Source organism: Stieleria sp. JC731 (assembly GCF_020966635.1).
Classification (GTDB): Bacteria; Planctomycetota; Planctomycetia; order Pirellulales; family Pirellulaceae; genus Stieleria.
Window position 1 is genome coordinate 1,445,223 of the sequence record NZ_JAJKFQ010000005.1, and the last position, 57,671, is coordinate 1,502,893.

The 57,671-nt window shown below is 53.1% G+C and carries 44 protein-coding genes and 2 tRNA genes (2 of these 46 cut by a window edge); 28 read left to right on the top strand and 18 right to left on the bottom strand.

Annotated elements, in window-relative coordinates:
- The 3 genes from glpK to LOC67_RS16160 all read left to right on the top strand — a co-directional run.
- Positions 1-684, top strand: the 3' end of a protein-coding gene (gene glpK, locus LOC67_RS16150) for a glycerol kinase GlpK (RefSeq protein ID WP_230263645.1). Its footprint begins 813 nt before the window's first position; the window shows 684 of its 1,497 coding nt (coding positions 814-1,497); its start codon lies beyond the left edge, outside the window; its stop codon occupies positions 682-684.
- Positions 681-2,264: a glycerol-3-phosphate dehydrogenase/oxidase gene (locus LOC67_RS16155; RefSeq protein ID WP_230263646.1), complete on the top strand. Its 1,584-nt coding sequence runs from the start codon at positions 681-683 to the stop codon at positions 2,262-2,264. The genes glpK and LOC67_RS16155 overlap by 4 nt, the downstream gene beginning before the upstream one ends.
- A gap of 417 nt (positions 2,265-2,681) precedes the next feature.
- Positions 2,682-2,755 (top strand) — tRNA-Met (locus tag LOC67_RS16160).
- 141 nt (positions 2,756-2,896) lie between these two features.
- Here the strand turns inward: LOC67_RS16160 and LOC67_RS16165 are convergent.
- On the bottom strand, positions 2,897-3,742 hold the full coding sequence (locus tag LOC67_RS16165; protein WP_230263647.1) for a hypothetical protein: 846 nt from the start codon (positions 3,740-3,742) through the stop codon (positions 2,897-2,899).
- Positions 3,732-4,793: a MarR family transcriptional regulator gene (locus LOC67_RS16170; protein WP_230263648.1), complete on the bottom strand. Its 1,062-nt coding sequence runs from the start codon at positions 4,791-4,793 to the stop codon at positions 3,732-3,734. Before LOC67_RS16170 ends, LOC67_RS16165 begins: the two co-directional genes overlap by 11 nt.
- Before the next feature lie 672 nt (positions 4,794-5,465).
- Between LOC67_RS16170 and LOC67_RS16175 the strand changes: the two genes are divergently transcribed.
- The 6 genes from LOC67_RS16175 to LOC67_RS16200 all read left to right on the top strand — a co-directional run bounded on the left by LOC67_RS16175 (position 5,466) and on the right by LOC67_RS16200 (position 12,355).
- Entirely contained in the window at positions 5,466-5,780 is a 315-nt protein-coding gene (locus LOC67_RS16175) for a hypothetical protein (RefSeq protein WP_230263649.1), read from the top strand.
- A gap of 370 nt (positions 5,781-6,150) precedes the next feature.
- Positions 6,151-6,642, top strand: coding sequence for a hypothetical protein (locus LOC67_RS16180; RefSeq protein WP_230263650.1), 492 nt, complete (start codon positions 6,151-6,153; stop codon positions 6,640-6,642).
- A 37-nt stretch (positions 6,643-6,679) separates the two neighbouring features.
- Positions 6,680-8,956, top strand: coding sequence for a Piwi domain-containing protein (locus LOC67_RS16185; RefSeq protein ID WP_230263651.1), 2,277 nt, complete (start codon positions 6,680-6,682; stop codon positions 8,954-8,956).
- Positions 8,956-10,224: a hypothetical protein gene (locus LOC67_RS16190; RefSeq protein ID WP_230263652.1), complete on the top strand. Its 1,269-nt coding sequence runs from the start codon at positions 8,956-8,958 to the stop codon at positions 10,222-10,224. Before LOC67_RS16185 ends, LOC67_RS16190 begins: the two co-directional genes overlap by 1 nt.
- A gap of 116 nt (positions 10,225-10,340) precedes the next feature.
- Positions 10,341-10,910 (top strand): hypothetical protein, encoded by a 570-nt coding sequence (locus tag LOC67_RS16195; protein ID WP_230263653.1) that lies wholly within the window; start codon positions 10,341-10,343, stop codon positions 10,908-10,910.
- Positions 10,910-12,355, top strand: a complete 1,446-nt coding sequence (locus LOC67_RS16200; protein WP_230263765.1) for a RecQ family ATP-dependent DNA helicase — start codon at positions 10,910-10,912, stop codon at positions 12,353-12,355. The genes LOC67_RS16195 and LOC67_RS16200 overlap by 1 nt, the downstream gene beginning before the upstream one ends.
- Positions 12,356-12,549: 194 nt before the next feature.
- Here the strand turns inward: LOC67_RS16200 and LOC67_RS16205 are convergent, their stop codons facing one another.
- Complete coding sequence (locus LOC67_RS16205; protein ID WP_230263654.1) at positions 12,550-12,837, bottom strand: hypothetical protein; 288 nt, start codon at positions 12,835-12,837, stop codon at positions 12,550-12,552.
- 205 nt (positions 12,838-13,042) lie between these two features.
- Here LOC67_RS16205 and LOC67_RS16210 point away from each other — a divergent pair, with 205 nt between their 5' ends.
- The 4 genes from LOC67_RS16210 to LOC67_RS16225 all read left to right on the top strand — a co-directional run bounded on the left by LOC67_RS16210 (position 13,043) and on the right by LOC67_RS16225 (position 17,992).
- A complete protein-coding gene (locus LOC67_RS16210) occupies positions 13,043-14,239 on the top strand; it encodes an endonuclease/exonuclease/phosphatase family protein (RefSeq protein WP_230263655.1) in 1,197 nt (398 codons plus the stop codon).
- Complete coding sequence (locus LOC67_RS16215; protein WP_230263656.1) at positions 14,239-16,152, top strand: mechanosensitive ion channel family protein; 1,914 nt, start codon at positions 14,239-14,241, stop codon at positions 16,150-16,152. Before LOC67_RS16210 ends, LOC67_RS16215 begins: the two co-directional genes overlap by 1 nt.
- Positions 16,149-17,039, top strand: a complete 891-nt coding sequence (locus LOC67_RS16220; protein ID WP_230263657.1) for a M48 family metalloprotease — start codon at positions 16,149-16,151, stop codon at positions 17,037-17,039. Before LOC67_RS16215 ends, LOC67_RS16220 begins: the two co-directional genes overlap by 4 nt.
- A 92-nt stretch (positions 17,040-17,131) precedes the next feature.
- On the top strand, positions 17,132-17,992 hold the full coding sequence (locus tag LOC67_RS16225; protein ID WP_230263658.1) for a DUF1206 domain-containing protein: 861 nt from the start codon (positions 17,132-17,134) through the stop codon (positions 17,990-17,992).
- Positions 17,993-18,213: 221 nt separating this feature from the next.
- On the opposite strand, the gene LOC67_RS16230 is transcribed toward LOC67_RS16225, so the two are convergent.
- Positions 18,214-18,624, bottom strand: a complete 411-nt coding sequence (locus tag LOC67_RS16230; RefSeq protein WP_230263659.1) for a hypothetical protein — start codon at positions 18,622-18,624, stop codon at positions 18,214-18,216.
- Positions 18,625-18,780: 156 nt separating this feature from the next.
- Here LOC67_RS16230 and LOC67_RS16235 point away from each other — a divergent pair, with 156 nt between their 5' ends.
- Entirely contained in the window at positions 18,781-20,628 is a 1,848-nt protein-coding gene (locus LOC67_RS16235; protein ID WP_410001138.1) for a CotH kinase family protein, read from the top strand.
- An 89-nt stretch (positions 20,629-20,717) separates the two neighbouring features.
- On the top strand, positions 20,718-21,365 hold the full coding sequence (locus tag LOC67_RS16240; protein WP_230263660.1) for a DUF4956 domain-containing protein: 648 nt from the start codon (positions 20,718-20,720) through the stop codon (positions 21,363-21,365).
- Between the two features lie 188 nt (positions 21,366-21,553).
- Here LOC67_RS16240 and LOC67_RS16245 read toward each other — a convergent pair whose 3' ends face one another.
- Positions 21,554-22,225 carry a GntR family transcriptional regulator gene (locus LOC67_RS16245; RefSeq protein WP_230263661.1) on the bottom strand — a complete coding sequence of 224 codons (672 nt, stop codon included), beginning with the start codon at positions 22,223-22,225 and terminating at the stop codon, positions 21,554-21,556.
- Between the two features lie 131 nt (positions 22,226-22,356).
- On the opposite strand from LOC67_RS16245, the gene LOC67_RS16250 reads away from it, so the two are divergent.
- Both LOC67_RS16250 and LOC67_RS16255 read left to right on the top strand, forming a co-directional pair.
- A complete protein-coding gene (locus tag LOC67_RS16250) occupies positions 22,357-25,494 on the top strand; it encodes an efflux RND transporter permease subunit (protein WP_230263662.1) in 3,138 nt (1,045 codons plus the stop codon).
- A 76-nt stretch (positions 25,495-25,570) separates the two neighbouring features.
- On the top strand, positions 25,571-26,773 hold the full coding sequence (locus LOC67_RS16255) for an efflux RND transporter periplasmic adaptor subunit (protein WP_230263663.1): 1,203 nt from the start codon (positions 25,571-25,573) through the stop codon (positions 26,771-26,773).
- A gap of 150 nt (positions 26,774-26,923) precedes the next feature.
- Here the strand turns inward: LOC67_RS16255 and LOC67_RS16260 are convergent, their stop codons facing one another.
- On the bottom strand, positions 26,924-27,892 hold the full coding sequence (locus LOC67_RS16260; protein WP_230263664.1) for an aldo/keto reductase: 969 nt from the start codon (positions 27,890-27,892) through the stop codon (positions 26,924-26,926).
- A 554-nt stretch (positions 27,893-28,446) separates the two neighbouring features.
- Here LOC67_RS16260 and LOC67_RS16265 point away from each other — a divergent pair.
- Positions 28,447-29,619 (top strand): hypothetical protein, encoded by a 1,173-nt coding sequence (locus LOC67_RS16265; RefSeq protein WP_230263665.1) that lies wholly within the window; start codon positions 28,447-28,449, stop codon positions 29,617-29,619.
- A 92-nt stretch (positions 29,620-29,711) separates the two neighbouring features.
- Positions 29,712-30,485, top strand: coding sequence for a DUF4262 domain-containing protein (locus LOC67_RS16270; RefSeq protein ID WP_230263666.1), 774 nt, complete (start codon positions 29,712-29,714; stop codon positions 30,483-30,485).
- A gap of 71 nt (positions 30,486-30,556) precedes the next feature.
- On the opposite strand, the gene LOC67_RS16275 is transcribed toward LOC67_RS16270, so the two are convergent.
- The 4 genes from LOC67_RS16275 to LOC67_RS16290 form a co-directional block, all read right to left on the bottom strand.
- Complete coding sequence (locus tag LOC67_RS16275; RefSeq protein ID WP_230263667.1) at positions 30,557-32,785, bottom strand: efflux RND transporter permease subunit; 2,229 nt, start codon at positions 32,783-32,785, stop codon at positions 30,557-30,559.
- Positions 32,782-33,588, bottom strand: coding sequence for a methyltransferase family protein (locus LOC67_RS16280; protein WP_230263668.1), 807 nt, complete (start codon positions 33,586-33,588; stop codon positions 32,782-32,784). Before LOC67_RS16280 ends, LOC67_RS16275 begins: the two co-directional genes overlap by 4 nt.
- A gap of 51 nt (positions 33,589-33,639) precedes the next feature.
- Positions 33,640-34,482: a class I SAM-dependent methyltransferase gene (locus LOC67_RS16285; protein ID WP_230263669.1), complete on the bottom strand. Its 843-nt coding sequence runs from the start codon at positions 34,480-34,482 to the stop codon at positions 33,640-33,642.
- Positions 34,483-34,566: 84 nt separating this feature from the next.
- A complete protein-coding gene (locus LOC67_RS16290; RefSeq protein WP_230263670.1) occupies positions 34,567-35,316 on the bottom strand; it encodes a YceI family protein in 750 nt (249 codons plus the stop codon).
- A gap of 504 nt (positions 35,317-35,820) precedes the next feature.
- On the opposite strand from LOC67_RS16290, the gene LOC67_RS16295 reads away from it, so the two are divergent.
- From LOC67_RS16295 to LOC67_RS16310, 5 genes are all read left to right on the top strand, one after another.
- The gene (locus LOC67_RS16295; RefSeq protein WP_230263671.1) at positions 35,821-37,143 is read left to right on the top strand and encodes a sensor histidine kinase; all 1,323 of its coding nucleotides are present in this window, start codon (positions 35,821-35,823) and stop codon (positions 37,141-37,143) included.
- Positions 37,128-38,549: a sigma-54-dependent transcriptional regulator gene (locus tag LOC67_RS16300; protein ID WP_230263672.1), complete on the top strand. Its 1,422-nt coding sequence runs from the start codon at positions 37,128-37,130 to the stop codon at positions 38,547-38,549. Before LOC67_RS16295 ends, LOC67_RS16300 begins: the two co-directional genes overlap by 16 nt.
- A gap of 99 nt (positions 38,550-38,648) precedes the next feature.
- Positions 38,649-39,011: a DUF2200 domain-containing protein gene (locus LOC67_RS16305; RefSeq protein ID WP_230263673.1), complete on the top strand. Its 363-nt coding sequence runs from the start codon at positions 38,649-38,651 to the stop codon at positions 39,009-39,011.
- Between the two features lie 301 nt (positions 39,012-39,312).
- Complete coding sequence (locus tag LOC67_RS27755) at positions 39,313-39,435, top strand: ATP-binding protein (RefSeq protein WP_410001150.1); 123 nt, start codon at positions 39,313-39,315, stop codon at positions 39,433-39,435.
- Between the two features lie 261 nt (positions 39,436-39,696).
- Positions 39,697-39,984 carry a hypothetical protein gene (locus tag LOC67_RS16310; RefSeq protein ID WP_230263674.1) on the top strand — a complete coding sequence of 96 codons (288 nt, stop codon included), beginning with the start codon at positions 39,697-39,699 and terminating at the stop codon, positions 39,982-39,984.
- Between the two features lie 112 nt (positions 39,985-40,096).
- On the opposite strand, the gene LOC67_RS16315 is transcribed toward LOC67_RS16310, so the two are convergent.
- On the bottom strand, positions 40,097-40,318 hold the full coding sequence (locus LOC67_RS16315) for a hypothetical protein (protein WP_230263675.1): 222 nt from the start codon (positions 40,316-40,318) through the stop codon (positions 40,097-40,099).
- A 288-nt stretch (positions 40,319-40,606) separates the two neighbouring features.
- Here LOC67_RS16315 and LOC67_RS27615 point away from each other — a divergent pair, with 288 nt between their 5' ends.
- The 3 genes from LOC67_RS27615 (at position 40,607) to LOC67_RS16330 (ending at position 47,797) form a co-directional block, all read left to right on the top strand.
- Complete coding sequence (locus LOC67_RS27615) at positions 40,607-46,837, top strand: calcium-binding protein (RefSeq protein WP_315861061.1); 6,231 nt, start codon at positions 40,607-40,609, stop codon at positions 46,835-46,837.
- A 338-nt stretch (positions 46,838-47,175) separates the two neighbouring features.
- Complete coding sequence (locus LOC67_RS27760) at positions 47,176-47,574, top strand: tyrosine-type recombinase/integrase (protein WP_410001151.1); 399 nt, start codon at positions 47,176-47,178, stop codon at positions 47,572-47,574.
- A 10-nt stretch (positions 47,575-47,584) separates the two neighbouring features.
- Positions 47,585-47,797, top strand: coding sequence for a site-specific integrase (locus LOC67_RS16330; RefSeq protein ID WP_261366970.1), 213 nt, complete (start codon positions 47,585-47,587; stop codon positions 47,795-47,797).
- A 135-nt stretch (positions 47,798-47,932) separates the two neighbouring features.
- Here LOC67_RS16330 and LOC67_RS16335 read toward each other — a convergent pair.
- From LOC67_RS16335 to aceE, 7 genes are all read right to left on the bottom strand, one after another.
- Positions 47,933-48,014 (bottom strand) — tRNA-Ser (locus LOC67_RS16335).
- 101 nt (positions 48,015-48,115) lie between these two features.
- On the bottom strand, positions 48,116-49,570 hold the full coding sequence (zwf, locus tag LOC67_RS16340) for a glucose-6-phosphate dehydrogenase (protein WP_230263677.1): 1,455 nt from the start codon (positions 49,568-49,570) through the stop codon (positions 48,116-48,118).
- 335 nt (positions 49,571-49,905) lie between these two features.
- Positions 49,906-50,391 (bottom strand): ExbD/TolR family protein, encoded by a 486-nt coding sequence (locus LOC67_RS16345; protein WP_230263678.1) that lies wholly within the window; start codon positions 50,389-50,391, stop codon positions 49,906-49,908.
- Positions 50,391-50,828, bottom strand: coding sequence for an ExbD/TolR family protein (locus LOC67_RS16350; RefSeq protein WP_230263679.1), 438 nt, complete (start codon positions 50,826-50,828; stop codon positions 50,391-50,393). The genes LOC67_RS16345 and LOC67_RS16350 overlap by 1 nt, the downstream gene beginning before the upstream one ends.
- Positions 50,825-51,736 carry a MotA/TolQ/ExbB proton channel family protein gene (locus tag LOC67_RS16355; RefSeq protein WP_230263680.1) on the bottom strand — a complete coding sequence of 304 codons (912 nt, stop codon included), beginning with the start codon at positions 51,734-51,736 and terminating at the stop codon, positions 50,825-50,827. The genes LOC67_RS16350 and LOC67_RS16355 overlap by 4 nt, the downstream gene beginning before the upstream one ends.
- A 535-nt stretch (positions 51,737-52,271) precedes the next feature.
- The gene (locus LOC67_RS16360) at positions 52,272-53,699 is read right to left on the bottom strand and encodes a 2-oxo acid dehydrogenase subunit E2 (RefSeq protein WP_230263681.1); all 1,428 of its coding nucleotides are present in this window, start codon (positions 53,697-53,699) and stop codon (positions 52,272-52,274) included.
- A gap of 163 nt (positions 53,700-53,862) precedes the next feature.
- Positions 53,863-56,595, bottom strand: a complete 2,733-nt coding sequence (gene aceE, locus LOC67_RS16365) for a pyruvate dehydrogenase (acetyl-transferring), homodimeric type (protein WP_230263682.1) — start codon at positions 56,593-56,595, stop codon at positions 53,863-53,865.
- Between the two features lie 445 nt (positions 56,596-57,040).
- Here aceE and LOC67_RS16370 point away from each other — a divergent pair, with 445 nt between their 5' ends.
- A protein-coding gene (locus tag LOC67_RS16370; protein ID WP_230263683.1) for an SDR family NAD(P)-dependent oxidoreductase crosses the window boundary here: on the top strand, positions 57,041-57,671 show its 5' portion. It continues 191 nt past the right edge of the window; 631 of the gene's 822 nt are visible here — the first part of the coding sequence; the start codon lies at positions 57,041-57,043; its stop codon lies beyond the right edge, outside the window.

Consider the following 57,671-nt stretch of genomic DNA (forward strand, 5'->3'; position numbering starts at 1 on the left):
ATTGGCGAACAGCCGCAATCTTCTCAGCACAAGCTTCTGACAACCGTCGCGGCTAGCCCGGACAGCACTTCAACCTTTGCGTTCGAAGGCAGTGTGTTTATTGCCGGTGCCGCGGTTCAGTGGCTGCGCGACGGACTGGGGATGATCAAATCCTCGTCCGAAGTCGAATCGTTGGCGGCGACGGTTGATGACACCGATGGTGTTTACTTGGTGCCGGCGTTCAGCGGGCTGGGAGCACCGCATTGGGATTCGGAGGCTCGCGGAACAATCGTCGGGATGACCCGTGGGACCACCCGTGCTCATATTGCTAGGGCAGCACTGGAAGGCATCGCGTTTCAAGTCGCCGACGTTCTTGATGCGATGCAAAACGATGCCGGCGAACAGATCCGCGAACTGCGTGTCGACGGTGGTGCGGCGGCGAACGATCTGCTGATGCAATTTCAAGCCGACATTATGCAAACGCCCGTGGTCCGTCCGAAAACGACCGAAACGACAGTCATGGGCGCGGCGTACCTGGCAGGTTTGGCAACCGGTTTCTTTCCAACGATTGATTCGATCGAATCGGTTTGGCAGGTCGATCGAAAATTCGAGCCGCAAATGAGGGCCAGCGAAGTCGAGAGTCGTCGACAACGTTGGGCCGAAGCACTGAAGCGTTCACAGCACTGGGAGACCGTCAGCGAATGACGATTCAACTGGATCGGGCAACATCGATTGAACAAATTTCGACCCGCTGCAAGCCTTGGGATATCGCGATCATTGGTGGCGGTGCGACCGGTGTCGGAATCGCGATGGATGCCGCCAGTCGAGGGCTGGATGTGGTGCTGTTAGAGCGATTGGATTTCGGAAGTGGCACGTCGAGCCGAAGTACCAAATTGGTTCATGGGGGCGTCCGCTATCTAAAACAGGGTAACGTCACGTTGGTCTACGATGCGTTACAAGAGCGAACTCTGTTGAAGAACAACGCTCCGCACTTGGTCCATGATCGTGCGTTCGTCATCCCGTGTAAAAATTTACGCGAATGGCTGTTCTATGGTGTGGGCCTGAAAGCGTATGACGCATTGTCGGTGCGCAATAGCTTTGGACGCTCGCATTTCGTCTCCGCCAATTCGGCAATCGACTGCTCACCTGGACTTCGTAAAGAACTGCTCTACGGAGGCGTGGTGTATCACGATGGCCAGTTTGATGACACTCGATTGCTGATCAATATGCTACAGACCGCCGCCGAATGTGGTGCTTGTGTGGCGAACTACATCAACGTGGACGGTTTGCTTAAATCTGATCAGGGGCAAGTGAACGGAGTGACCGTCACCGATATCGAGACGGGAAGCCACTGCGAAGTCTTAGCCAAGTCCGTCATCAACGCTGCCGGCCCATTCTGTGACGAAGTCCGCCGTATGGATCAAGCCGATTCCGAAGCGATGGTGGCGGCTAGCCAAGGCATCCACTTGGTGCTTCCCATCGAGTTTTTCCCTGGTGACCGGGCAATGATTGTCCCCAAAACCTCCGATGGGCGAGTTATCTTTATCGTTCCATGGCACGGTCACGCGATCGTCGGTACGACGGACACAGCGATACCGAAAGCGGTTGAGGAGCCATCGGCTCAGAAGGACGAGATTCAGTTTCTGTTGGACACAGCGTCACAATATCTGACGAAGACACCAACGGTGAATGATGTCCTCAGCGTCTTCACAGGGATTCGTCCGCTGGTGAAGGCCGACAAGTCCAGCAAGACATCGTCGTTATCGCGTGACCATGTCATCAGAATTTCCGATTCCGGCTTGGTCACCATTACGGGCGGGAAATGGACGACTGTGCGAAAAATGGCTGAGGACTGTGTTGACCAGACAATTGCACATGCAGGTTTAAACCAAACACCTTGTCGAACGAAGGACCTCGCGATCCACGCCGCAACCAGTGCCGGTGGAGGTGTCCGGTCACACTATGGGACGGACTTGATCGAAATCGAAAAACTGGAACAAGAACATCCCGATCTTGCGGAGCGGATTGATGCGGCGCTGCCCATCTATAAGTCTGAAGTCGTCTGGGCCACACGCTACGAGATGGCAAGGGGTATCGACGATGTGCTCGCCCGTCGAACCCGTGCCCTGTTCTTGAATACCGCCGCCGCACGAAGAGCCGCACCGATGGTCGCCAGCCTGATGGCGAATGAGCTAAACCTTGACCAGAACTGGGTTGAGAAGCAGCTTGAAAAATTCGAGGCTTTGGCGAAACACTACGACGTCAAGTCTTTGATGGGACTATAGATCGCGCCTGCTCCGATTGGTCTGGCGGTCGATCACCGCTATCGCGATCTCATTTTTTTTTTCGAGCGAGATAAAAATTATCAGTGCGGCATCTTCGATGATGTTCGCAATTTTCTTCAGGATCTCGATCGCGAAACAAAGACAAGTTTCGAGCGTGGTTAAGTTCAAGTTTCCTTTCCAGGTTCAAGTCATATGTTGTTGGCTTGCTTGCGAGGGGGACCGGTTGGCAGAGTCGGGTGGAGTCGTCGCTACGAACGGTTCTTATTTCGGCAAAAAACGATGCAAAGTTAGCGAACTGCACTTGCGTTGGACTGATGTGATTCCGTGTGGCGAGCCGCGCAGGATTAGCTCATAAGAATTTCACAGAATCGTGTCAGAACCCCTGGGCGCCGAAGGGACGATCGACGATATTCCTTGTGCGGGATGGAGCAGCCCGGTAGCTCGCGAGGCTCATAACCTCGAGGTCGTCGGTTCGAATCCGGCTCCCGCAACTTAAACAGGTCAGATGAAAATTCTGACCGACAAAAATCGAAAAGCCGATGCGTGCTCCGCATCGGCTTTTCTTTTTGGTTTGCCATGTTCTATCGGTCGGCGTCCGCAAGAGTCCACGAACTGAACAGGTTGGTTCTCGCTTACAGTTTCGCCTCATCGAGCAATGCTTCGACAAAGCCGACAGCATCAGCTTGTGTGATGTCATCGGGTTGCCCGAACAAAAATTCGGCAACGCGTCGCGGGCCGATCGACTCGCTCGTCTCGAAGTCTTCGCGAAGATAGTTGAGTGCCCGCGCGGTAATTTCGTCGTTATGCAACGGTGTCACCTCGTTTGCGATCGAAGGAATCCCATCGCCATAGTTCCGCAACATGTAAAACAAATCGTAAGCGTCTTTGTTCTCGCCACGAATCCGAAATGCTAATGATTTCAGTACCACGAACGCACCAGCTCCGCAAACGTGGATCTCTCGCGTCGCTGACTCTCCCATGATTGTCTTGCCGGTCAACTGGATAACATGTTTGTTGACGAAAGCGAGGTGAAGCCCCGGAGCGATGATCGCTGCCCAATCTTTCGCCAATGGAAACAACGTACCAGCCTTTGCTTCCGAATCACCGACTGGCTCAATGAGGAAATCTACCGTCACTGGCGGACTTGCGATTCGCCATCGTAGACGAGTCGCAATGCCCGCGTCGTTTTCGTCAGGCTCGAAACCGGCCGATCGCAAGCGATCAACGACTTCATGGTACCGCTCGTCATTGACCATCGCAAACGCTAAGCCGAGGTCCAGATCCATTGTTCCGACATGCGTGCTCGAACCAATGGGCAAGGATTGTTGATCGATTAACAACGTCGGGACCAAGCCACCGATGACGACAAGTTCAGGCATCAAGTCGCCGAGCTTGGTGGCGAGATAAAGGCAGGTGCTTTTAACTCGATCGACTTGGCCAAAATCATATCCGTCGGCAGTTCCTGGCTTAATTGCCATCGGTGTTTCCCACCAATAGTCGAGCACGCAAATCATCCGCAGCCTCAGTTGAGCGTTCCGGATGCCCCTTCAAATCGACATATAGTTGCACAGGGTGAACGCAACGGATTCCGCCGAAGTCGGCCGCACCATCGAACACACCATGATCATTAGGAACTACCAACCAAACGTTTTCACCTCTCGATTCTTCTCTCATTCCCATTGCTTCGAGTGAGTCAGGGATCTGCGAAACAAAGAATGTCGTCAAACGAAAACTGGCGAAAGGGTTCACCAACCAAGCACCGGACAATCCTGTCGTCGCCCAAGTCAGGCTCGATTGTTCTAGGTTGTCGGCAACACGATGCAACGTTTGTTCTCCGCTGCGCGCTGCAACGTGAACCCGTACGATGTGATGTTTCGTGAAATCATACGATTCTGACCAAGCATCGAGCATCGTGTCATAGTTGGCCAATGAAAGCTCGCCCTCAGGTCCGCGCGCAACAAGATCCTGCTCAATCAGTTGCCTGACAATTCGACTTGTGAATCCCTCGTCCATGTCGGTGGCCTTTGCCAGTTCTCGCTGCGTCATTGAGCGGTCGTGGTTGATCAACAGGTGCCGGGCGATACGAGAGCTTTTCGGCGCGAACAAACTGCGTGGACGTCCGGGACGTTTAAATTGATTCGGTTTGCCCTCGACGATGATTCGCAGGCCGGGAGCGATCAGCCGAGCGTTTCCCGACAAGTCGATCCAGCTAACGTTCGCTTCGTCGCACAATGCTTGTCCGGCCGAACCAAGAAAACGTGTGGCGAATACAGGGATGACGTCCACTTGCGATGCTTTCACGGCCTGACGCAACGAGTGGATAGCTTTTGTAACCGCCGCGGTGTTGCCGCTGGCTTGCCACTCAACAACGAATCGGAGATTGCCAGCAACAATGATGGCGTTAACAGCCTTTTGGTCGGAGACCCGCTGTTGCCATCGAATCTCCACATCACCTACCGGCTGCCCGACCAGCTCGGCCAATCGAGCCTTGATTCGGTTGAGTGCTTCACGTTCGGCAAGAGTTTTCATGTTGACAATTTAGGTCGGCTTGCGCACGCGGTCAAGTCGGTGTATTTAGTCAAGCGACCGGGGGAAACGTTACTTTCGGATCGGCGTTTGTATGGATCACGTCGGGATCGGTGGCCGCAGGGATCGAGGCGGAACCAAAACACAAAAACAACAGCTTGAACGACGAATTGTAAATGTGGAGTTCAGTTTTATTGCATGTCCACAGAGGGGACTGAAGGTCCGCAGGGGCTATTTGTGGCTAACGTGACAGGCGAGAATGCGCCAGTTTAAATTTCAACTTCTCTGTATGGTTGAAAGCTTTCTGACCCAACAGTAAACGAAAAGCCGTCGTGTAACCCACGACGGCTTTTTGCGTTTTCTCAAGGACTTGCGTCACACCGGTCAACCGAAAACTCTCAGCCGTCTGAGAACCACCAGATAACCCGCCGCGAGTCCGGCGGCCCGATTTTGTGTTCTGGCCAATTATTCTCGCATTCTCCGTTTCTCAGACGCGCCGGGCTAGAACCCGTCGGCATCTCCCAATCGATCGAGATTCGAAAAGCATTTGGTCCTGTAAATCATTGGGTTTGACCGATTGTCGTTCGGTAGGAGGCCCCGACGATCGGTCCAAATCGGCCAATCGGGTAAGTTGGCTTTCAGAGAGCAGGAATAGGAAGGCAGAGGCCGGCGGCATTGAAATATCCAGTTACCCCTGACGGCCGCTACTTCGTTTACGAAGGACGCATGTGGCGTTGCATGAATCCAAACCTCGACGAAGAAAATCGTCAGCGACTGGTGAACCACCTGGTGACCGCACGCCGAGAAGTAGCCGCCGCCAAGCGAGCCAGCGACGAAGCCGCAATCGCTGTTGTTCGTAAGAGAATTCACGCCGCCAAAGTCGCTCTCGGCGAACGAGGCCCAGCCTGGTGGAACGACGACAGCGACTATAGCCGCCACCTAATCAAGAATACGCCCTACGCCGTTTGGTGGGCGTCAGAATCAAAGTGATCTAATCGAAACGCTCTGGCTTTTACACCAAAGCAAATTGCAATGAGTAATACGTTTCGTCACACACCATTTTAAACGGGCTGGACCCAAGTATTCCTTGAACGCCCACCATAAGTCGAAGTGGTTTACAGCACGTTGGTATAGGATTGACTTGCGGTTCTATAATCGTACATTTGAACTAGTGGAGATTGGTTGACGCCATGCCCACGCCGCTGTGATGGCGGTTTTTCTGCTCGCCGGGTTGAAAGCCCGTATGCAGCTCGTTTGACGACGATTTTGTTTTGATGGCGACGAGGGAACGGCTCTCTTGTTTCCCCAAGGCCCACTTTTTCTGTGTCCGCAAGTTATTTGTAGACGTTGGAGATGTCTCATGCCCTTCAACCGCATCAATGGTTTTTATGTCGGAGCCTTTCAAATGCCGGAGAGATCTGAAATGACAGTTGATGAACGCAACGACGAACTGAATGAAGCGTTAGCCAATCGGCTCCAGCAATTGAATGCGGCGATTGAGCAACATGAAAAGCGATTCAAAGCGATGAAGCTTGCGCGCGATGCCAAGCACATTTATCGTTCACACTCGATCGAAGACGATCATCGAAACTGCATCGGCGAGGTGAATTGGTATGTTGGCATGATCAAGCTCAAAGGCGGATGGCGGCTTTGCTATGCCCTTGACCACGAACATTACAACTATCCTGATGAAACAATTTCTTGGAAGCCACTCGTGGAATGCAGTATCGAAGAGAGAATCGATGCAGTTCCTCATATTGGGGTGTTGCGAGAGGCTATCGTCAAATCCAAAGAATCGCTTGTACCAGAACTTGAAAAGGCGATTGAATCGGTCGCCAAATTGACTGAGTAGTTGAAGAAACCACCGTCACCAAACAACGCACGTTCCTATGCTGCAATTGAATGGATTTTCGACCGAGATCTCGGGTGCTTCACTAACCGTGCTCAAAGCCGCGATCTCTTCAGCCCAGGTAAAGGATACCAGGCATAAGCTCGGTGACTCGTGGTTCACTATGTTCCACGAAGGGCACCTTTATTCACTTGCGAAAGACCATAATGCTAAGGGAGGCATTGGCGACGAAACCCTACTGGTACTTTCAGATCATCTCGGCCTTCGTTTCGTAAAGAGCATGCTCGATCAAGCGATGCGAGATGTTTTCGACCAATACGATCCCGTCCGCGACCGCCCGTTTACGTTTCTGGCCCAGAATAAAGAACTTGTCGGTGCCGCGGCGGGGAATTTGGGCTCAACACCGCAGTTGTTGTCCAATTTTGAAATTCGCCCGAAATACGAACTTGAGGCAAAGCTGGTTGAGCTTCGACCGAACGAGTTAGAGTTGATGTTGGCGCTCAACCTGACAACTCGGTGGATTTGCACTGCGAGCGTTGTCGACTTATGCAACTCAGGGATTCCACTTCAGGGAATCCATCTCGTCCGAACGAACGCGGAACCTGGGCAACGACGCCTGATCGGCACTTTCGAGCGTCTTCAAGGCGATTCTGTCGTACTGAAGGAATCATACGGCGAAAAGTCTGAGGTGCCCTTAGTAGACGTCAGGGTCGAGGGATCGAAAGAGGTTTTCGCAGCCTGTTTGCGTCGCTTGCTTGGCAATCGATACGAGAGCTTTTCTCACGCAGTCGACAACGAATACGGAAAGCTTTGCGGAGGAACTGGGTTTGACCAAGAATTGCAAAAGATGGAGGCATTCCTAAAGGGTAAAAGTCCGGTGAATTTGCACGGTGGAGTCGATGTAACAATCGGAAATCGAGTTCGCTTAGTGAACGATTCAGGCTACAAGACCATCATCGAACTTCCACCCGGCAAGTATTCATTCGATCGTTCGCGTACGAAGTTGCATCAGTATGCCTGGGATGGGCTGGCCAGATTCGGTCCGTTCGACCGGGGTAGTTTCCCCACTCGATCGCCTCGAATACTTCTTGTTACCCCGGATACCGTGTCGGGTAAGATCAGCCAAGCCCTCAAAAAGTTTCGTGATGGATTTGGTTCAAGTCAGAAGATTGGGTATGACGGATTCACCGACACCTTCCACCTCGCTAATCCAGTGTTCTTTCCGCTGTCTGTAAAGCTGCTGGGTGCTGAGAAGTCGGAAGTTGCGAGAATCTATCGCGCAGCAATTGAAGACCGGTTATCACGAGATTGTGAATTCGACGCAGCCTTCAATATTCTTCTCAATGAGCATGCGGGTTTGCCCGACGCCCACAATCCATACTTGGTTGCCAAATCTATACTGCTGTCACACGGTATCCCAGTTCAGGAAGCACGTGTCTCCACGTTGACGGCAGATGAATATCCGCTTCAGTTCACGTTCAGGAATCTCGCCACCGCACTCTACGCAAAAATGGGTGGCGTTCCGTGGACTGTTGACCATGGCGAGACAGTCGATGACGAATTGGTCGTAGGCATTGGAAATGCGGAATTGTCAGGGAGCCGCTTTGAAAAACGCCAGCGCCATATAGGGATTACGACGGTGTTTCGTGGCGACGGAAACTACCTGCTCTCGAATCTTTCCAAAGAGTGCAAATACGAAGACTATCCAGCCGTACTTCGCGAGTCGACGGTCGCGGTTCTTCGCGAAGTTAAGACGCGGAACAATTGGCAACCCGGGCAAACCGTGAGGATCGTCTTTCACGCTTTCAAACCGTTGAAGAACGTTGAGGTGGCTGACATCATTGCTTCCAGTGTCAAAGAGGTGGGCAGTGAGCAAACGATTGAGTTCGCCTTCCTAAATGTATCGCTCGATCATTCATTTACTCTGCTCGACATGGCACAGAGAGGTGTGACGAAACGCAATCAAGCGAAGGGAGTGTTCGTGCCCCGACGAGGGCTATCTGCGCAGGTTGGAAAATTCACCCGATTGGTCACAACAACTGGGCCGCACATGGTCAAACGTGCGAATTTGTCGCTTCCCAAACCCCTTCTGATTCACCTTCACAAACAATCGACCTACCGTGACTTGTCCTACCTTTCTGAACAAGTCTTAAACTTCACGACGCTATCGTGGAGATCGACACTGCCATCTGAAAGACCGGTCACCATTCTGTATTCATCGTTGATAGCTGAGCTTCTCGCGAGGTTGAAGTCCGTCGATGACTGGTCGCCGGCAGTTCTGAACACGAAGCTCCGAAACAGCAAGTGGTTTCTCTGATGCATGAAATCCTTTCTCAGAGCCTCGCCACAACCATTGCTGATCTTCGCTCGTTCGTGGAGCAGAATTGCGAGTTGCCAAATCCGGAAGCGGGTTTTTCGCTTTTGCTGCGTTCGCTCAATCTTCGACAGCCTTCGACGAATGAGTCACTTCCTTCATGGCCCACTGGGACAGGATTCAAGCATCCACAATCACTCGCCTGTTTTGGTTATCTTCTGGCGATTGATCCAGCGTACGAGCGAATCCATCAGAAAGATTGGCCCGCAGCCTGCGAGTTGGCACTGAGCCGTGACTTGTTCCCCATAGATCGGCAAGCATTCACTTTTCGGCCAATCGAGGTGCTGGGCATTGCTTACGGTATCAAGCTATTGGCCGATCCATCCAGTTCGCTATTCTCTGCTTTCACCGAGACGGTTCAAAGTTGTCTGACCAAGGCAAACCCAGACGCGAAATCTCGATTGCTCTATCGTTTTGCGGAAATTCTTCTAGCGCAAGGTAACAACGAACTGCCGGGGATACTGGGCGACCAAATTTGCTTAGAAATGGCAGTTGTCACTAAGTGGCTGGACACGCAGAGCTCGGTCGACGTATCCATTGACTCCGATCTTGTTATCGCGGTCGAGGATAAGATTCTGAACGATGTCGCCGTCGGAAAATTTGACCTCAAGAATGTCGCAGACGCGACGCTTCTGTTGATCGCTTTGGAGGACAGCATCGAACGGCGTCTTAGATCTCGTCTTAATGAGACTACAATTTTTCCCGCGACTGATCGTGACGCAGTACGGCTGGTCGAACAGCTATGCCGAAATTTTCCCTTGTTCGCCCGGCAACTTCAAGAGCGACGAAAAGATGTAAAGCAGAACGGGACAAAGAAAAGGCTTCCGAGACCCACCATCGCGATGGTTGATGAGTACGACGTTCAAGACGCGTTCCATGCAATCCTGCGACTGTTTTTTGACGACGTTCGTGCGGAACCCTGGACTCCGTCGTATGCGGACAATCAAAATAGAATCGATTTCGTGTTGCCTGATCATCAGCTTGCCATTGAGGTGAAGCACACCGGTGAGCGGCTAACTCAGCGCCACATTGCAGATCAGCTAATCATTGACGCTCGATACTATTCCAAGGAAACGACCTGCAAGCATTTGATATGCTTCGTCTATGACCCGAATCTTCGGCTGAAGAATGCGGTTGCCCTGGAGAAGGATCTTGCTTCGGAGGATGATCACTTCCGCGTATCAGTGGTGGTCTGTCCGCATGGGAAGTGAATCCTAAATGCGGTCGCTGTAGATGAGTATTATTTTGTCCGCCTCCAAGCTTTTTAATGAGTTCGTGCGCGAGTTCACCGGACGGCAGCGGCGAGCGATTTCGATATGCGATTCGAATGTGTCGTCGATCATTGCGTCAGGCTCCAACCAAAAGCAATTCATCGAATCGACGCTCGACGGGTTGCTTGGATTTGCTGGAACAGACGAAGGCCGGGATTTATTCCGGAGTCTTTGTCGATACTTTCGGGGCATTGATCAAGAGGCGACAGCATTCCATGTCTTGGCCTATCGCGACACGTGGAAACCTGAGCGGGACGATCTCGACACCGAAGCCTGAGACGCTTAATGATTCGGCGGACCGGTTTGGTCACGAGGTCCATGGCTGGATCGAAGCGGTGGAGGACTATGCACACGCTCAGTCGTTGGGTCGGATGACCAAGTCGGATTTGCACTTCGTTCAAAATCATTCACTCGGTCCGATACCGCTGCGATCCGTTTCGGTTTTCAGCCTGGACCGGATGATGTCGGACTACCAGTGGCTGGATGCAGAATTGGCGGCGGGCACTCCTAGCAGATGTCGTCAAGACTCTTCCCGCGTCTCACAGTGGTTCGAAACGCTTGACGAGTTGCGTTCCGAGGCTGAAGAAATTTCCCGCGGGTTCCGCTATGCGAAGACGGCGTCGTGATGGACATGCTGCAGCAAACGCTAGAAGAGCATTTTGGCTTTGACCAATTCCGTGGTGGGCAGCGTGAAGTGTGCGAGGCGGCGATCGCCGGACGTGACACGTTTGCATTGATGCCGACGGGTTCGGGAAAGAGCTTGTGCTACCAATTGTCAGGCATCGCTCGCGGTGGCGTAACGTTGGTGGTCAGTCCGCTAATCTCGCTGGCTAAAGATCAAGCGAAAAGCATCCGAGAATTTGGTTTGGATGCGGTGGTACTCAACAGCACGCGGTCGAAGAAGCAATTACGTGAGGCCCGCGAGATGATCACATCGGGCGCTGCTTCATTCGTCATTACGACACCGGAGCGTTTGCAGAAGTCGGACCTTGCTTCCATCTTGCTTGAGGCGGGCATTGGCTTGATGGTGGTCGACGAAGTTCATTGTGTATGTCAGTGGGGGCATGACTTTCGGCCGGACTATTTGGGATTACGTCACGTTCGTGCTCGTCTTGGCAATCCACCGCTAATGGCACTGACGGCGTCAGCGACACCTGAAATGATCGACGAGATTCGGCTGAGTCTTGGCATCGCCACGCCGGAGGTCATTCGCACTCGCGTTGCCCGACCTAACCTGTCGATCGAAGTTCGGCGATGCTACGAACCCGAGGACAAGTTGAAATTTTTGAAAGAGACGATCGGCAGGCAGACCCCTAGCGGATCTAGTATCGTCTACTGCAGCACAACGAAGACGGCCGAGCAACTGGCGTCGTCGCTCCGCGGGCTTTGTTATCACGGACGCATGCGAAAGAACGATCGCAACGAATCGCAAGAACGGTTCATGAAACAGCGTGATGCTTTGATGTTTGCCACCAGTGCGTTCGGCATGGGAATCGACAAGCCGGATGTTCGCCAGGTCATTCACGTGGACTTGCCTGGCAGTATCGAAGCGTACTACCAGCAAATCGGTCGCGCCGGTCGTGATGGAAATCCAGCGACTTGCACGTTGCTTTATGACCAACACGACATTGGGCTGCGAAAGATGTTTGCCGGCGGCGAAGTCGAATCGACCGAAATTGCGACGGCCCATCGGGCGATATTGAATGCGACCCAGCAGGCAGGTTGCGACGAAGAAGTCGTATCGATGAAAGAGATTCAGCGTGTTAGTCCGATCGGGCGATCAAAGTTAAAGTCCATCTTTCATTTGCTCGCATCCCGCGGCATTGTCGCTCCGGTCGGCCGCGGGCGTTGGCAGTTGCTGTCGCAAGAGTGTGATGCTTCGCTATGCGATCGACTTTCAAATGAAACGCGAGCGCGAAGCGAACAGCGACAAGTGAACCTACGGAAGATGCTCGAGTTTGCTGATTCGCCCGAGTGTCGTTGGCAGCGCATCGCAGACCACTTCGGAAGTGATGAATCGCTTGCGGGTTGTCCGTGTGACCTTTGCAATGGCAGCCAACGTGCTGCATGACGTAGCGGAAGTCGTCAATGCTTTCGGTTCTAATTCAACTGAAGGAAATTCTTGACGAGTTCCGCTAACCGTAAATCTGATTTTGACACGTCACAGGCATTAGCCTGGATTCGGGTACTTCGGTTCAAAAGTCGAAATGGTGCAAGCGGCTCACGGGCTTTGCCCATCCGCGAAGCCGTGTTGCAGTTTGACGATTACCTGAACCGGCCACGTTGGCCACCGGCGAGTGATTGTGGAATCGTCGAGCGGCATATGTGGGCGACGATCGGCCGTAGTGACAGATAGGCGAGCAACGCAATAGCAATGGGCACTAGCAGCAACTTGGCGAAATAGAGCACGCCGCAACCGGCGATCGCCGTCAAAACATTCACGCACATGGTTTGGACGCTTGCATCGCGATCGCCCGGACGGAGCACTCGCCGCGAAATCGAGAGGTGAGCCGATTCTTGACGTGTCTCCTGGTCGGGGAATCGTGGCTTCATCCAGTGCTCTGCTCTGGTTGGTTGGGCCTAGCGAGCACAAAACCTGTGCCGGCACGCGGATTGCACTTGGCACGCCTTTCGTAGTGGAACCCGTTGAGAGTTTTGAAGCGAGTGTGGCGCGGACGAAAGTTTTGGCGACTACCGCTACGTCGAATGTTTTGAAAACACGATGCTTCGCTAGACGGACAGTCACATCAACGGATCGATGCTCACCCTTTTAACTCTTGTTCCGCTCTCGCTGATACTTGTGCTCGCGGCAGGCTCGCTGCTTAGTCTTTCCGGGAGCGACAAATGGTTTGTTCGCGGATGGGATTTTCCGCGAGTTCAAATCATCGTAACCGGGTGGTTGCTTGCCTTCGGCGAGTTTCTTGTTTTCTACTTCTCTGAGCAAACCTCCACGCAAACCTCCACTTGGCCGGTTTGGACTGCGAGCGTTGTCGCGGTGCTACTGACCGGCTGGCACGGCTTTCGGATCTATCCCTACACACCGCTCGGGGTTAAACAAGCCAAAGCGACAGAGTCGGTGGACATCGCCGACCATCGCAAAGACCATCGTGCAGACCAGCGCAAAGACCAGACCACCGTTCGCGTCGTGATCAGCAACGTCGAAATGGAGAATGACGCGTACGCCAAGTGGTTGCGGGTGATGCGACAAGCCGACCCGGATGTACTGGTCGTCCTTGAACCGGACCACGCTTGGACCGAGGCGATCAAGAGCTACACCGACGCATTTGAGCACCGAGTGATCGTCCCGCAAGAAAACTGGTACGGCATGATGATGCTGTCGAAGTTGCCAATCGAAAAACACCGCGTGCGGTACTTGGTGAAGGAAGACGTCCCGTCAATCGACGCAGTCGTTCGGCTTGATGACAACCGCGCTATGCGAATGGTCGCCGTGCATCCGCGACCACCCGAACCGATCCGCGGGAATCACGCAACCGCTCGCGATGCCGAACTGACGTTGTGGGGGAAAGAGTTGGCGAAAGAATCGCGGCCCACGATCATCGGAGGTGATCTGAACGACGTCGCTTGGTCAGCAACAACGCGGTTGTTCTTGGGAACCAGCGGTATGCTCGACCCTCGACGTGGTCGGGGCATGTTTAACACCTTCCATGCCGACCGTTTTGGGATGCGGTTCCCGCTCGACCATGTATTCTTCTCGCCGCACTTCACACTAGCGCGAATGCAAACGCTGGACAACGTCGGCAGCGATCACTTTCCCATTCTGATCGAATTGTGTCATGAACCAACTGCCAGTGATGAGCACGAAATTATGGCACAAAAAGGAATCCAAGGCGTGAAGGCCGATGAGAAAATCCAGCGTGCCATCGAAGACGACGATGCTCAAGGAGAAGCCGTCGAGCAACAGGACACGGACGAAGCCAATTGCATCGAAATCTAATGAACCATCAATCAGTTAAAAAAGAACGTAGGGGAAGTCGTCAAGGCTTTCCGCATGCAACGCATTTCTGCCGAAGGTTCGAGAGTTTTGACGGCTTCCGCTACGTTGCGGCATTATTCCTCGTCGCGGTAGTCACTGCGCCGTCGAGCGCTCAAACGCTTGGCGGTAGCCAGCGGAATTCCGTCGATGGACAACGCCCAAAGTCGACCAAGATCGGTTTCTTCGAACTGCTCGAATCCGGCAGCACTGCGTTTCTCGAACTGTTCGAACATGAGTCCGCCGATCCGACGCCAGAGGATCCGAAGTGGAATTCTGCTGAAAGTCCGCGCCACGCCGTGATGACGTTTCTCGAAGCAATGAATCATGTCGCGATGGGACGTGACGATGTGCTTGACCAAGCGACCAGAACATTTGGCGATTCGGAACTGGACGATGCTAAGCAAACTGCACTGGATCTGCTGTACGTGTTTGATCGCTTGCCGGAGATCGCCTCGGGCACGATTCCAGGTCCCGAGATCGTCAAAGAAAAAAAGATTCGCCGGTACGAATTGTTCCCACGCGGCATCGAGCACGAATGGGTTTACAAAGCGCTCGACGATAGCCCCGAGGGCAGCATCGTTCTGGTTGCCGGCGAAGATGGGCGATGGGCGTTCGACGAGCAAACGCTCAATGGAGCGTCGGGCCTTCTGGACAGCATGAAGAAGATTCCGCCCCGAAAGCGTTTGACGAAACATGGGAATCTGTTCCTGAATGTGCTTGAACCGACCGTGCAAAAGACAACCGCTTGGGACTGGCTGTTCTTTATTGGCTTCTCCGCCGGTGGAATCGTTTTGGCAGTCTTTGTCGGCCGAATCCTAAAACGCGTCAAACAATGGCGGCAGGATCAGGGCGACGGTCTGCTGCTGCCGTTGATCAACGGCATCATCGTGCCAGCGTACATCTTGATCATCACCATCGGTCTAGCGATCGGTTCAACTCGACTGCACTTTCATCCGACACTCGCCGGACTTCGTAGTGGTCTGATCGAAGCCGCCGTGGTGTTGGCCGGTGTGTTCTTGATCGTCGCATTGATTGAATTAGCTGTGCTGGGCGTGAGACGCAGTTTCTTTTCCAACGACGACCCTTACGCCAAGATGGTCGCGATCATGGTTCGGCGAGCCATTCGCATCGTCACGGGCATTGTCGTTACCATCTTTTTGCTTCAAAACGTATTGCATTGGAACGTAACCGCGCTGCTGGGTGGGTTCGCAATCATCGCTCTGGCGCTATCGCTCGCCGCGCAAGACGCCGTGAAGAATCTGTTTGGTGCGTTCACCGTGTTCGCGACATGCCCGTTTCTCAGCGGCGATTGGATTCGCTTTGAAGGCAAAATCGGTGAGGTTGCCGACGTGAGCCTGCAAGCGACCAAGATCCGATTGCTGTCCGGTGAGATGTACAGTGTGCCGAACATGAAGTTTATCGACACGCCCGTCGAGAACTTGTCGATGCGGCAATACCTTCGTCGCGTAATGGACATCGCGATCACCTATGACACACCTCCCGCGATGGTCCGCGAGGCGATTGAGATCCTGAAAGACATCCTTTCCAGCGACGAAATCACCGGTGACGGGCAGGGCAATCTCGAAAAGCATCCGCCGAAGGTTTGGTTTGACGAGTTCGGTTCGCACTACCTGAACTTGCGAGCGGATTACTGGTATCAGATGAATACCGATGAGGGCGACATCCAACGCGACACCGAGCGAGGTTGGTGCAGCTATCTGGACCATGCCACGATCGTCAACCAGCGGGTGCTGGAGCGATTCAACGAAGCCGGTATCGACTTCGCCTTCCCGACCCAGTCGTTGTATTTGGCGAATGATCCCGACCGTAGATTAGTTATCGAAAGCAACCAGCCGCAGGAGGTGATGTCGTGAGCAACGAAACCGAACCTAGCGGAGGTCGTCAAAACCTTTCGCCGAAGCGTGCAGCACAGGAAACGATAGATGGGTTCCGCTACCGTCGGAATCGTCATGGGGGCGTCCTGAAACTTGTGCTGGCCTGTCTGGTCTTTCTGTTCGGCATCACTGCGTACCTGTTCTCGGTCGAGACCAACCCAATCACCGGCGAGAGACAACGTGTTGCGTTCACGACCGACGAAGAGATTGAGCTTGGGTTGCAAAGCCGCGGCATGATTGCATCAGAGATGGGCGGAGTGCTTTCGGACGAATTGCCGATCGCTCGCAAGGTCGATCAGGTTGGCAATCAGCTAGTTCAAGAGCTCGAAGGTTGGCTGGCGCGTAAAGACGTCGAGAATCCATTCGTTTTTGAATTCCATGTGCTTGCTGACCAGAACACCGTCAACGCCTTGGCACTGCCGGGCGGGCAAATTTTCATCACCCGCGGCTTGCTGGCCGAACTGACCCGCGACGATCAACTGGCCGCTGTCTTGTCGCACGAGATCGGCCACGTTGTACATCGGCATGCGTCGCAGCGGATGGCCAAAGCGCAGTTGAAGATGCGATCGGCGATGGCACTGCAAACGGCGACCGAGGGTAGCGAATCGGCGTCGGTCGCGTTGCTGCTATCTGAACTGTTGGAGCTTCGATACGGACGCAAGCAGGAGCTCGAAAGCGATGCTTACGCGATCAGTCTGATGAGCGACGCTGGGTACGACACCGAGGGAATGATCGAGCTGCTGAACATCCTTGAGAACGCTGGCGGAAGCGGCGTACCCGAGTTCCTTAATACCCACCCGCACCCCGAAAGCCGCCGAGAACAAATTCGAGAGATGATTGAGCTAGAGCGAGTAAATGCAGCGTAGCGCAAGTCGTCAAGACTTTCAATGTTGATCGATCCAGTCCCGAAAGTCTTGACGACCTCCACTACAATTTTTTCACTTCGGAGCACCCCTTCATGTCCACATCGACCGCATCACGATTTAACTGGAACGGCTTCTCGACTGCAAAGCTGCCCGAGGTACAGCCGTGGGTGGAAACGACTGGTCGGCTGGGGCACTTCGCCAAGGGTGTCGTCTATTTCATCATGGGATTCCTCGCGTTCAAGGTTGCGATCGGTGCAGGTGGCGAAACTGCGGGCGCCAAGAATGCGATCCGCGAGATCGGCCAGCAACCGTACGGCAAAATCCTGCTTGGCATCACCGCAGTCGGGCTGCTGTGCTACACCGCGTGGCGATGGATTCAGGCTAGCAAAGACACCGAGGGTGACGGCACCGATGGCAAAGGCTTGGTCAAGCGGACCGGTTACGCGATCAGTGGATTCAGTCACTTACTGCTCGGATGTTTCGCCGGTTCACTCGCTCTTGGGATGGGCGGCGGGAGTCAATCAGGCGGTGGAAACAAAGCTTCGTTCCTGCTCGATAGCGATTGGGGCCGTATTGTGCTGGGGATCATTGCCGCCATCACTGCGGGAGTTGGCGTTTACTTCATGATCAATGGCTACAAAGCGAAATTCATGACGAAATATGATTTGGCCAGCATGAGTAACAAGTTCCGAAAGGCTGCATTGCATGCCGGACGCAGTGGCTTGATTACGCGTGGCATCGCGGTGGTCATCATCGGATGGTTCCTCGCCGATACCGCGTGGACTGGCACCGCAAATGGTGATGTCGCTGGGATGGGTGACGCTCTGTCGCTGATCGCATCGCAAACCTTCGGTAAGATTCTGATTGGTATCGTTGGCTTCGGACTGATGGCCTACGCAATCCACATGGTATTGCTGGGGATTTACCGACGATTTAATACGTCGGACGCGTGATACCTCATCCCATAGGTACGTAGCGGAATTCGTTTGGAGGAATCACTGATTCGCGGAAGTGATCGTGCGATCTCTAAAATGTCGGGCAGCGTCAGCAAACCTTGTTTGATACGTCGCACGCCAGAAGAAACCCGTCGGACGACCGTTCCGGCACTGAGCGAGCAAGGTCCGACTTGGTGGGATGACGAAACCGACTATAACCGCCACCTCATCCAGACGCCTTACTCTGACTTATGGGCGTTGGGCGACGGATCTGCCGAATGAGTTTGCTTCGGTCGGATTGCGGTCCTCCAAACCCAGGCGATCAAGATTCCTTGCAATGGCAGTCGAGCTAACAGTGCCCATTTGGGAATGACTGGAAACTGATCCGCGTGCAGCACCATATGGATGTTGGCAGGAAACACCGCGACCAACAAAGCGATCAGGCCCCAGCCGGATGCTTGCCTAAGCCGAGGCACCGCAATTCCGACTCCGCCGAGCACTTCAAAGAACCCAGAGACGTAAACCAATGCCAACGGCCACGGCAGGTATGGTGGCATGATCTTTAGATAGATCGCCGGTGATAGAAAGTGGTTGACGCCCGCTGCTGTAAACAGCAAAGAAAGTAGGCCAATTGAAATTGCTTGCCACATGTTCGTCACCGTTGCTTCTCCGTTTGCGATTCAATCTTCTCGATAAAATAATCTTGCGAGGCGGCGGTTTGGTGAGAGCGGGGCAACAAAAGAGGAAGGCTACTCTGTATTACTCTTTTGAAGTTGACCTCGCCGATGCTGATCCGTTTTTGCTGTTTGACTGCTTTTCTAGGTCTTGGCACAACATTTGTCTCTGCGCAACCACCGGGTATGGGGGGCGGAGATCGCGAGATTCTTGATCAGTTTGATACTGACGAAAGCGGCTGGTTGAATCAGTCTGAGCGAAAGGAAGCCCGTGAATGGTTGAAAGACAATCCGCCTGAGCGTCGAGGTTTTGGTGGACCTCCCGGCGGTCCTCCCGGAGCAAGGGGAGGCTTTCCGGGACCTGGTTTTGGTCCTCCACCTGGCGCCGAACCAGGCGGACAGAATTTCGGCCCACCTCAGGGTTTCGGTCCTCCAGATACCGAAGGTCGCGAGCGTCATCCGGGGCCTGGTGGGTTTGGCCCGGGCGGATTCGGAAGACGAGGGGCAGGACCTGGTGGACCCTTCGGTGGTAGACCTGAAGCCACTGAAGGGGTTCAGGTCGCAAAAGATTCAGTGCAGCCACAGACCGGTGGCCTCTATGACTTATCAACCTTCCGAACTCTGTTTATCGATTTCGAAAATGCCGACTGGGAATCCGAACTCGAAGACTTTCACGGCACGGACGTCGATGTACCTGCGATGCTGACCGTCGATGGCAAAACGTTCGAAGGCGTTGGGATTCACTTTCGTGGCATGTCATCCTACGGAATGGTTCCGACCGGCTACAAACGATCGTTCAATCTATCAATCGATATGGTTGACGAAGACCAACGGCTGCTGGGCTACAAGACATTGAATCTGCTCAACTCCAGCAGTGACGATTCGATGCTAAGCACCGTTCTGTATTCGCAAATTGCCAACAAGTACATCGCGGCACCGAAGGCGAACTTCGTTCGGGTCGTGATCAATGGCGAAAACTGGGGCGTCTACACCAACGTTCAACAGTTCAACAAAGACTTTCTGCGCGAGAATTATTCAAGCGACAAAGGGGCACGTTGGAAAGTTAGTGGTTCACCTGCCGGAGGCGGAGGGTTGGACTACCGTGGCGACGATCCCAGCAGTTATCAGCATCCCTACGAGCAGAAATCGGGTGGGAAGAAGTCCCTTGCAAAGTTAATTGACCTGTGTCGTGTGCTCGACGAAACATCAACAGAACAGTTACCCGCAAAGCTCGAAAAAATCTGCGATGTGGACGGTCTGCTTTGGTTCCTGGCGATTGACAACGCGTTGATCAATAGCGATGGGTATTGGATTCGTGCCAGCGACTACAGCATCTATTTGGATGGTAAAGATAAGTTTCATTTCATTCCGCATGATATGAACGAAGCGTTTCGCGGTGCAGGCGGACCGGGAATGCCGGGTGGGCCAGGTATGCGAGGCGGAGCGGGGATGCAAGGCGGACGACCAAGGTTCGCCGGAAGGCCACCTTTCGAATCGAATGATGCCGACGGGCGGCCATTTGATCGCAGTGGTCGCGCGGATCGCGGTTTTGGCCCTTCAGAACGAGGCTCCCAAGGTGGTGCACCACGCGGACCGTCAGCAGGCCAATCTGGCTCGTCGTCACCCATCGAACTCGATCCGCTTATTGGCCTGGACGATCTTCGTAAACCATTGCGAAGTAAAGTGCTGGCGGTCCCGAAGTATCGCGAGCAGTATTTGCGGAACGTGAAAACCATTGCCGAAGAAGACTTGGATTGGAAGAATCTTGGTTCCCTCGTTTCAAAATGCGTGGACATCATTGGGCCGCACGTGGAAACCGATACGCGAAAGCTCGGTTCGTATGAAGCATTTGTTGCAGCCACCTCTGCGAAAAACAACACCGACGAAAAGCAGGCAACGGAGCATCGTGGTCACGGAGCGATGAACTTGAAAGCGTTTGCCGACGGTCGGCGTGATTACTTGCTTCGTGTAATCAAGTAATCACAGACTTCGCCGCGTGTTTGTTTTCTTGCTTCCGTCCCTTTGAACGAATCATTGGAGCGCCCAGGGAATTCCCCTGGGCACGATCTATGGAATTCTTGGAAATCCCACTGTACGACGATGACATCATCAAGCTCTTGGTGCGATTCGCGATCGATTTGACTTTCCTGAGTCTGGTGGTCGCATTTGGGATCTACCCAAATCAGCGTGAGCGAAGCTTCGCGTTCACTGCGGTGATGTTGAACGTGACCGTGTTCTTTATTTGCTTCACGCTGAAGAAGCTAGAGATTGATATCGGGATGGCGCTTGGGCTGTTCGCGATTTTCGGTGTACTGCGTTATCGGACCGATGCGATCGGAACCAAGGAGATGACGTATCTGTTTATTGTCATCGGAATCGCGGTTATCAACTCGCTGTCGAACAAGAAGACTAGCTACGCGGAAATCGCTCTGGTCAACACGCTGATCTTTGCCGCAACAATGTTAAAGGAATGGCTGGTTGGGCGATTCCCAGGTCCCGATGCTCCATGTGAAAAGCCGGCAAAGAAAGCTGCCGGTGCAGAATGCAAGGCAAAGAAATACACTGTCGAGTACGACAAAATCCAGCTGCTGGGTAGCGAACATCGGCAAGCTCTGATCGACGACTTGCGGGCTCGAATCGGTCAAGACATTACCAAGGTCCAGGTGAAGACCATCGATCTGGGGCAGAATCGTGCCACCCTATTCGTTTGGTGTTAAGCTTTGCCACAGAGAAACACAGGTCTTCGTGAGATAGGTCTGTATTGAGTCGCGAAGGGCTTGTTTCCCCTGCGATCAAAGCTAAATGCTGGTATCGAATCTCGATTTTGAGGCGTCCGTCACAGGAACGAATTTACTTGCGAGTGTGCCATGTCGCATCCCAACATGGATACAAGCCGAGCATTTAGCTATTCCTGTTCTTCGCTGGCCTGATCGTCCTCAATAAGACTGGCAAATCGATTCGAATGCTGCTCCAACAGGATTGCGAGTTCGTTCGAATCGCCGTTTTCAATTGCCGAAATGATCGCGTGATGGGATTGCGCGTCATCTAGCGGATCCGTTTGCTTTTGCTTCAGCCGTGAATGCGTTCGCGCTTCGAATGCAAGGGATTCCCAAGTGCGAAGCAAGACTGTGTTACCGGACGATTCAACGATGATTCGGTGAAATTCATGGTTCTGTTGTGCCTGAACTGCAGTTCGCTTCCCTTTGGCGGCGGACTCCATTCGTTGGACACACTTTCTTAATGTTGGCAATTGTTCGGCTAACTCGGGCAAAGCGGTTCTCGCCGCCAGGGCTTCTAGGCATGCACGCACGCGGTAGGCTTCGGCCGATTCACGGGGGCTGACTTCGCGAACACGGGTCCCTCGATATCGCTCCGTGCAGACAAGTCCACTTGCCTCAAGCTCCCTAAGTGCTTCACGGACCGGCGCTTGACTGGTCCCGAATTCTTCAGCAATGGCAAGCTCCGTGATCTTGTCTCCTGGTTTGTAGGAGCGGTTCAAGATCCTTTCGGTAAGCGCTTCGCGTATCGCATCGCAAATACGTTCACGAACGATCGGCTGTGATTTTTTCTGTGGCATCGTGGAAACTTTCGATTGACTCTAACTATCGATTATCGATAATGCAAGGGGCGGGACGGATGTGGTTCCAGGTGTTTTCGGTCCGGCCGACCGCATTTTGTACGTAACATTACAACGAAGATGACCAATTTATGTGGATTGTTGAACTCGCACTACGTCGAACCTACACGTTTCTCGTAGCGGCGATTCTGATTTTCGTTTTCGGTTGTGTCAGCATTTGGAAAATGCCATCGGACATTTTCCCCGAGGTCGATTTGCCGGTTGTGACTGTCGTTTGGTCCTATCAAGGGATGCCTGCGTCTGACATTGAACGGCGAATCGTCCTCAACAATGAACGAGTTCTATCGGCATCGGTCAATGACATCGAGCATATTGAGAGTCAGTCATTAAACGGTGTCGGTGTGATCCGAATTTTCTTTCGTCCGAACGCCGATATTGGGACCGCTATCGCGCAAGTCGGTGCGACTTGCCAGACGGTCCTGAAGAACATGCCGCCGGGGATCAACCCACCGTTTATTGTGCGGTATAGCGCCACGAGCGTACCGATTGTTCAAATTGCAGTTAGCAGCGAGACGTTGACCGAGAAAGAACTGTCGGACTATGCCGCAAACTTCATCATCCAGCGTTTCGGTTCCATCCCCGGGGCTCGGGTGCCCCAGCCCTATGGAGGGAAACCCAAGCAGATCATGATCGATCTGCAATTGGATGCGTTATACGCTCGCGGTCTCTCGCCCGCTGACGTTAGCGAAGCGGTGAACGCACAAAACTTGATCATCCCCGCGGGGGCGGCGAAAATTGCCGAAACCGAGTTTAACGTTCGGCTAAACAGCAGCCCCGAATTGATCGAGACGTTTGAAAAGATCCCGCTGGAGACCAAGAACGGTTCACGGGTTTTTTTAGGCGACGTCGCGAATGTACGAAGCGGCTTTCAGGTTCAGACAAACGTCGTCCGTCGCGATGGAAAGCGGGCGGTCCTGATGACTGTACTTCGGGGCGAAGGCGCATCGACCATCGAAGTGGTTCGGGGAATACGAGAAGCTCTGCCACGTATCCAAGCTCAGCTTCCCGATTCGCTACAGATGGATCTGTTGTTTGATCAATCAGTTTTTGTCGAGTCGGCGATTGAGGGCGTGCTTCATGAAGCCGCCATTGCCGCAGGCCTGACAGCGCTGATGATCTTTGTCTTCCTGGGCTCGCTTCGTAGCACCTTGATCGTTGTCGTTTCGATTCCCCTATCCATTCTCGCTTCTTTATCGATGCTGTGGATGCTAGGGGAGACCATCAATATTATGACCCTGGGCGGATTGGCACTCGCAGTGGGGATTTTGGTCGATGATGCGACGGTCGAAATCGAAAATGTCCACCGTCACCTGCATGACAAGATTCCGATACGCAAAGCGATCTTGGACGGCGCTCGAGAAATCGCGCAGCCGGCGATTGTGTCGACGCTTTCGATCTGCATCGTATTTATTCCCGTCGCGTTTTTGGATGGCCCGGCTTCGTACCTTTTTGTGCCATTCGCGATGGCGGTTGTATTTGCACTCGGTACCAGCTACCTACTGTCGCGAACGTTGGTTCCGACTCTGATGCTTCTGATGATGCAAAAACAAGGTCAGACGTCGAATTCCCGCTGGAAGGTTTTCACTCGCTGGCACGCATGGTTCGAGGAACGTTTCGACCGTGCCACAGAGTTCTATGGATCTATCCTTTCATCCATTTTGAAGAAGCCCAGGCGTTCAACTTTCGTCTTGGTTGGCATCATCGCCGGATCGTTGTCGCTGGTTCCTTTTGTCGGTCGCGACTTTTTTCCTCAGGTCGATTCGGGGCAATTTCGGCTGCACGTTCGAGCACCCGCAGGGACGCGGATTGAGGAAACCGAAGTGATATTCGGACAGGTCGAAGACGTCATACGCGAAGTCGTCCCTGACGAGGAACTTGATCTGGTACTGGATAACTTTGGATTACCACCGTTCTTCACAACCATTGCATATATCGATAATGACACCGTCAGCGTTTCTGATGGCGAGATTTTGGTCTCTCTAAGCGAAACGCATGCACCGACCAATAGCTACGTTCGTCGCCTCCGAGATGAGCTTGCGCAACGATTTCCCGAGTGCACATTCTATTTTATGCCGGCTGATATCGTCGGTCAGATTTTGACCTTTGGCAAACCTGCCGCGGTCAATCTTCAAGTTGTCGGGACTAGACGTGAGGAGAATTTTCAAGTCGCGAAAGATTTGCTAAGGCGAATGAAAGCCATTCCGGGAATGGTGGATGTTCGATTGCGGCAGATTACCGATGCGCCAGAGTTAAAGATCAACGTCGATCGGGCTTTGGCGTCGGAATTGGATCTGAACCAACGCCAGATAGCCGATAGTTTGCTCGTCTCCTTAGCTTCGAGCGTGCAGATCTCGCCAAACTTCTGGGTCAGTCCAGAAAACCGAGTCAACTATCGTGTCGCGGTCCAAACGCCACAGCGAAAGATTGACGATGTTGAATCGCTTCTGCAGACTCCGCTATTCGGTCAGGACTCTGATCAAACGCAGCTATTGACCAACGTTGCACGTTTGCAAAGAAGTGAAACGGAATCGGTCATTAGTCACTACAACGTGCAACCGGTGTATGAAATCAGCGGATCGGTTGATCGCAGGGACCTTGCGGGGGTCGCATCCGAACTGCATGAACTAATTGATCAAACCGAAGACGAGCTTCCTCGCGGAAGTCGACTGGCGCTACGTGGGCAGATCGAAAGTATGGAAGAATCATTCCAAGGGCTGAGTCTAGGTCTCTGCTTTGCGATTCTTCTGGTCTATCTGCTGATGGTCGTCAACTTTCAGTCATGGCTTGATCCACTGATCATCCTCGGGGCGCTTCCTGGCTGTTTAGCAGGGATCGTCTGGAGTTTGTTTGTAACCGATACGACGATCAGCGTTCCTGCGTTGATGGGGACCATCATGTGCATCGGTGTGTCGACGGCAAACAGCATTCTTGTCGTTAGTTTTGCGAATGCAAAGCTGCACGAAGCGGGCGATTCATTTGAGGCAGCTCAGCTAGCTGGTCAGACAAGGCTGCGGCCGGTTGTGATGACGGCTCTTGCCATGATTGTCGGAATGCTACCGATGGCAATTGGCAGCGGAGAAGGCGGTGAGCAAAACGCGCCGCTTGGACGCGCTGTGATCGGCGGTTTGTTACTGGCGACGGTCTATACGCTGGTATTCGTGCCTCTGCTGTTTCGGCTTCTAAAGCGAAGCTCAACCGTCGCCGCATAGTGTCTCCGCATCGAAATCGGTCGCGTCTGAACGCGAGCACACCCTAACAATCACAGTACCAGAAAAGGCTGCAACGATGACCACATTCCGCAATGCAAAAAAACACTTCGCCCGAGGTTGGCTGGCCCTGCTGGGCATTTTGATTGCCTTGGGAGGGCTGCTGACCGTTGGCGCGGCGCCGAAGTTAACACGGAAACGTCAGGCCGACGAGATAGCGTCGCAGGCTCTGAATCAGCCGCCTCTTGTCACGGTCACCGACGTTGAGCTAACCGATGCATTTCATCGGTTTAGCTTGCCAGGTAGCACGATCGCCAACCAACAGACGTGGCTCTACGCGCGAGCCGACGGATATTTGAAGGATCAACGCGTCGACATTGGGGATGACGTTAGCAAAGGACAGCTGCTGGCTGTCATCGAAGCTCCAGAAGTAAAAGCGGAATTGAACGCGGCCAGTGCGGCCGTTTCGCAAGCCGAAGCTGAACTGCAACGGATCAATGCTGAACTAGAGTTGGCAAAACTTCGATTGGTTCGTGAACGGCGGCTCGTCCAAAGTAACGCGACATCGCAAGAAACGGTCGATCAACGTGAAGCCGAATACAAAGTTTCGTTGGCTGCTAAGGAAATGGCGGTAGCTACAATCGAAGCCAAACGAGCCGAAGTCGAGCGTCTAGATCAAGAGATCGAATTTCAGCAGATTCAAGCTCCCTTCGATGGAGTGATTACTGCGAGATCGTACGATGTCGGTGCTTTAATTACCGACGATGCACCAGAGCAAACGCCAGGGCTTTACCGAGTTTCGGAACTCAAGCGACTGCGTGTTGTTGTCGATGTGCCGCAACAATACGCCACAACGCTTGCAATTGGAGACACTGTCCTCGTTCGGCGTCCTGATAGTCAATCCGAAGAGATCGTGGCTAAAATTAGTCGAACGACGCAGTCCATTGCTCCGGAAGCGAGAACGCTTCGCGTCGAAATTGAGATTCCCAACGAAGCTCGAACGCTGCTACCGGGAATGTACATTGAAACGGAATTTATTGTCCAACAGGCGCCGCGAGTGTTAATTCCGTCAGGGGCTCTAATAACGAGGAGCCAAGGAACGAAGGTTGCGCTGCTAGGGGACGGAGATACCGTTCGCTACAGGGAAGTCACTGTGCTACGAGATCGTGGATCGTCGTTGGAATTAAGCTCTGGGCTGACCGGCGATGAAACGTTGATCATACGGCCTGGCGACGATTTGAAAGAAGGGACGAAGATTCGAGCGGTGCGATCGAAGTCGTAGTGTTCCCAGAGGCCGATTGGCAGGGTAGATCGGCAAATCATTGGCTGGGTAGTTTTTGCACTGTTCCAATGCTCAGCGCTGAGTTCCGCTGACATTTCAGTCAGCGACGAAATCAGCGGCTGAGCTTGTTTGGACGGCAACCGACGATCGTTACATTGCGGACTGAGCAGCTTCGCTTGCGGAGTTCAGTTGATCGACTTGGCTGTCTGTCAGTTGGATCTCGGCGGCTTTGACGAGCTGCGAAAGTTGCTCGACACTCGTCGCGCTGGCAATCGGCGCGGTGATACTTGGTCGTTGCATCAACCATGCTAAAGAGATCACAACGGGGACTGTTTCGTGAGCGGCGGCGACTTCGTCAAGTGCAGACAGAATTGTCAGGCCACGATCGTTTAGATACTTTTCACCGATGCCTCCGCCGCGAGCACTTTTGCCGAGGTCCGATTCGGATCGATACTTCCCGGTCAAAAATCCACTCGCAAGTGAATAGTAACTAATCACTCCAAGGCCTTCGGAAAGACACAGCGGTTCGAGTTCATTTTCAAAGCCAGCTCGATCGTACAGGTTGTACTCCGGTTGCAGCGAGATGTAGGTTGGTAAATTCGCATCTTTGCTGACCTTTATGGCCTCGGCCAATCGATCGGCCGTGTAATTCGATGCGCCAATCGCACGAACTTTTCCGGCTTTGATCAACTCATCATACGCCGAGAGGGTCTCTTCGAATGGCGTGTCTTTATCGTCCTGGTGTGACTGATACAGATCAATGTGGTCGGTTTGCAACCGCCGCAACGAGTCTTCGACTGACTTCAAGATGTAATCTTTCTTAAGACCTTTTGATCCGTCACCCATTTCCATGCCCACTTTGGTGGCCAAGACGACATTGTCTCGCTTTCCGCTTTTAGAAAGCCAGTTGCCGATGATCGTTTCGGATTCGCCACCTTGGTTTCCTTCTACCCATGTGGAATACATGTTTGCAGTGTCGATAAAATCGAAGCCGTAATCGACGAAAGCATCAAGAATTTTGAAGGAAGCATTCTCGTCGATTGTCCAGCCGAACACATTTGCGCCGAGTGCAAGTGGCGCGATTGAGAATCCCGAATTGCCGAGCGTGTTCTTTTTCATAGATCGTTCTCCTCTTTCGCGTAACGATTTACAATGTTGCGAAAGTTGTTTGGTGAAGTGATTTCAATTGTCAGTTCCTACTAGTGCTTCGTTCCAAGTCGATTTTAGGATTAGCCGTATGGCGTTAGCCACGGTTTCAGTGCAATAACCGGGGCCAACGCTCCTCGGCTGATGACCCGAACCCGTATTTTCATATGAATCGAAGCACTAGGTATACTGCGAAAAGCCGCGAGTCTTACAGATGTGGCAGCGATTTCCTGGTGAAGTCAACCTGTTGTCGGTTGCTTTGAAGTTCCGTTATTGACCATTTCAAATCGTTCTTGCTTGCAGATCTATTCGCTGGGCATACCGTATTCGGTATGCGGGTTTGATCGCACTACTTTGGAACACAAATGAAATCTTCCGGTCGTCGTACAGGCCAAAATCGGGCAGCCGGGAAATCTAAAACGGCTATGCCCGATTGGAAATCGAAATGGCCACGTAATGGCGATGTCCGTCGATGGTTGATTTGCTGGCTTGAAAAGTGTGAGGCGATCGAAGACTCGGATAAAGCAGTGTCTAAGTCCTCAATTCCTATCCAAAGGCTCAGCGAACTAGGTCGGCGGGAAGAGGCCTTGAGATATGTTCGCCGATTTCTAAAACGGCTTCCCAATCGTTCCTGTCTTAATACGGTATCGATGATGGAACTCGCTGCCGAAGTCGAGTTGGATAGCGGTGACATTGAGGCCGCAGAAAAATGGTTGAGCAAGATAGTTCGGCTCGATGACTCGCAATCACGGAAGCGTGATCGTAATTTTCACGTCAATACGGTTCATCGATTTCGGGTGAAATACGGACTCATTGACCCTGCACTGATCGAAGATGAGCAAGAGTCGTTGGATGCAGCGGGGAATCGAGCACAGCGACTCGCGAAGGCGTTTATCAACGACCGGAAATTTGCGAAGGCTCGGAAGCAGTTGGAGTTACTCGAAACAGTCGCGAAGGCGACTGAAGACGAGTTCTTTCGTTCGATTCGCTACCAGACGATTTTGGATTTGTACCAAAAGCTGAAAGACAAGGACGCCGTCCGACGCGTTTTGCGAAAGATGAGTAAGGAGGATCGCGACGACGCGATATCGTACACTCAGTTGTCCAAATTAGGGCTGCATTCCGAAGCCGTTCGATGCGCCGAGCGAAGGGCAAAAGAAGAATTGGAACTATTGGCGACAATGGACAATCCAAACATACATTTCCCGGTTCGAGGGGTATGTGATGCGATCGAATTCCTTGTTGATGTTGACGAGCAGACTCGTGCGAGACGATTGCTTCGACGCGTCCAAAAGGAATGCCAGGATTGGCCCGTCTACGAATTCGGTTGGTCCACTTCGTTGGTATACACACTACTTGCACGAGTCGTCGGGAAGATGGATGGCCCAGAGGCTGCTGCCGAGTTGATCCAATCCGCATTGGATGATGCCTCAGCCGAAACAAGGGCTCAATGGCGAAAGGATGCAAAAGGGATGGCCATTGATCTTGAAGCTGATTTAGGGAACTTTGACTTTGCTCTTCAGAAAGCTAGGAAACTGCGATCACCTGAGGAGAGGCTTTTCGAAATGGCTAAATTGCTGGCCCAAGCGAATCGTTGGAAAGAGCTGCGTGAATTGTGTCAGGAAGTCCAATCACCCGAGCAGGCAGCCGAACTCTGCGCGCAAATCAAGCTACAATTTCCCACTGCTGAATCTGACTAGAAATATCAACAAACGGATCATTGATTGGTCAACGCTGACCTACTCGCTCGATGGCTTTATGACACGGGCGATGGTTTCAAGTTTTCAGGCTCATGCGGTTTCAGCGAGCAACCTACTGGCTTCTTTACTTTGGAAGTGCGACATCGATGAACGAGCGAGACCTTGCGATTGAGAGAATCCGAAAGAACATTCAGGAATCCGGATTTCACCTCTACCAACTCCTTCCCAATTCGACGCCGGGTTTCTTTTACACGATTGGCTTGACCGAAAGGATCGGTGCGGAAATCGTCCTTGCCGGGTGTGGGTTCTATTCGCCTGAGCAGCTCGTTCAAATCGTGCAGGAACTTGCTCAACAGTTCACGCTCGACGGCGACTTCGAAATCAAGCTGAAATCCCAAGGTGTTTTTACTTTTCACGAAGTGGAGACTACTTGGAGTAAGAAACTGTTGGCGGGTGCGATTGACTACTATTCCAACGAAGAAATTCTGGCGTTCCAGGTGATGCCTGAACAAGACAAGATGACGTTGGACGTTCCGGATATGACAGAAGCATACGATCCTGAAGCGTGTGGCGGTTGGCGGTGGCTGACAGAGCCATGGCCGTATGATGTCGCTGCAGAAAGCAAAGCCGTGACCAATGTTGATGCTTTGCTTGGATATCCGATTACGGAAGTAACTCGCTGGGAAAAGGACCAGTGGGAGATGTTTAGTGGTGCTGGCCCCGAAGTTGATCCAGCGGATATCCGTGTCGTTCCGCTAGCGACTCTGATTGGCGAAGACGATTCTCTCGAACCGGTGCTGAAACTAGATTTGGAACAAGGTATCTGGCGAGAAGATGCGGAGTCCGACTGGAACGCATGGGACTGAAGCGAAATCTTTTCCCGTGAAGTCTCGCGATGCTGAAACGCGCGATAGCATCGATTGATAACAGGTTGGCATCAGGATTTTGTCAACGCTTTGTCGCGGCGAATTATGAGTAGGGCTGGTAACAGCAGCAGATCACCAACCAATGCCGCCGCGAGTAACAGCACCATCATCCATGCAAATCTGGCAGTGGGCATGAAGTTGCTCAAAGCAAAAATAGCGAGTCCGCTTCCACAGATCAGCGTGGTCTGAATCATTGCACGACCGCAGTGTCGATACGCCGAGTAGACGGCTTCATGTCGCGTGTCCCCTGCATCGATCCGTCGGTCATAGAAATTCAGAAAGTGCAACGTGTCATCGACTGCGATTCCCATCGCAACGCTCGCCGTCATGATCGATCCGATATCAATTGGATGACCGAGCCAACCAAGATAACCGAATAGCGCAAGTGATGGAAACACATTGGGGATCATCGCCGTCAGCCCGGCGAAAAGTCCAGCTTGGACAATCGTCATTACCACGGCGATCAATGCAAATGCGGTGATAAAGCTAGCGAAGAGATCGTGAAGCAACTGACGTTGGATTTCATGAACCAAAGGCATCAAGCCGGATAGCTTTATTTCCATCGAAGAATCAGCGGCCACCACATCGTTCAATCGAGCATGCAGGTCTTGCAAAATCAGTCCGTAGTCCTGATTGCCAAACGCACTCAAGTTGGCCGAGATTCGAAAACGGTCGGACTCGCTATCGGTGACGAAGTATCCAAATTGCTGGGCTGATTGTTTGGCGCCATCAAAGTACTGTTCTGCGTAGTCGCCCACAATTGGTACGGGAGACGATGGCATGAAAGCTTGACAAGAGGTTACCGAAACGACCTGAGTTTCATTTGCAAGGCATTCCTCGATTTTGCTTAGCATCGCCAGTCGGCTTTCTGCGTTTGGACGCGTGTGACTATCAAATCGTACGATGACCTCGATCGGAACAAGTGGCCCAACGTTCGCTTCAATCCAGGTGTAGTCGCGAATTAGTCGAGACTCGTCACCGAACAGGGTTTCAATCCGAACCGACGCTTTTAGTTGCGCGACACCATATCCGAGCCCAATCATTAGCGTGATTCCAATCAAACTGATCCAAGTGGCTCCTTTGCTTTGCAAAGCCATCAGCGTATCCCAGGCTTTCGATGGCATTTGACGAGGCGTCGCTTGGTATTTCGGCGTCTTCCAGTAGATCAATCCTGGAAGCAGGGAAAGTATTAGCACTGCCGTCAATACTACGCCAATTGCTGAAAAAACTCCGAATTCTCGCACCGCAATAAGACCGCTTACTGCGAGAGAGCCGAGACCGATCGCGGTGGTTCCGCTTGATAGGATGCAAGGCAACCAACCGATCCGTAACGCTTGGAAAACGGCCTTTCTTGAAACGACGTCGCGCTCGTCATCGTTCGGGGGTGCATTGTTTGCATTGCTTTGACAGTCGATGTAGTAATTGACAAGGTGGATTCCCCCGGCGATTGCCAATACCTGAATCAGCGGTGGCAAGACAATCAGCAAAGCGGTCATCGTACCGCCGGCATAGTGCAGGATTGCAAGTGAGATTGCCTGGCAGAGCGACGCGACTCCAAAAACAAGTATCGCTACATGGAGCGAGTTCAAGCAGAGGATACAGACGCAGAAGACGACAAGAGACGACAACGGGGCAAATCGACTCATCGTTGCCTGGCTGGCTAAATCGACTTCATAACCATCAATGATTGGTCCTGCCAAATGCAAATCTTGATACTTGGCAGATCCATATCGCACGGCCGCGGCACGAATCAGGGGAACTAGATCACCACGCTTTCGCAAGCCGGTTTTATTGAAACCGATGACAACCGCGGTGGTTTTGCCATCCGGGCCTAAAAGTGATGAACTCAGACGCCTCTTGGCTTCGTCGACAGGGATGGAAAGTGGTGGTGAAGTCAGTCGTTGAAAGACTTCACGTCCCGAAATTACAGAGTGGAAGACCCACTGGCCTGAATCCTGAAATGCAGGCGCTTTGCGAAGCGATTTGGTAAATCGATCGAGACTTGGATTGTCGAGCGTACAACCGGGCCAACTGATGACGATAACATCGCCCGCACCAAAGTCGTCCGAGAATTGGTCATAGCTGGCTCGCGCTGCAAACGTACCATCAACCCAGTCCAAAGGCGAGTTTGGTTCCGGCTGCAGCGTCATCATCGCTCCTTTGGCGATCCACGGCGCAAGTAGCAGCAAGTAAATAAGCAGCAATCGAAAACGTGCTACCGCACGGCGATCGTCTTTCATACCGTTGCTCGACACGATTCCCCTTCGCTTGACTGTTCGATCCGTTTAGCCAGTGGACCGAACGCTACCAATGGGTACCCGGGAACTTCGCGTTCGTATTGTCGATACGGTTCACCGATAAAGCGTTCCAAGCGACGATCTTTCAAAAAGCTGCCGTAAAAAATGTAGCCTGTCCAGATTGCCGTCAAAGCGGCGTGGTCTAGCGTCATCTTTGGTGTGAACCAGACAAGTCCAAGGAAGCTCAAATAGACTGGATGCCGGATCAGTTTGTAGGCACCACGTGGCTTGAAGACACGTCGCGGAGACTTTTGTCGTCGAAGCCAAAAGTAAAACGGCGTCCAACCGTTTTGATATCCGAGTCCTGTTAAAGCCAAGGAATAGAATAGTGCGGCCCATGATAAGTAAAAGCAAGCTCGAATCGCTTGCAGAGCAAATCCATCGACCTCCCACAAAACCATTTCGCTGCTTCGCCAACCAAAGAAAAGCAGTAATAAGCTCACGCAAGTGACGACACAAAAGGTGCTGTCGTAAAAGGCGTTCGGAATCCAATGCGTCAAATACTTGCGAGTTCGCGGTACCAGCATGACACTGTGCGAAAATGCGAAAAATAGCGCTAGCGAACAGTCGCGAATGATCCAGTGCTGATGCGATTGACTTGTCGCACCATCTCGCAGGAACCAGAACAAGTACCAGACTGTCACCAAAAACAGCAGCTGATTTCCGAAGCCATAGGTGATTCCGATCGCTCGATAGAGTTTGGCTGAACCGGTTTCAACCGTCTTCAAGTTGACAGTGGCGTCCATGCCGTTTTCCTAGTTGGGTAGCATTGTGGATAGAAGACATTCGATTCGATTTTACAATGACATCGGTTTCTGCGCGACAATCGCACCGTACTGCATCGCACCGGATCGATAAGCGTTTAATAGTGCATCGAAACCGTCGATGAAATCGACCTGTTTCCGATCGAGCACTTTCGCAAGGTGCCGTACTCCTGTCCGGCTAACGCGTTGTTTGCAAATTTCCCAAGTCTTGGTGACGTGTTGTGTCCACTCGACATTGTGCCGGATCGTCAGCCCTTGGTCTTCCATCCATCCCGCGTAGTCTTTTCGGGTTGCAAGTGAAGGGCAAACAAAACGCTCACAGACTTCGACGCATTGCTGATGATGATCCGATCGACTGGTGTCTTCACCTTCGAACCAGACACAGATCGCAATCCGCCCACCGGGGCGTAGCCATTTGGCGGCATTGGCAAAGAAGGCAGGCTTATCGAACAGGTGTTCGGTGCATTCAACACTCCAGACGAGATCGAATGAGCTTTCTGGGAACACAACTGTTTCTGCATCGTGCGCGATGAACTGCGTCGATGAGTTGATACGTTGAAGTCGTGAAGAAACCGTTGCCCAATGGGCCTGAATAGGACTGAGGGTCACGCCTGTCGCATGGATGCCACGTCGCTTTGCCAAACGAATGGACGATCCTCCCATGCCACAACCTATATCGACGATTTTTTGCCCTGGGGAAATTTCGGCGAGATCGGCCAACGCATCGGTCAGTTGGCATTGCGCAACGCTGGGAGCCTCGTCCGCATGCCAGAGGCCATGATGGATGTGTGGTCCCCACAACAATCGGTAAAATAAGGTTCCGAGCTGATAGTGGCTTCGTATGGAAGCTTTTTTGACGGTATCGACGGCGATCATGAAGTCGTGAGAAATCTGGTACGCACCGCTGCTTGGCGATGCACTGAACGAAATAGCGACATGGGCTACGGTGAAGCTGTCAATCTATTGACGAGCTGGAATCTCCGACATGGAAATACTTGCCGTCGGGGCAACGAATAGGTTACCGTAGATCCGTAATTCATTCGCAACACCGATCGCACCAAAGGCTTTCGAAAACGGTGTGATCCCATAGTCGGTCTGTTTGATTTTGAAACTTCCTTGGACGTGTAGCCAACCACGCGTTTGCTCGGCTTCGGCTAGAATCGTCAGCGGACGGGTCGTGCCGTGCAAAGTGAACTTTCCTTCAAGACGATAGATCGGCAGACCCTTTTTGCTGTTCTTTCCGGTAGCCGTTGCGGCACTTAACTCGAATGTTGCAGTCGGATAACGCTCAACATTAAGAATGTCGGCCCCTTTCATGTTCTCGTTGACCGCGGATCTTGTGCCGGCATCAGTGGTTCCAGTCAGCCCGACAAACTTTCTCGCCGCAGGTGTGTCGGCGTCAAATGACTTCATGTCGAACACCAGCTTTCCGGCTTGCTCGGTGGCTCCAAGTACCAGAGTGCTTGACTTTAACTTGGCTTCGACACCGTGTTGATGTCCAAGACCTGTTTTATCAACAAACACGTAGACTCGGCTGACTTGTGTTTGCACATCGCCAGGTTGATAGCTCGCTTCTGAAGCATCTTCAGAGTGCTTTGAGGCTGTCCGTCCCTCCTGCACCTGGGCATTTCCGACTTGCCCCATCGCAAAGTGGAATGCAACCGTCAGCATTGCAATCATTGCGACGAAGGGAAAATTGCGAATACGCATCAGAGAATCCATTCTTGAGTTAAGGTGATCGTCGAGGAAACGTTCTCTGTTTCCCAAAGCGGCTTGGGGTGATGAACCTGAGCGCACGGTCTGCCCGAAAGTGCGTTCCAGTTGACCCTGCCGTTTCGACAAAGCAAAGCGTGTGCCGTCGCACTTTGCGAGTCAAATGCCGCAAAAAAGTGATGTTCGAAGTCTCTCCTGAATCACGAGCGGTCAAAAGCTGTCCAGGGAGGTGGACACTCTTTTTCACTTGCGAAGTTTTTCCATTTTTGCTTGTTCTGTGAGGGGCTGTCGTTGCGGAACGTTGGTGCAGTCTTGGAAATACCCACCGAGCTTGACAAGCGATGGCGGGACTCATGTCGATTGCTAAGATATGCAACGAGATCAGGGATGGGTTTGATTTGCGTTTTCCACCTCGCATTCGTACCCGTCAATTTAAAAGCAGACCTTGCCAACAGTCGGAGATGCAAGGTTTGTCCACACAAACACCCGTCCAGCGATTGAATGTCAGATCGAGTCTCAGCTTTGTCGACGATGCTGCGATCCCCCGCACGAATTCTGGCCATCGTGTTATCGCTCGTCTTCATCGCAGAAGTTTGTGTGATGTTAATTCTCCCCTATGTCATCCCAGTCTTCTGGGGCGATGCCGCGAAAGCCTACATCGATGCGATCCTTCTGACTTTGATCTGCGCACCCGCGTTGTGGTGGATCATCATTAGCCCGTTGCGTCGAATTGCGATTCAAGAACACCTGCGGAGTGAAACCATCGTCGCGAATGCGAGCGAAGGGATTCTTACCGTTGATCAGCATGGCATCGTACGGTCATGCAATCGCGCCAGTACTGGGCTGTTGAATTGCGATGTCAATTCTATGATCGGAAGAAACGCAAGCAGCTTTTTCACCGGTTTCCCGGCTGATTTACAGCAAGTGCCAATCAAGTTTTTCGCGGTGACGCAGTGCGATCATGGGAAAAGCGTTTCGGTTGAAATTTCGATCAGTGAATACCCATCGGAATCTCAGCCGCTTTATGTGGTGATTTTGCGAGACCTGACCGCTGCCGAAAAGTCGGAAGCCGAGCGACTGTCACGGGCCCGAGAAACCGAGGCCCTTCGAGCTCAGCAAATGGCGACACTCGCCCAACTTGCGACCGGGGTTGCTCATGAGATTCGTAATCCGTTGACTTCGATCAAGATGTTGATACAGGTTAACCGTGACGCTTTTGCATCGGCCGGTCTACCGACGGATGATCTGGAGCTTGTTGAGAATGAAATTCGCCGTATGGAACGAAGCGTCAACGGACTGCTCGATTTCGCTCGGCCAGAGGAAGGACTGCATTGCGATTTTGAAATCCGTGAAGTCATCCGAAAGACGACTCAATTGATCGAGGGGCGTTGCCAACAGCAGAGTGTCGAGTTGTGGATTCAATGTCCCACTGAGTCGATGAAAGTTCGTGGTGATGCGGCGCAGATTCAGCAACTGCTGTTGAATCTGTCACTAAATGCACTCGATGTGATGCCTTCGGGTGGTCGTCTGGTGATTCACTGCGATCCCAGCGATGATTCGATCAAGATATCCGTCGTTGATAGTGGAAGCGGTATTCGCGAAGAGATACTACAAAGATTGTTTACACCCTTCGCAACGACTAAGCCAACAGGCGTCGGCTTGGGCTTGAGCATTTGCAAACGGATTGCCGAAAGCCACGGCGGAACGTTGACGGGGGAAAATCGGTCTGTGGGCGGAGCCGAATTTTGTTTGACCCTACCGAGACTGGGAATTGTTCTGGAGTCCGATTCACGCTCCGCAAACGCACCATGCAAAGCCTATTAGTTATCGATGATGAGATCTCGATTTGCAAAGCCTTCCAGCGTGCATTTACGAGTGACCGACTGACCGTTCACTCTGCCAGTACGGCTGAATCCGGGGAGGCATTGTTTCGCGAGTCGCTGCCTGATGTAGTGATCGTTGACTTAAGTCTTCCTGATTCGAGCGGCCTCGAACTGTTCAAGCGATTGCGGGAGGTTGACTCACGTGTGCCATTCATCTTTATCACCGGGCACGGCACGGTCGAATCCGCAATCGAAGCAACAAAGCTTGGGGCATATGACTACCTTTTTAAACCGCTCGAACTCGTCGAGGTTCGTTCGCTGCTTGATAAAGCGCTGAACTTAAGTCGCATGGTTCGGGTTCAACCAGCTTTGTCAGACGACGATCTTGGTGACGCCCCAGTCGGCGAAGCGATCGTTGGGCGTTGCCAAGCTATGAACGAGGTTTACAAGGCGATAGGTCGCGTCGCGTCTCAAAACATTACTGTACTTTTGCAGGGAGAGAGCGGCACCGGAAAGGAGGTGGTCGCTCAGGCGATCTATCATCACAGTTCACGATCAAACGCTCCTTTTCAAGCAATCAATTGTGCTGCGATTCCAGACGCACTGCTAGAAAGCGAAATCTTTGGTCACGAGAAAGGCGCCTTTACCGATGCGAATCGACAACGCATCGGTAAGCTGGAGCAGGTTAACGGTGGGACTTTGTTTCTTGACGAAGTTGGCGACATGTCGCCGATGACGCAAGCAAAACTACTTCGCGTACTTCAGGATCAGACCTTTGAACGTGTTGGAAGCAACGACCCGATCAAAGTTGATGTCCGAATTATTGCTGCAACGAATCACAATCTGAAACAGCTTGTCAGCGAAGGCTTGTTTCGTTCCGATCTGTTCTTTCGTCTAAGCGTGATCACGATCGAGCTTCCGCCGCTGCGCAATCGTGACGGCGATCTACCGGTTCTAGCTGAGTATTTTTTGCGGAAGTACAGCCGTGATTTTGGAAAGGAAATCCGCAGCGTTTCCTCGGAGGCACTGGAGCACCTTGAGCAATATCACTGGCCGGGTAATGTACGTGAGTTGGAAAGCGTCATAAAGCAATCGTTGCTATCAGCCCGTGGTCATGTTTTGTTGCCAGAGTTCCTCCCATCATTGGTGGTTGGTCAAACAGCCGACCCCAATGAGAATTCCGCATCATGTGTGCTTTCGGATGGCTTTCTTGACGAACGTCTTCAGGATGGGGCAACCAACCTCTACGACGAAGCGATTAAATTGGCCGAGCATCAGATCATTCGGCGCACGCTCTCTTTTACTTCTGGCAACCAACTCAAAGCCGCCACGATTCTAGGTATTTCTAGGGTGACACTGCGCAGTAAGTTAAAATCCCTGAACATCAATCCGGTGGATTTCGCCTAGCGAGCTAGTTGCAGGGCGGTGCGGGGGCGACTGCACCGCATTTGTGAGGATGCCCTTGAACGATACCTGAACTGTTAATCCGTCCTAAAGTTAAAAAGTATGGCTCCCAAACCGCACCCCATTTTCAAGAAGACTTTTGCATCGCTTTATCCGGCTTACGTCGCGAAGGCGGAGCGAAAGGGGCGGACCAAGGCAGAGGTCGACCAAATCATCAAATGGATGCTTGGATACGATGCCAGGGGTTTAAAGAAGACGTTGAATAACGAAACGACTGTCGAATCATTTTTTATCGATGCTCCCAAGCCCAACCCGAATCGCGAACTTATCAAAGGCGTGGTCTGCGGCGTTCGCGTTGAAGAAGTCGAAGACCCGACGATGCGAGAGATCCGCTATCTCGACAAGCTGATCGACGAACTTGCCAAGGGAAAGGCGATGGAAAAGATTTTGCGAACACCGAGCTAAGCCAGGTGACGCACGAATAGAAAAAGCCCGCGACAATCGAGCGATCGTCGCAGGCTTTTTTCATTTAGCGGAGGACATGTGACTCCCCGCGGTGCGTACCGTAAATACCGGCGAGTAAAGCACTTTCGAAGGTAATCCGTGTCCAGTGAACAACTTGCATAAATCCGTCTGATGTCAGTTGTTGTCACGTGTTCTCGCCCGTAGGCAGGATTTTTGGCACAGTGTGCCACGTCCAAAAGTTGAGTCTCAACTCGCGAGGCTCTCACGATACCTCAAACCCGACTTGCTGATCATTGATGGTATGGGAAGGAAGCAGTTGCACAAACGCAGCGGCGAGTTCCTGTTCGAGACGATCATGCGTCGTTACGAAATGCGAAGCACCATGATGACGACCAACCGGCCGCTGAAGGACTGGGCAAGTTGATCGATGATGTCCCCAGTGCGAGCGCAATCTTGGATCGGTTCTTGCAGTCCGCGGAAATCAAGAAATTCAGCGACCGAAGCTACCGTCTTTCGAGCGGAAAAACTTCCACAGGGACCAGACCGCCCACCGGCTCTGATGCCGACAAAGAAGAATAGACCGGGGAATCCCCTCCCCGAATGTTTATCAACCAACAATTTCAAAAGGGACCACAAGCGTTCACAGGTGGTCTATTTTTAAGCGCCCATCGACATTTGGTTTGGCATGCCTCGCGAGAAGCCGACTCGATTCGATTTCTTTCCATCAAACGCGAACCTGACCGAACGCATCTTAAGATTCATCGAATACTACAATACAACGATGGCCAAACCGTACCGTTGGGCCTTCACCGGATTCGCATTTGACTTACCATCGGCGGCCTCATGCAGCCACAATGTCACGCTGTCTTGGTGCACAGCCACAATGGGTATCGCCTTTATTCATGATGAGATCGTGGAAAGGTCATCACGGCAATTGCTTACCGCCAAATTTCGCAATCGCGAACTGATTTAGCTGGCAACGCGTTGCTACACCTTTAACTACCGATCTTCTTAAATGAGGGGCCAAATTTTTTAGTGGCTCCTTTGAGGGATTCGCTACCGTTCCTCTTTGAACGACGGTGGGACTAGCGAGCGTGCTCCTGTCGATCGACGCCGCCTGGTTTTGGAACAGGATCCAAGAACTGGGAATTCTCTAGTTCTCGATCCTTAGCGATAAGGGCGGCAGCGATTTGCTGAAGCGTTTGACCGTCGCTGCTCGTATTCGGGAAAGCCTCCAGGGTTGCATCGTCCGCCTGGAGAATTTCCCAAAACAGGGACTCCGCTTTGCGAAATCGTTCCTTGTCCATGCAGTAACCTCCCAGACTACCAAATGTACACCGCGCAAAGGAGGCGCGGCTCATGAAGTTACCTAACGTACAAATCGAGCTTAGTGCTTCTCTGTTTCTCGGCGGGGTTGGATTTCTCGTCAAAATTCTTTGCAAATTCGTGAAGGTCTCTTTCTCCGTTTCGCGTTTGGATTCTTACAGATCAGTTTCAAACTGCACGCCAGCTATTCCCTGTCTGTGCCGGTCAACGTCTTTTCCCGGTAGTCAGAATCGCCAGCAACCAGCTCCGAATCCAGAAAAGAGAACCCAATGTCGCGTCGTCGCCTCTTCGCAAGTGCATCAAAACGCAACCGACTCCGCAAAGCCACGGTCCACAAGGTGACGTTAGAGAGGCTAGAGCGACGAGAGCTGCTCGCCGCAGATCTTGGAGTTATTGACGAGGGCCTGCAATCCGGTTTTCTTGCCGGGGTCCAAGCGGAGGTCAACCGTGACATCCTCTCGGTCCCCGCTCCTTTCGTCGGAACCGCGCTGGCTGAGAATATCACTGATGGAACGACATCAAATCAGTTTTTGACGGGCTTTCAAAACAAGCTTTATTCCTTAGACATTGCAAGTGGCGCCACAATCGCGGAGGTGAAAACGCAACTTGCAACAACGCTGGAGATCGATGAATCGGCGATTGTCGTCACCGGCGACGATGACGATAGCGAGATTCGCTTTGATGTGACCTTGACCGGTGCCATCAGCCAAGCTGGCGCTGTCGGATTGGAGTTGGTTGGTGCGGATCCAGAACTCGAACTACTTTTGGGAACCGACGGACAAGTTAACCTAAACTTGGCCATGTCCTACGAACTCGCCTTCGTCATTAGCGAAGATGCAAACGGCGTCAGCAGCTTCTCGCTCGATACGTCTTCTACAGATGAATTGACGATAGACTACACGGCACGCATTCGAGAAGATTTTGATAGTGGTAAAGGTCGCATCGGTGTGTTCGTTGCCGATTTCTCTGAATCTCAACACAAAGTTTCTGAATACTCTGGGTCGTACACGCTGAATGTGGAGCAAGCGACAAGTGGTGCCCCGGAAGTTAGCGGGTTGTTGATTGGCTCGGGCGGCGCTTACCTTGATATTGAAGCGTCATTCTTCCCGAACATCGACCTGCCGACAGACTTGATCAATCTAGGTGTCACAGCCGAGGGTAGCGTCGAATACAACACTCTGATCAACTTCTCAGGCGGTGAGGTTTCCTCGGCAGGAAACGAAATCACTGTCGGGCTTGGTGATGTCGCCATCGACGTCGGCAAAATCTACTCAGATTTTGTGGATCCGTTGGTGCGAAGACTTCAAGACAATCTAAAGCCACTGCAACCGATCGTGGATTTCGTGTTGGAACCCATTCCCGTGATCAGCGATGTCATGGAAATGGCCGGCCGGGGGCCCATCAATGCTCTTGGCTTGGCAGGCATCGGACCGAATGATCCCGCAGCGATCGCTGTTCGCGTTGTGGATGCCATCTTGAACTACCAAGGTCTTGCTGGCCTCAACAGCGAGAACATCCAATCGTTGTTTGACCTTGAGTATGAAAAGATTGACTACGACCCTGATGAAATCAAGGACCGTAAAAGCGAAGTACAGAAGAACATTGATGACCTGCGTACCGGCAAGCTAGTTCCAAAGCTGGATGATGTTCTGCAAACTCCCGAAGGCCAGGCTGAGTTCGAGCGAGAGATGTCATGGGGTGCCGAATTTGAGGGCGCATTCGAACTCCCGTTCTTGAGTGACATCGATATTCTCGCTGGCTATTTAATGGGCGACACCTCAGGTGAGTTGATGACCTTTGGTGTTACGGGCGCTTTTGAGATTGGTGGCAGCGTGTCGGTACCGATAGCACCTCTGCTGAATCTGGTTCAACTGAATGCGGGGTTGACTGTCGGCCTTGGCTTTGACCTGCACGCGGGTTACGACGCGTACGGCATCGCCCAGTTGACCGAAGTAGCAGATTTCTCGTCTGAAGAGGCTTTGCAACAAAGTTTGGAAGACAACACGTTGCTGCTTGTGAACGGCTTCTACATGGACGATCAAAATGAGTTAGCTAACAACGTCGGAGTTGGCGAAAACTCGGATTCTGATGCCCCCGAAGCTTCACTTACCGTACGCGTCACGGGTGGCGTCTCCGGTGGAGTGGATCTTGGCGTCGCCAGTGCAACCATCGGCGGCGCCCTTTTCCTCGAAGGGACTCTCGAACTGGACCTGAACGATTTGCCGGACTCCGATGTCTCAGTCGTCAACTGGCCCGATACGCTTTCACCACTCTGGACGCCCGAATACTTGGATTCGCCAGAGCAGTGGAACTACGACGGTCGGATTCGAGTTCCAGAATTGGTGACGATTGTTGAAGAGAATCCACTAGCCGTTACCAACATCAACGGAAGTCTCGCAGCTGGTTTAGAAGCAAGCATTCAGATCAAGACGCTCTTCGTGACTCTCGTCGACATGAGTTGGGAACTCTTCCGCATCACGTTAGTCGACGGCACTCTGTTTGAGGCCGACGACGCGGAGCTACTTCTTAACGCCAATCAATCCCAGCTCGGGGAAGTTGTCGATGGTCAGCTTCGGCTATTCGTTGGTCCTGACGCTGTTCGCCGAACGGATGCTGCGCCAACAGTCGAAGACGAAAGAATAACGATTCGCTCCCTTGGCGCTTCCCGCGATGGTGGCGAAACCACCTTAGTAGTGCTGGAAACACCGCAAGGTGATAAACACTCACGCATTTTTAAAGGTGTCACCAGCATCGTTGGCAACACGGGAAGTGGAAACGACTTTGTTAATGTCGTTTCCGGTGTCACCTCCGACGTGACACTGTACGGCGGCGAAGGTGATGACCAGTTCGTCGTGGATTCAACCGGTGTCGCGACGCTCTATGGCGACGCAGGAAGTGACACGCTGGTCGGCGGTCGCGGCAATGATTACTTGATTGGTGGCAGTGGAGATGACTACATCGAAGGCCGCAGTGGTGATGATTCGCTGTATGGCAATGAGGACAACGACACGATCTACGGCGGTGCTGGCAATGACCTGCTCGAAGGTGGTGATGGCAATGACGACCTTGACGGAGGGTTTGACGATGATAGCCTCTTCGGTAACGAAGGAGCCGACACACTGCGAGGGGCCGAAGGTTCCGACCTGCTCGACGGCGGTGCGGGCGATGACACGATTCGCTTTTGGTTCGTGCTGAACGATGCATTCTCAACGGATACCCTTATCGGTGGTTCCAACGAAGACCAAGTTGAAATCTACGGCACGGACCATTCGGATACTCTTACCGTTGACGCCATCGCTGATACACCGGGCACGTTTCGAGTGACGAGCTCTCTAGCGAATTTCCAATTCAGCTTGCCAACCAACGCACTCGAACGTGATATTGAAACGATTCGAATTAGCGGACTTGGTGGCGATGACAACATCAGAGTCAACGGAACGCTAAATGTTGGCGCGGTGGTCATCGACGGTGGAGAAGGCGATGACACGATCGAGGGCTCGGACGCGAAAGACATCATCTACGGTGGAGGCGGTGCGGATTACCTGTTCGGGCGCGAAGGTGACGATGTCATTTATGGTGGCGAAGGTGATGATCAAATCTTCGGTGGAAGTGGTGACGACGCAATCTATGGTGACGGTGGGAACGACACAATCGATGGTGGTATTGGGTTCGATGTGATCTACGGTGGCACGGACGACGACACCGTGTATGCAGGTACCGGACTTGACGGTGGTCTGATCGACGGAGAGTCCGGTGACGATCGACTGTTCGGAAGTGAAGGCATCGACCATATCTATGGTGGCGATGGAAACGACATTATCTTTGGCGCGAGTCACAACGATGAGCTTTACGGTGGCGAAGGTGATGATCAAATCTCCGGTGGCAACGGCTTCGACAATCTCTTTGGAGAAGCTGGCAATGACACTCTCTTTTCGGTGATCGATCCGGACACGGCCACAACCAGTTTATCGGTGGAAAGCGTCGATGAATTGCTGGGTGTCGTGGCAAACACGCCCGATGTTGCTTCTAACGTAAGTGCTTTCCGTGAGCTGATGCTTTACTTCACGGAAGACGCAGGTAATGGGAGCACTTACATTCAGCAGAATGGTCAGTTCGTTAGCTTGCTGGAAGGTCTTCGACCACTCGTGAGTCCCCTAGAGCAATCCGCCATCGATTCCATGCTAGGGGAACTCAGTTCAATGGATTCAATTATCGATCGCCTCCTAGGTGGTGATGGCGATGACAATCTGGTTGGATCAAGAAATGGGGACGCACTTATCGGTGGCGACGGCGATAACGTCATCGATGGACGCGGTGGATACGACTCGGGCGATACGGGATCCGGTGCGATTGAGTTCGGCGGTAGGGGAAACCAAGCTGCACTTCGAGTCTTCCAAGAACACGGTGTGCTAACTATCCAAGGGACGGAACAAGCGGACAGCTTCACGGTCTCACAATCCTCCTTCGACGGCTCAGTGACCATCGTGCAGGGTGGTAGTACCTATGTGTTCAATGCAGTGGAAGGTGTGAGCCTGCGAGAGATTGTCGTTCAAGGATTAGGTGGAAATGATCGAATTCAGGCTCAGGGTTATTTCGACGTGCAACTTAGAATTGAAGGTGGTGACGGACGTGACCTCCTTTGGGGAAGCTTGTCCGATGATATCATCGACGGCGGTGCCGGAAGTGATCTGATCCTCGGTGGTGACGGCAATGACGAGTTGTATGGCGGGCTTGGCGACGACTCAATTCAAGGAGGAGCCGGCAATGACACACTGATTGGAGGTGAAGGGAAAGACAGCCTCAAGGCCGATGACGGCAATGATGAACTGTTCGCACTCGATGCTTCCGTTGATTGGATTTCCAAGTTAGTCGTTCAACCCGATCCGGATGCAACTGCGGGATTATCGCTAGCGATTGCACCGAATTACACGCTCGACGTCGTCGGTGGTTCGACTACCCTTGGCGATGAAGTGATTGAAAACGAGATCATTGATGGAGGTGCCGGCAACGACCGCCTTTTGGGGACCAATAATCGAGACAATTTGATCGGTGGTGACGGAGACGACGTCATCCTTCACACGCTTGGAGACGACAGCGTCTTTGGAGGGCTAGGGAGTGACCGCTATGAGTATCCATTCAGCGATGCTTCGGAAGCAATCCACTTGGCCCTCCAACCCGACGGTCGAATTGCCGTGCAGTGGCAAAATCTTGACTCGGGCGATCCAACCGTTCGGCAAGTGATTTTGCCAGACGTGAATGAAATCGAAGTCTTGGGTGTTGAGGCGGCAGGCGGCGACGATCAGTTCTCGCTCGATTTTGGCGTCAATGCAGTGATCGACATTCATCTCGATGGTGGAAACGGCAATGACTTCTTTGAGATAGGAAGCGCACCAACGAACATTTATGTACTGGGTGGTGAAGGTCAGGACCACGCGGAAATTAGCACGAGCGAAAACTCACCGAGCTTGATCGCGAATGTCAATGTGGTGTCTGGGGAAGCGACCTATACGCTCAACGGACTCGAATCGTTGGACCTCACTGGTGATGCCAATGCCAACTATTTTGAACTGAATAGCTTTGTGGTTGCAGTGAATTTGTTCGGTCTTGCCGGCGACGATAGGTTTGTTTTGAGCGGCACCGGCCAAGGTTCAATTGATGGAGGACAGGGATTCGATACGGTCGCGGCTCACGGACATGACTTCAATGTGAGTGACATCTTCCTGAAAGTCACTGGCGAAAACTCTCAATCACTGATTGACTTTGATTTAACCGGCCATGAAACAACTGAGATCTATGCGAACGATCTTGCAAACATGATCGCTGCTTTCGTTGCAACTCTACCGCTTTTTATTGACGCAGGCGGCGGGGACGATGTCATCTTTGGTGGTCACGGTGACGACACGATTCTGGCGGGTGACGGCAATGATTTTGTTGCGAGCTATGCAGGCGCTGACGTGATCGACGGCGGCAATGGAAATGATTCCATCTATGGTGGAATAGGCAACGACTTACTGCTCGGTCAGGGAGGCGAGGATGAGATCTATGGCGACGATGGCCTCGATACCGTTTATGGAGGTGATGGCGACGACACGATCTACGGCGATGAAGGCAATGATGCGCTGTACGGCGACGGCGGAAACGACTCTATCTACGGTGGACTTGGCGACGACCTACTGATGGGTCACGATGGCAACGACATCCTTAAAAGTGGAGGAGGGAATGACTACATCTTCGGTGGCGACGGTGATGACTTGCTGTATGGCGGAGATGGCAATGACAATCTCGACGGTGAATCAGGTGTCGACTACCTCTACGGTGAAAATGGCGACGACATCCTCCAAGGCGGTCAAGACGGCGAGCGCGACTATCTTGTAGGAGGGGATGGATACGACCAAGGCTGGCAGTATTTCTATCGCTATGGATTCCTCAAGCTGAAGAAACGCTGGCAAGAATCACTCTCCGAAATCGAGGAGCAACATAACATCAACTATAACTGGTAGTTTTTGGGTGAGATTCAGCACTTAACGAACGATGTTTCTCGCAGGCTGCCATATCAACGGCACTTTGACAATTACTGGTTCCGAAGATGCAGTCTTGAATGCAAATGCCAACGCATTCAACCACCCCAAAGCAGTTCGAATCTACCGTTCACAATCGCCTCGCAATCTCGAGAGCAGACCGGCCTAACAAACCGTCGGCACTCTCGTTTTGTGCCTCGGAGAACCAGTGCCAACATTTGTAGCCATTCTCTTCGGCGGCAAACCAGCCGCTGACACTCAAGCTCCACAAGGCTGACTACCAGCGGGCCTATTGCCACACCGATCTTGAGGTTGTCGCGATCATCAACCACTGTCGGGCAACGCCGACACTGATTTGGCTTCACAATGTCATCGTCGCGCTTGCCTGCACGGGATTGCGGATCAGTGAACTGGCTTCGCGCAAATGGTCGGACATTCGCATTGATAAACGGCGTCTGACAATTTCTGACAAGAGCGAGTTCACGGGGCCGGCATCCGACAGGCGTGAAACCAAAAACAGTCGTAGTCGGCACATTCCGATTCACAACGGCCTGCTCGCAGTCTTTGATTCATTGGATCAAAATGGTCCGTATGTTTTCAGAGGGCCGCGCGGAGGCCGGTTAAAGCCCGAAGCGATTCGGAACATTTTGGTTAGCGAGGTGATCACTCCACGGTCCGACCAATTTCCGAAAACGGTCTCCGGCCAAAAGAGTTTTTGAAGACGGGCGTCTGCATAGTCTTCGGCACTACTTCTGCAGCCGGTGTGCGAACGAACGGGTTCCCGAGCGAATGGTGATGGAATGGCTTGGACATTCCGATAGCGAAATGGTAAGACACTACTACCACCTCAGCGACGACGAATCGTGTCGCAAGATGGATCAGTTGAACCTGCTCGGAGGCGACGGCGGGCCTTCCGGCGTTGAAGACGAGCAGACTTTGTAACCCGACTTAACGTTTTGGTTCAGGCATCGCTGTCGATGATCCTACCCAGCGTGGAGTACGGATTTTGGCACACACGAGTGTGCCAAAGAAAAACACCTCGAAAACACAATGGTTTTCGAGGTGTCATGACAAGAGCGGAGGACATGGGACTCGAACCCACAACCCCAATGGGGCAACTGATTTCGAATCAGTCCGCTGGCCAATTCGCTTATCCTCCTGGTCGAAGACGCCCTTGTTGGCGGCCTTCATTTATGGGAAGCATAACCGCGAAGACGGGTTCGCGGCAAGTGCCGCTTTGCACTTTCCTGCGACCCCGCTCTAGTGACTGAGGACGGGGCAAACGTCGAACCATTCTCGGTTTTGGTCTCCCATCCAATCGTTCGATTCGTTGGGACCCCATTGACCGGTTTCGTACTTGTGAAGCTCCGGGGCAGCCGGGCTTCGCCAAGCGGCCATGATCGGATCGACAATGCCCCAAGCCAGTTCGACTTCGTCGCTTCGAGCGAACAAGCTGGCATCGCCGAGCAAGGCATCAAGCAGCAGGCGTTGATACGCATCCGGCATGCCGCCGCTGCTGGCCGCGTTGAAATCGAAGTCCAGCGTGCTGGTTCGCGTTTTCATTTCGCTCTCTGGCACTTTTGACTCGAAGTGCAGCTGAATTCCCTCGGCCGGTTGCACTTGGATTACAAGTCGGTTGCCGACCGGTGACCGAGTTTTCTGCCCAAACAGAATATGCGGCACCTCGCGGAATTGGATCACGATCTGAGTCGTACGGCAGGACATGCCCTTGCCGCTACGCAGATAGAACGGCACGCCTTTCCAACGCCAGTTGTCACAGTAGAGCTTTAGGACCGCATAGGTTTCCGTTTGGCTGTTCGGCGGAACACCTTCCTCTTTGAGGTAGCCGTCGTATTGGCCACGAACTGTGTTGGCAGCAAAGTCACCGCCAATCATTTTACGGACGCTGTGCAGTACCTTGACCTTTTCATCACGAACCAAGTTGGAATCGTATTTAGCAGGCGGTTCCATCGCCGTGATCATCATCAGCTGCAAGATATGGTTTTGGAACATGTCTCGCAAAATGCCAGCGTTATCGTAGTACCCTGCACGGCGACCGACGACCACTTCTTCTGCACAAGTGATTTGTACGTGGTCCACGTAATTGCGATTCCAGATCGGTTCGAAGATCGAATTGGCAAATCGCAGTGCGAAGACGTTTTGAACCGTTTCCTTTCCGAGGTAGTGGTCAATTCGGTAGATCTGATCTTCGCGGAAGACCTTGTGGATCTGCGCGTTGAGGTACTTCGCCGAAGCGAGGTCGGTACCAAATGGCTTTTCGATGATGACACGTCGGAAGCCTTCGCTGTCGTCTGCCAAGCCTGCGGCGCCGAGTTGCTGAATCGCTTCGAGGTACAGCTGCGGCATCGTCGACAGGTAATAGATCCGACCGACCGGTTCACCTTCTTCGATCGCATTCAGAAAGTCAGCAAGCTTGCCGAAGTCCTCGGCCTCTTTGATGTCGCCCGCGTGATAGTAAACCTGGTCGCTGAACTGTTCCCAGCTTTCGGCGTCGAATAGATCTTTGGCGAATTTTTCGGCTGCCGTACGAAGCGAATTTCGGAAGTCGACGTGTTCGAATTGTGAACGCGAGACACCCACGATCCGCAGAGTCTCATCAAGCTTTCCTTTGCGGAACAAGCTGTACAGCGCTGGAATCAATTTGCGGCTGGTCAAGTCGCCTGAAGCACCGAAAATTACGATCGTGTGAGCCATCGTTGATGTTTTTTAGAAAGACAAAGGTAGTTCATCGGACCGTCTGGTGCCGCTGCCAGACACGGATTAGTTGAGCGTAGCCTTTAAGAAGACGTCTTGCCAGGGGACGGGGGTGATCCGTCCAGGCCCGAGGGAGAACCTGCAATCGCTCGCCGGGACGATGGGCAAATTGATTGCCAGAGGCCCATTAGGAGAAATACAGGCCCGCCCAAATGCAATCCGCGAGGACTGGGTTGTCGCTCACCCAGGAAAGATGGGCAGAACGAGAGTGTTGCGATCGGCCTGCCGCCGTATTGATGGGCATTGAAGCTCGGCGACAGGCGTTGAATTCCAGATTAACCGCGGCGGGGTTTGGCGAACTTGATCCTTTCGATCAACTTGATCACTTGTCCTGTGCCCTCATCGCGGTAGCCACTGACCGCGGTGATGGCCTGGATCACGTGTGCATAACGCAGGTTGTAATCGGTATCGATCTCGATCTCTGGACCATTTTCGCCTTCGACCGGTTCATCCGTTCCGACCAACGAAACGATGTTTGCACGCAGCTTATCGAAATCGGTTCCGAGATTGATTTCGTTCAGCTCGATCGCGGCCAAGGCACCTTTGCCATCTGCACGAAGACGCAGCTTGTATGGCAGGTCAAGGTCGGTGGAACTGGACTGTCCTTCGCCAGCGAGTGGCATTCGGACGGAAAAGTCACCTTCCATCTCGACGATCTTGAACGTCATCACAAAGAACACGAGCAGCAGAAAGACGATGTCAATCATGCTGGTCATGTTCAGTTCATTTTTTTCCTGTTCGACATCGCGACGAATTCTCATCAGGAACGATCCTCCTTCGCACGCAATGCGAATTGCTCAAGCTGTTCGTCTTGAGCGACTTTGATGATTTCCTGGATCTGTCCGGCCGCGGTGTCTTGGTGACCCCGGATGATCACATTGGCATCCGCAGCCGTTTTGTTTTCGGCACGCAAGACAGCAAGTTCACGGCGTAACCCGCCACCGAGTGTTTCGGTGGTGTAGGTGTCGCCACCCAAGATGATTTCACCATCTTTGGCGACGTGCAAAATGATTGGGAACTCCAGCGGTTTCTCTGGAGGTTTCACCAAGGTGCTGTTTGGCAAAACGACACGTTCGTTCGCTTCGGTTTGCGAAAAGTTGATCAGTACCATGAAGAACGCGATCAACTGAAACGTCATGTCGATCATGGGTGTTAGGTCACCCTCAGCCAAGTCCACCTTTTTGGATTTGACTTTCACTGTGCGTTGCCTCCGGGCTGAATGTCTTCAAACCGGCTCATGAGGTTTTCGCTTTGCACGCCGACTTCGAGTAGCAGTCGCGCGACGCGGTTGCGAAGAATGTTGTACGCCGCGATTGCGGGAATCGCGATCGCAAGTCCGACCAACGTCGTGAACAACGCCGTCGAGATACCTTCGGCCAACTCGGATGGTTTTGGCGTCTGAGGGCTGGTCGCGATCACTCGGAACGATGCGATCATCCCTTGAACCGTTCCGAACAGTCCGATCATCGGGCTGAGGTTTCCGATCAGTGCCATGTACGACAAGCGATGCTCTAGCTTCATGCTCTCTTCTTCGCCGACTTCTTGCATGCCTTCGATGGCTTTGTTGTAGCCGCGTGAAATTTTTGCCAAGCCGGCGGAGAGCACTTGGCCGAGGACCGATTCGTCGGTCCGTGCCATGTCGTAGGCTTCTTGGAATTGCTTGGCGTTTAGCTTTTCTTCGAACGCCTCCACTAATTCCTGTGGACAGAGCGTGTCTCGTCGGGCGGCTAGCATGTTCATGACGAACAGCGAAACCAATGTGACGGACAACAATAAGAAAACGATCATGTAGGTGTAGCCGAGCGACTGAAGCACCCAGCCAAGAAGCGAGTCACTATCGCCGCCACCACCACCGGCGCCTGCATTGTTGGCTCCGCCGCCATCTGCCGCATTCGCACCGGCACCAGCGTCACCTCCAGCATTTTCGTCCGCCGGGGCTTCCGCAGCGGGTTCTTCGCCAGGGCCAGCGATATCTCCGAATTCTTCCATCGCATCGTCTTGAGCAACGGCGGTCGAGGGGGCTGCCGCGCCGAGCACCGACAGACCTGCGAACAAAATCATCGCCAGCAATGGCAGTTTGAAACGATGGCCATGAACGTTGATCATCAACGATGCTCCAAGAAAGATAAGGTGAATTGGCAAACGCGGAGGGAGCCCGGAGCGGGCAGAAGTGGCCGCAAAGTGGCGCGACCGGACTTCGATGCTGTTAGAACACAATAGTTTACCAGACGTTCTCATTCACCTGGATACAACGTCCCGGGAAAACGCCAGCAAGCCCCATCAGTTTGACCTCAACGCCCCGATAATTCATGTCGATCCGCAGAATCACTGCCCAGGTTAGCGGTGCGATATCGGATCGTTGGGGTTGCAGCGATTAAATGATGAAGGCGTCTTGATGCTCCCGCGGACTGCAAATGCAAACTACACGACCTACTAGGGGCGTCCGGAAGCGACAACGTCACGCGATGTGCGTGACGAAGGCAGAATTGGTGGTGGTGTAAGGCTCGGCAAATCGATTGCAGCAGAGCACACCAAAAGCTCTACGCCCCTTGGGAGAAGGGGACGTGACAATTCTTTATGACGCGAAGAGGAAACGCTCACCGCGACGGATGAGCGAGATTTGCTACAGATGTGTCGAATATCAGAACGCGAGAAGCAATCGGCTGGGGGCTTCCAGGTAGCCAATTACATCGTTCAAGAAGCGTGCAGCAGTGCCGCCGTCCACCAAACGGTGGTCGTAGGACAGCGACAGAGGCATCATCAATCGAGGTTGGATGGTGTCGTCGGGCATGACGACGGGCAGCTTGCGACTGCGGCCAACCAGCAGGATTGCCACTTCGGGAACGTTCACGATCGGGGTCGAATATTGTCCGCCGATTGCGCCCAAGTTACTGATCGTGAATGTTCCGCCACGAAGATCGTTCACCGGGAATTGACCGCTGCGGACTTTGCCAGCCATTTCGGCCAAGCCACGTGTGAGGCCGGGAACGCTCATCTGGTCAGCGTTTTTTAGCACGGGCACAACCAACCCACGATCGGTGTCGACCGCGATGCCAACGTTGACGTAGTCCTTGTAGATGACCTGTTCGTTTTCACGATCGATGGTCGCGTTGATCGCCGGGTGGTGCTTCAGCGCGGTCGCGACAGCTTTGATCAGGAACGGCATCGAGGTCAGCTTCAGGCCTTGCGCCGCGTAGTCCTCTTTGCTGCTTTGACGCAGGCGTTCCAGTTCGGTGATGTCAGCATCGTCGAAGTTGGTCACGCGTGGGACGTTCGACCAGCTTCGGTGCATTTGGTCGCTGATCGTTTTTCGGATCTTGCTCATCCGTTCTACGCCGACGGCACCATAATCGTCGGTTGCCGGTGTGCCTGGGCGGTCTGCCGAAGGTGCACCACCGGTGACTTTGACCTGCGACGCTGCGGCTTGGGGGGCAGGGGCGGCTGGCTGAGCGACAGCGGCTTGGCTGGAAGCGCGAACAGCAGTTAAGACGTCGTCTCGCGTGATGCGTCCGCCTTCGCCACTGCCCGAAACGCGTCCCAAGTCGACGCCGACTTCGCGAGCGAATCGGCGAACGGCAGGGCCAGCCGGGATGACATCGCCGGCGGCCGGTGCTGGTGCAGGTGCGGCCGGTGCAGGTTTCGGGGGCGCTGGTGGTGCCGGTGCAGGTGCTGCAGCGGCGGGAGCGGGAGGTGCTGCAGCCGGAGCGGCAGGTTCGGGCGGTGCCGGAGCAGGTGCCGCAGGAGCTTCGTCTGCAGGCTCAGCTGGTGCAGGAGCGGCCGGTGCTGATTCTTCGGGTGCTGGTGCACTTGGTGCAGGAGCGGAGGCTCCCGATTCGGCTTCGACCTCGATGAGAACACCGCCGATTGCAACGGTATCACCTTCGCTGACAACAATTTTGGAAACCTTTCCGCCGACTGACGATGGCACGGGCACCGTTGCTTTGTCGGTTTCCATCTCGACAATGTCTTGGCCTTCGGAGATTACATCGCCGACAGAGACGAAGACTTCGAGTACGTCGCCGGATTCAATTCCGTCGCCAAGTTCGGGAAGGGTAACTTCGGTTGCCATCGTAATGAATTCTTTAACGCTTGATCGGAGAATGGCCGGTGAAGCGAGCACTGGAACCTTTCCGGTGACTCGCTGCTTTACATAGTGGCACGATAATTCGGGAACAACAATTCAACGCAACGGGAACGGGCCATTCCCGTTTTGGTATGCCTAGGACAATCGCTTAGGCGTAGTAAGGATCTTGTTTATCGGGATTGTATCCCAAGTCCTCGATCGCCTTCTTGACGTCTTCGGCGCTGAAGGTGCCAGCTTTGGCCAAGCGGCTGAGCGTGGCGATGACGATGGACTCTGCGTCGACTTCGAAGTGACGTCGGAGGGCTTCGCGGGTTTCGCTGCGGCCCATTCCATCGGTGCCCAAGACAAAATAATCGCCTGGGATCCAAGGTTGAAGCTGTTCGCCAAGGGCACGGACATAGTCGCTTGCCGAGATGAACGGTCCTTCGACGCCTTCGAGGCTTTCTTCCAAGTAGCTTTTGCGTGGCGATTCTGTTGGATGCAGCATGTTCCACCGTTGGCACGCCGCCGCATCGCGTCGCAGTTCGGTGTAGCTGGTGACGCTCCAAGCATCGCTGGCGATGCCATAAGTTTCCGCAAGTATCTCTTGAGCTTTCAGGACGCAGTTCAAAATGGCACCGCTACCGAACAGCTGGACGCGTGCTTTCGCGCCCTCGACTTCGCGGCTGCCGTACTTGTACATCCCTTTGACGATGCCTTCTTCACAACCGGCAGGCATTGCGGGGTGATCGTACGGTTCGTTTTCGGCCATCAAGTAATAGATGCACGTTTCCGCTTCGCCGTACATCTTTTGCAGACCGTGCTGAATGATCACGACGGCTTCGTATGCAAACGCGGGGTCGTAAGATCGGACGGTTGGGAACGCGATCGCGTTCAGCAAGCTGTGTCCGTCTTGGTGCTGCAAGCCTTCGCCGTTCAGGGTTGTCCGCCCGGCAGTACCGCCGATCAAGAAACCTTTGGCACGCATATCAGCAGCGGCCCAAACCAAGTCGCCGATGCGTTGGAAGCCGAACATGCTGTAGTAGATGTAGAACGGAATCATGTTGACGCCGTGGCAGCTGTACGCGGTGCCGGCGGCGTTGAAGCTGGCCATCGAGCCTGCTTCGGTGATTCCCTCTTCCAGGATCTGCCCGTCTTGAGCTTCTTTGTAGTACGAGATGATCGCCGAATCGACTGGCTCGTAAAGCTGACCGGCATGAGCGTAGATACCGAACTGACGGAACATGCCTTCCATACCGAAGGTACGTGATTCGTCAGGGACGATTGGCACCATGTACTTGCCGATCTTTTTGTCGCGGCAAAGCGCGATCAGAGTTTGTACGACGGCGAACGTTGTGCTGGCGTTTTTGTTTTCCAGCTTCTTGATGACTTTGGTCATTTCCTCCATCGAGGGAACTTCCATCGTCAACGGTTCGGTGGGACGCGATGGCAAGTAACCGCCGAGGGCCTTGCGGCGTTCGTGCAAGTACTTGATCTCGTGGCTGTTCGCCGGTGGCTTGTAGAACGGAGTCTTGACGACTTCTTCATCGCTGATCGGAATGCCGAAGCGAGATCGGAATTCGAGCAGTTCTTCGTCGTTGAGTTTCTTTTGGTTGTGAGCGACGTTTCGGCCTTCGCCAGCTTCACCAAGGCCGTAACCTTTGATCGTCTTGGCAAGCACTACGGTCGGTTTGCCGTTCTTCAGCTCGGTCGCCATTTTGTAAGCGGCGAAGACCTTTTCGGGGTCGTGTCCACCACGGCTCAGTTTTTCAAGTTTCTCGTCGCTGTAGTTTTCGACCAACTTGAGCAGCTCGGGGTATTTTCCGAAGAAGTGTTCGCGGATGTAACTGCCGGGCATACCGGTGTATTTCTGGTACTGGCCATCGACGACTTCGCCCATGCGTTTAACAAGCAGGCCGCTTTCGTCGCGGGCGAGCAGTTCGTCCCAGTCGCCACCCCAGATGACTTTGATCACGTTCCAGCCGGCACCACGGAAGATCGATTCCAGCTCTTGGATGATCTTGGCGTTTCCGCGGACAGGGCCATCAAGACGTTGCAGGTTGCAGTTGATGACGAAGATCAGGTTTTCCAGCTTTTCGCGTGAAGCCAAGCCGATCGCACCGAGGGTTTCCGGTTCGTCGCATTCGCCGTCACCAAGAAATGCCCAAACACGTTGGCCGCTGGTGTCTTTGATTCCACGATCACGCAGGTATTCGTTAAAGCGAGCTTGGTAGATTGCCATGATCGGGCCAAGACCCATCGAGACGGTTGGGTATTCCCAGAAGTCGGGCATCAACCATGGGTGCGGGTAGCTACTCAGTCCGCCGCCGTCTTCGAGTTCACGACGAAAGTTCGTGAGTTTTTCGGCTGACAAACGGCCTTCGACAAACGCACGGCTATACATCCCTGGAGACGCGTGGCCTTGGAAATAAACCGAGTCACCACTGTAGCCGTCTTCACCGCGACCTTGAAAGAAATGGTTGAACGCGACTTCATACAGCGTCGCACTTGATGCGAACGTGCTGATGTGTCCGCCGATGCCACCGCCACGATTGTTTCCACCGACGACCATCGCCATCGCGTTCCAGCGAATGATCGACTTGATTCGTCGTTCCAGGTCACGGTTGCCAGGGAAGGCGGGCTGCTCGTGAACGGGGATCGTGTTTAGGTAAGGCGTGTTGGTATCGGCTGCGGCAGCATGCACGCCTTCTTGAGCGGCGCGGTCGCGAAGCTTTTCGAGCAAAAAGCGAACTCGCTCAGGCCCTTTGCTTTTCAAGACATACTCAAGCGAAGACATCCATTCGCCTGTTTCTGCCGCGTCGATATCGATCTCTGACTGTCGCTCTAGTTCGCCGAGCTGCTTGCGTACTTCGTCTTGAGCAATGGTCTTGGAGTCGGACATAGAGAGAAAGTTTCGGAGGGGAAAAGTCAATGTAAAAGCAAATTTGGTTCCGGCGAGCGGCCAAATTGCGGACTTTACGTCAATTGCGCCGCCTCAAAAGCGTAGCTCCCAAGGTTACATCACGGCAAGGGCACGAGCGGCTGGAGGCACGATCCACACCATTGAGAACCGATAACTGGTGCGGCAAAAGCCGCTAGCTTCAGGCTTAGGCTACCTCGTTTACCGTAAACTCGGGACTTTGGTAGCAACTTTACGATTCAAAAACTTTGCGGAGCCATCAAAAAATTTTGCCGACCCTCCCTCGACGGACTAGTGGAAACAGACGATTTTGCCCGCAGCACTACGCTTCGGTGGGATCTTCGTTTCAGATCCTTCGATCGAATCGTTGCTGAGATGAAAAACTTTGTCCTGAAAAAACTTCTGCGCTCGCAAGTCTCTGCTCTCTATGAAAAGCCTCCCTCGCAGTGTCATGGTGACCGGAGCCTCCTCGGGAATCGGACGAGAGATCGCGATCTGCATGGCAGCACGAAAAGATGTGCGGCAGGTCGGCATTCACTATTGTCGCAACCGAGACGGTGCCATGGACACCGCCAAAGAGGTGGAAGGCTTGGGCAAGCAAGCGATCGTGGTGCAAGCTGACTTTGCGTCCGAGGCTGATTGCGGGCGACTGGTCAATGAAGCTTGGGACAAGCTGTCCGGTGATGGGCAAGCCTGCCTTGATGGTGGGCCTCAAGTTTGGATCAACAACGCCGGGGCTGATGTGTTAACCGGGCAGGCATCAGAGCTTTCCTTCGGCGAGAAGCTGCAGCGACTGTTTCAAGTCGATGTCGCGAGCACGATTAATATCAGTCGCATGGTGCGATCGAAAATGTTTGATGATGCGGAACAGAATGTGTGCGATCGGTCGATGGTTTTTATCGGCTGGGATCAAGCACCGCTCGGCATGGAGGGTGACGCGGGACAGATGTTCGGTCCGGTCAAGTCAGCCGTGATGGCGTTCGCGGCAAGCTTTGCGCAAGATGTCGCGCCAACGATTCGTGTGAACACGGTTTGTCCCGGTTGGATCAAAACGGCTT

Excerpts from the sequence above, each read along its gene's own strand:
- LOC67_RS16200 (WP_230263765.1), top strand. The coding sequence starts at position 10,910 with ATGGACATGCTGCAGCAAACGCTAGAAGAGCATTTTGGCTTTGACCAA.
- LOC67_RS16260 (WP_230263664.1), bottom strand. The coding sequence starts at position 27,892 with ATGAAAAAGAACACGCTCGGCAATTCGGGATTCTCAATCGCGCCACTT.
- LOC67_RS16290 (WP_230263670.1), bottom strand. The coding sequence starts at position 35,316 with ATGCGTATTCGCAATTTTCCCTTCGTCGCAATGATTGCAATGCTGACG.
- LOC67_RS16360 (WP_230263681.1), bottom strand. The coding sequence starts at position 53,699 with ATGGCAACCGAAGTTACCCTTCCCGAACTTGGCGACGGAATTGAATCC.
- LOC67_RS16270 (WP_230263666.1), top strand. The coding sequence starts at position 29,712 with ATGCGGTTTCAGCGAGCAACCTACTGGCTTCTTTACTTTGGAAGTGCG.
- aceE (WP_230263682.1), bottom strand. The coding sequence starts at position 56,595 with ATGTCCGACTCCAAGACCATTGCTCAAGACGAAGTACGCAAGCAGCTC.
- LOC67_RS16255 (WP_230263663.1), top strand. The coding sequence starts at position 25,571 with ATGACCACATTCCGCAATGCAAAAAAACACTTCGCCCGAGGTTGGCTG.
- LOC67_RS16170 (WP_230263648.1), bottom strand. The coding sequence starts at position 4,793 with ATGAAAACTCTTGCCGAACGTGAAGCACTCAACCGAATCAAGGCTCGA.
- LOC67_RS16250 (WP_230263662.1), top strand. The coding sequence starts at position 22,357 with ATGTGGATTGTTGAACTCGCACTACGTCGAACCTACACGTTTCTCGTA.
- LOC67_RS16240 (WP_230263660.1), top strand. The coding sequence starts at position 20,718 with ATGGAATTCTTGGAAATCCCACTGTACGACGATGACATCATCAAGCTC.
- LOC67_RS16305 (WP_230263673.1), top strand. The coding sequence starts at position 38,649 with ATGGCTCCCAAACCGCACCCCATTTTCAAGAAGACTTTTGCATCGCTT.
- LOC67_RS27615 (WP_315861061.1), top strand. The coding sequence starts at position 40,607 with ATGTCGCGTCGTCGCCTCTTCGCAAGTGCATCAAAACGCAACCGACTC.
- LOC67_RS16190 (WP_230263652.1), top strand. The coding sequence starts at position 8,956 with ATGCATGAAATCCTTTCTCAGAGCCTCGCCACAACCATTGCTGATCTT.
- zwf (WP_230263677.1), bottom strand. The coding sequence starts at position 49,570 with ATGGCTCACACGATCGTAATTTTCGGTGCTTCAGGCGACTTGACCAGC.
- LOC67_RS16245 (WP_230263661.1), bottom strand. The coding sequence starts at position 22,225 with ATGCCACAGAAAAAATCACAGCCGATCGTTCGTGAACGTATTTGCGAT.
- LOC67_RS16345 (WP_230263678.1), bottom strand. The coding sequence starts at position 50,391 with ATGAGAATTCGTCGCGATGTCGAACAGGAAAAAAATGAACTGAACATG.
- LOC67_RS16230 (WP_230263659.1), bottom strand. The coding sequence starts at position 18,624 with ATGTGGCAAGCAATTTCAATTGGCCTACTTTCTTTGCTGTTTACAGCA.
- LOC67_RS16275 (WP_230263667.1), bottom strand. The coding sequence starts at position 32,785 with ATGAAAGACGATCGCCGTGCGGTAGCACGTTTTCGATTGCTGCTTATT.
- LOC67_RS16180 (WP_230263650.1), top strand. The coding sequence starts at position 6,151 with ATGCCCTTCAACCGCATCAATGGTTTTTATGTCGGAGCCTTTCAAATG.
- LOC67_RS16210 (WP_230263655.1), top strand. The coding sequence starts at position 13,043 with ATGCTCACCCTTTTAACTCTTGTTCCGCTCTCGCTGATACTTGTGCTC.
- LOC67_RS16215 (WP_230263656.1), top strand. The coding sequence starts at position 14,239 with ATGAACCATCAATCAGTTAAAAAAGAACGTAGGGGAAGTCGTCAAGGC.
- LOC67_RS16185 (WP_230263651.1), top strand. The coding sequence starts at position 6,680 with ATGCTGCAATTGAATGGATTTTCGACCGAGATCTCGGGTGCTTCACTA.
- LOC67_RS16205 (WP_230263654.1), bottom strand. The coding sequence starts at position 12,837 with ATGAAGCCACGATTCCCCGACCAGGAGACACGTCAAGAATCGGCTCAC.
- LOC67_RS16165 (WP_230263647.1), bottom strand. The coding sequence starts at position 3,742 with ATGGCAATTAAGCCAGGAACTGCCGACGGATATGATTTTGGCCAAGTC.
- LOC67_RS27755 (WP_410001150.1), top strand. The coding sequence starts at position 39,313 with ATGGGAAGGAAGCAGTTGCACAAACGCAGCGGCGAGTTCCTGTTCGAG.
- LOC67_RS16280 (WP_230263668.1), bottom strand. The coding sequence starts at position 33,588 with ATGGACGCCACTGTCAACTTGAAGACGGTTGAAACCGGTTCAGCCAAA.
- LOC67_RS16295 (WP_230263671.1), top strand. The coding sequence starts at position 35,821 with ATGTCAGATCGAGTCTCAGCTTTGTCGACGATGCTGCGATCCCCCGCA.
- LOC67_RS16155 (WP_230263646.1), top strand. The coding sequence starts at position 681 with ATGACGATTCAACTGGATCGGGCAACATCGATTGAACAAATTTCGACC.
- LOC67_RS16195 (WP_230263653.1), top strand. The coding sequence starts at position 10,341 with ATGTGTCGTCGATCATTGCGTCAGGCTCCAACCAAAAGCAATTCATCG.
- LOC67_RS16310 (WP_230263674.1), top strand. The coding sequence starts at position 39,697 with ATGCCTCGCGAGAAGCCGACTCGATTCGATTTCTTTCCATCAAACGCG.
- LOC67_RS16225 (WP_230263658.1), top strand. The coding sequence starts at position 17,132 with ATGTCCACATCGACCGCATCACGATTTAACTGGAACGGCTTCTCGACT.
- LOC67_RS16315 (WP_230263675.1), bottom strand. The coding sequence starts at position 40,318 with ATGGACAAGGAACGATTTCGCAAAGCGGAGTCCCTGTTTTGGGAAATT.
- LOC67_RS16285 (WP_230263669.1), bottom strand. The coding sequence starts at position 34,482 with ATGATCGCCGTCGATACCGTCAAAAAAGCTTCCATACGAAGCCACTAT.
- LOC67_RS16355 (WP_230263680.1), bottom strand. The coding sequence starts at position 51,736 with ATGATCAACGTTCATGGCCATCGTTTCAAACTGCCATTGCTGGCGATG.
- LOC67_RS16300 (WP_230263672.1), top strand. The coding sequence starts at position 37,128 with ATGCAAAGCCTATTAGTTATCGATGATGAGATCTCGATTTGCAAAGCC.